57 protein-coding genes (2 of these 57 running past the window's edge) are annotated in these 56,846 nt (G+C 68.9%); 38 read left to right on the plus strand and 19 right to left on the minus strand.

Annotation, left to right across the window (positions count from 1 at the left end):
- The 5 genes from fmt to SBI80_RS15265 form a co-directional block, all read left to right on the plus strand.
- Window positions 1–646, plus strand: the 3' portion of a protein-coding gene (fmt, locus tag SBI80_RS15245; protein WP_318975614.1) for a methionyl-tRNA formyltransferase. Its footprint begins 281 nt before the window's first position; 646 of the gene's 927 nt are visible here — the last part of the coding sequence; its start codon lies off the left edge, out of view; it ends in the stop codon at window positions 644–646.
- A complete protein-coding gene (locus SBI80_RS15250; protein ID WP_318975615.1) occupies window positions 643–2,034 on the plus strand; it encodes an RsmB/NOP family class I SAM-dependent RNA methyltransferase in 1,392 nt (463 codons plus the stop codon). The genes fmt and SBI80_RS15250 overlap by 4 nt, the downstream gene beginning before the upstream one ends.
- Window positions 2,035–2,086: 52 nt before the next feature.
- On the plus strand, window positions 2,087–2,764 hold the full coding sequence (gene rpe / locus SBI80_RS15255) for a ribulose-phosphate 3-epimerase (RefSeq protein ID WP_318975616.1): 678 nt from the start codon (window positions 2,087–2,089) through the stop codon (window positions 2,762–2,764).
- 7 nt (window positions 2,765–2,771) lie between these two features.
- On the plus strand, window positions 2,772–3,773 hold the full coding sequence (gene ribD, locus SBI80_RS15260; protein ID WP_318975617.1) for a bifunctional diaminohydroxyphosphoribosylaminopyrimidine deaminase/5-amino-6-(5-phosphoribosylamino)uracil reductase RibD: 1,002 nt from the start codon (window positions 2,772–2,774) through the stop codon (window positions 3,771–3,773).
- Window positions 3,774–3,974: 201 nt separating this feature from the next.
- Window positions 3,975–4,130, plus strand: a complete 156-nt coding sequence (locus tag SBI80_RS15265) for a hypothetical protein (RefSeq protein WP_318975618.1) — start codon at window positions 3,975–3,977, stop codon at window positions 4,128–4,130.
- 4 nt (window positions 4,131–4,134) lie between these two features.
- On the opposite strand, the gene SBI80_RS15270 is transcribed toward SBI80_RS15265, so the two are convergent.
- Both SBI80_RS15270 and SBI80_RS15275 read right to left on the minus strand, forming a co-directional pair.
- A complete protein-coding gene (locus tag SBI80_RS15270) occupies window positions 4,135–5,691 on the minus strand; it encodes an MFS transporter (protein ID WP_318975619.1) in 1,557 nt (518 codons plus the stop codon).
- On the minus strand, window positions 5,691–6,386 hold the full coding sequence (locus SBI80_RS15275) for an LppX_LprAFG lipoprotein (protein ID WP_318975620.1): 696 nt from the start codon (window positions 6,384–6,386) through the stop codon (window positions 5,691–5,693). Before SBI80_RS15275 ends, SBI80_RS15270 begins: the two co-directional genes overlap by 1 nt.
- 86 nt (window positions 6,387–6,472) lie before the next feature.
- On the opposite strand from SBI80_RS15275, the gene SBI80_RS15280 reads away from it, so the two are divergent.
- The 4 genes from SBI80_RS15280 to SBI80_RS15295 all read left to right on the plus strand — a co-directional run bounded on the left by SBI80_RS15280 (window position 6,473) and on the right by SBI80_RS15295 (window position 9,805).
- On the plus strand, window positions 6,473–7,069 hold the full coding sequence (locus tag SBI80_RS15280; RefSeq protein ID WP_318975621.1) for a riboflavin synthase: 597 nt from the start codon (window positions 6,473–6,475) through the stop codon (window positions 7,067–7,069).
- Window positions 7,070–7,533: 464 nt separating this feature from the next.
- Window positions 7,534–8,832, plus strand: a complete 1,299-nt coding sequence (locus tag SBI80_RS15285) for a bifunctional 3,4-dihydroxy-2-butanone-4-phosphate synthase/GTP cyclohydrolase II (RefSeq protein WP_318975622.1) — start codon at window positions 7,534–7,536, stop codon at window positions 8,830–8,832.
- On the plus strand, window positions 8,829–9,311 hold the full coding sequence (gene ribH, locus SBI80_RS15290; protein WP_318975623.1) for a 6,7-dimethyl-8-ribityllumazine synthase: 483 nt from the start codon (window positions 8,829–8,831) through the stop codon (window positions 9,309–9,311). The genes SBI80_RS15285 and ribH overlap by 4 nt, the downstream gene beginning before the upstream one ends.
- Window positions 9,308–9,805, plus strand: a complete 498-nt coding sequence (locus tag SBI80_RS15295) for a PH domain-containing protein (RefSeq protein ID WP_318975624.1) — start codon at window positions 9,308–9,310, stop codon at window positions 9,803–9,805. Before ribH ends, SBI80_RS15295 begins: the two co-directional genes overlap by 4 nt.
- Here SBI80_RS15295 and SBI80_RS15300 read toward each other — a convergent pair.
- The gene (locus SBI80_RS15300) at window positions 9,780–10,250 is read right to left on the minus strand and encodes a GNAT family N-acetyltransferase (protein ID WP_318975625.1); all 471 of its coding nucleotides are present in this window, start codon (window positions 10,248–10,250) and stop codon (window positions 9,780–9,782) included. The two genes, SBI80_RS15295 and SBI80_RS15300, sit on opposite strands and share 26 nt — an antisense overlap.
- A gap of 47 nt (window positions 10,251–10,297) precedes the next feature.
- On the opposite strand from SBI80_RS15300, the gene SBI80_RS15305 reads away from it, so the two are divergent.
- From SBI80_RS15305 to secG, 12 genes are all read left to right on the plus strand, one after another.
- The gene (locus SBI80_RS15305) at window positions 10,298–11,044 is read left to right on the plus strand and encodes a hypothetical protein (protein ID WP_318975626.1); all 747 of its coding nucleotides are present in this window, start codon (window positions 10,298–10,300) and stop codon (window positions 11,042–11,044) included.
- A complete protein-coding gene (locus SBI80_RS15310) occupies window positions 11,041–12,375 on the plus strand; it encodes a MurL-like N-terminal domain-containing (protein ID WP_318975627.1) in 1,335 nt (444 codons plus the stop codon). Before SBI80_RS15305 ends, SBI80_RS15310 begins: the two co-directional genes overlap by 4 nt.
- Window positions 12,372–13,700, plus strand: coding sequence for a UDP-N-acetylmuramoyl-L-alanine--D-glutamate ligase (murD, locus tag SBI80_RS15315; RefSeq protein ID WP_318975628.1), 1,329 nt, complete (start codon window positions 12,372–12,374; stop codon window positions 13,698–13,700). The genes SBI80_RS15310 and murD overlap by 4 nt, the downstream gene beginning before the upstream one ends.
- A gap of 10 nt (window positions 13,701–13,710) precedes the next feature.
- A complete protein-coding gene (gene uvrC, locus SBI80_RS15320; protein WP_318975629.1) occupies window positions 13,711–15,756 on the plus strand; it encodes an excinuclease ABC subunit UvrC in 2,046 nt (681 codons plus the stop codon).
- Window positions 15,756–16,661, plus strand: a complete 906-nt coding sequence (gene rapZ, locus SBI80_RS15325; protein ID WP_318975776.1) for an RNase adapter RapZ — start codon at window positions 15,756–15,758, stop codon at window positions 16,659–16,661. Before uvrC ends, rapZ begins: the two co-directional genes overlap by 1 nt.
- Before the next feature lie 25 nt (window positions 16,662–16,686).
- Window positions 16,687–17,688 (plus strand): gluconeogenesis factor YvcK family protein, encoded by a 1,002-nt coding sequence (locus tag SBI80_RS15330; RefSeq protein WP_318975630.1) that lies wholly within the window; start codon window positions 16,687–16,689, stop codon window positions 17,686–17,688.
- A gap of 13 nt (window positions 17,689–17,701) precedes the next feature.
- Window positions 17,702–18,679, plus strand: coding sequence for a DNA-binding protein WhiA (gene whiA, locus SBI80_RS15335; protein WP_318975777.1), 978 nt, complete (start codon window positions 17,702–17,704; stop codon window positions 18,677–18,679).
- 99 nt (window positions 18,680–18,778) lie between these two features.
- Window positions 18,779–19,486, plus strand: coding sequence for an ABC transporter substrate-binding protein (locus tag SBI80_RS15340; protein WP_318975631.1), 708 nt, complete (start codon window positions 18,779–18,781; stop codon window positions 19,484–19,486).
- Window positions 19,487–19,587: 101 nt separating this feature from the next.
- Window positions 19,588–20,610, plus strand: a complete 1,023-nt coding sequence (gap, locus tag SBI80_RS15345; RefSeq protein WP_318975632.1) for a type I glyceraldehyde-3-phosphate dehydrogenase — start codon at window positions 19,588–19,590, stop codon at window positions 20,608–20,610.
- Between the two features lie 24 nt (window positions 20,611–20,634).
- The gene (locus SBI80_RS15350; RefSeq protein WP_318975778.1) at window positions 20,635–21,870 is read left to right on the plus strand and encodes a phosphoglycerate kinase; all 1,236 of its coding nucleotides are present in this window, start codon (window positions 20,635–20,637) and stop codon (window positions 21,868–21,870) included.
- A 34-nt stretch (window positions 21,871–21,904) separates the two neighbouring features.
- A complete protein-coding gene (gene tpiA, locus SBI80_RS15355) occupies window positions 21,905–22,690 on the plus strand; it encodes a triose-phosphate isomerase (protein WP_318975633.1) in 786 nt (261 codons plus the stop codon).
- Window positions 22,691–22,720: 30 nt separating this feature from the next.
- Entirely contained in the window at window positions 22,721–22,957 is a 237-nt protein-coding gene (secG, locus tag SBI80_RS15360) for a preprotein translocase subunit SecG (RefSeq protein ID WP_318975634.1), read from the plus strand.
- Here the strand turns inward: secG and SBI80_RS15365 are convergent.
- Window positions 22,941–24,212 (minus strand): ankyrin repeat domain-containing protein, encoded by a 1,272-nt coding sequence (locus SBI80_RS15365; protein ID WP_318975635.1) that lies wholly within the window; start codon window positions 24,210–24,212, stop codon window positions 22,941–22,943. The genes secG and SBI80_RS15365 overlap by 17 nt on opposite strands.
- Before the next feature lie 242 nt (window positions 24,213–24,454).
- Here SBI80_RS15365 and ppc point away from each other — a divergent pair, with 242 nt between their 5' ends.
- Window positions 24,455–27,265 (plus strand): phosphoenolpyruvate carboxylase, encoded by a 2,811-nt coding sequence (gene ppc, locus SBI80_RS15370; RefSeq protein ID WP_318975636.1) that lies wholly within the window; start codon window positions 24,455–24,457, stop codon window positions 27,263–27,265.
- Window positions 27,266–27,275: 10 nt separating this feature from the next.
- Here the strand turns inward: ppc and SBI80_RS15375 are convergent, their stop codons facing one another.
- From SBI80_RS15375 to tkt, 6 genes are read right to left on the minus strand one after another with little or no spacing between them, the layout of a single operon-like run.
- The gene (locus SBI80_RS15375) at window positions 27,276–27,653 is read right to left on the minus strand and encodes an ATPase (RefSeq protein ID WP_318975637.1); all 378 of its coding nucleotides are present in this window, start codon (window positions 27,651–27,653) and stop codon (window positions 27,276–27,278) included.
- A gap of 19 nt (window positions 27,654–27,672) precedes the next feature.
- A complete protein-coding gene (gene pgl, locus SBI80_RS15380) occupies window positions 27,673–28,413 on the minus strand; it encodes a 6-phosphogluconolactonase (RefSeq protein ID WP_318975638.1) in 741 nt (246 codons plus the stop codon).
- Complete coding sequence (gene opcA / locus SBI80_RS15385) at window positions 28,410–29,321, minus strand: glucose-6-phosphate dehydrogenase assembly protein OpcA (RefSeq protein ID WP_318975639.1); 912 nt, start codon at window positions 29,319–29,321, stop codon at window positions 28,410–28,412. The genes pgl and opcA overlap by 4 nt, the downstream gene beginning before the upstream one ends.
- Before the next feature lie 31 nt (window positions 29,322–29,352).
- Window positions 29,353–30,894 carry a glucose-6-phosphate dehydrogenase gene (gene zwf, locus SBI80_RS15390; protein WP_318975640.1) on the minus strand — a complete coding sequence of 514 codons (1,542 nt, stop codon included), beginning with the start codon at window positions 30,892–30,894 and terminating at the stop codon, window positions 29,353–29,355.
- Window positions 30,891–32,009 (minus strand): transaldolase, encoded by a 1,119-nt coding sequence (tal, locus tag SBI80_RS15395; RefSeq protein ID WP_318975641.1) that lies wholly within the window; start codon window positions 32,007–32,009, stop codon window positions 30,891–30,893. The genes zwf and tal overlap by 4 nt, the downstream gene beginning before the upstream one ends.
- A gap of 47 nt (window positions 32,010–32,056) precedes the next feature.
- Complete coding sequence (gene tkt, locus SBI80_RS15400) at window positions 32,057–34,150, minus strand: transketolase (RefSeq protein WP_318975642.1); 2,094 nt, start codon at window positions 34,148–34,150, stop codon at window positions 32,057–32,059.
- Window positions 34,151–34,345: 195 nt separating this feature from the next.
- On the opposite strand from tkt, the gene SBI80_RS15405 reads away from it, so the two are divergent.
- On the plus strand, window positions 34,346–35,278 hold the full coding sequence (locus SBI80_RS15405; RefSeq protein WP_318975643.1) for a heme o synthase: 933 nt from the start codon (window positions 34,346–34,348) through the stop codon (window positions 35,276–35,278).
- On the opposite strand, the gene arfB is transcribed toward SBI80_RS15405, so the two are convergent.
- A complete protein-coding gene (gene arfB / locus SBI80_RS15410; protein ID WP_318975644.1) occupies window positions 35,275–35,706 on the minus strand; it encodes an alternative ribosome rescue aminoacyl-tRNA hydrolase ArfB in 432 nt (143 codons plus the stop codon). The two genes, SBI80_RS15405 and arfB, sit on opposite strands and share 4 nt — an antisense overlap.
- Window positions 35,707–35,715: 9 nt before the next feature.
- Window positions 35,716–36,690: a quinone oxidoreductase family protein gene (locus SBI80_RS15415; RefSeq protein WP_318975645.1), complete on the minus strand. Its 975-nt coding sequence runs from the start codon at window positions 36,688–36,690 to the stop codon at window positions 35,716–35,718.
- Window positions 36,691–36,757: 67 nt separating this feature from the next.
- Here SBI80_RS15415 and SBI80_RS15420 point away from each other — a divergent pair, with 67 nt between their 5' ends.
- On the plus strand, window positions 36,758–37,711 hold the full coding sequence (locus SBI80_RS15420; protein ID WP_318975646.1) for an ATP-grasp domain-containing protein: 954 nt from the start codon (window positions 36,758–36,760) through the stop codon (window positions 37,709–37,711).
- On the opposite strand, the gene SBI80_RS15425 is transcribed toward SBI80_RS15420, so the two are convergent.
- The 4 genes from SBI80_RS15425 to mptB are packed head-to-tail and all read right to left on the minus strand — an operon-like array spanning window position 37,646 to window position 42,121.
- Window positions 37,646–38,617: a COX15/CtaA family protein gene (locus tag SBI80_RS15425; protein WP_318975647.1), complete on the minus strand. Its 972-nt coding sequence runs from the start codon at window positions 38,615–38,617 to the stop codon at window positions 37,646–37,648. The genes SBI80_RS15420 and SBI80_RS15425 overlap by 66 nt on opposite strands.
- Before the next feature lie 47 nt (window positions 38,618–38,664).
- Window positions 38,665–39,450 (minus strand): ABC transporter permease, encoded by a 786-nt coding sequence (locus SBI80_RS15430; protein WP_318975648.1) that lies wholly within the window; start codon window positions 39,448–39,450, stop codon window positions 38,665–38,667.
- Window positions 39,447–40,412 (minus strand): ABC transporter ATP-binding protein, encoded by a 966-nt coding sequence (locus SBI80_RS15435; RefSeq protein ID WP_318975649.1) that lies wholly within the window; start codon window positions 40,410–40,412, stop codon window positions 39,447–39,449. Before SBI80_RS15435 ends, SBI80_RS15430 begins: the two co-directional genes overlap by 4 nt.
- Window positions 40,409–42,121 (minus strand): polyprenol phosphomannose-dependent alpha 1,6 mannosyltransferase MptB, encoded by a 1,713-nt coding sequence (gene mptB, locus SBI80_RS15440; protein WP_318975650.1) that lies wholly within the window; start codon window positions 42,119–42,121, stop codon window positions 40,409–40,411. Before mptB ends, SBI80_RS15435 begins: the two co-directional genes overlap by 4 nt.
- Before the next feature lie 16 nt (window positions 42,122–42,137).
- Here mptB and SBI80_RS15445 point away from each other — a divergent pair, with 16 nt between their 5' ends.
- The 7 genes from SBI80_RS15445 to SBI80_RS15475 are packed head-to-tail and all read left to right on the plus strand — an operon-like array spanning window position 42,138 to window position 48,514.
- Window positions 42,138–42,953, plus strand: coding sequence for a helix-turn-helix transcriptional regulator (locus SBI80_RS15445; protein WP_318975651.1), 816 nt, complete (start codon window positions 42,138–42,140; stop codon window positions 42,951–42,953).
- Window positions 42,950–44,377 carry a Fe-S cluster assembly protein SufB gene (sufB, locus tag SBI80_RS15450; RefSeq protein WP_318975652.1) on the plus strand — a complete coding sequence of 476 codons (1,428 nt, stop codon included), beginning with the start codon at window positions 42,950–42,952 and terminating at the stop codon, window positions 44,375–44,377. The genes SBI80_RS15445 and sufB overlap by 4 nt, the downstream gene beginning before the upstream one ends.
- A gap of 28 nt (window positions 44,378–44,405) precedes the next feature.
- Complete coding sequence (gene sufD / locus SBI80_RS15455) at window positions 44,406–45,584, plus strand: Fe-S cluster assembly protein SufD (RefSeq protein ID WP_318975653.1); 1,179 nt, start codon at window positions 44,406–44,408, stop codon at window positions 45,582–45,584.
- A gap of 1 nt (window position 45,585) precedes the next feature.
- Window positions 45,586–46,362, plus strand: coding sequence for a Fe-S cluster assembly ATPase SufC (gene sufC / locus SBI80_RS15460; protein WP_318975654.1), 777 nt, complete (start codon window positions 45,586–45,588; stop codon window positions 46,360–46,362).
- A gap of 27 nt (window positions 46,363–46,389) precedes the next feature.
- Window positions 46,390–47,679 (plus strand): cysteine desulfurase, encoded by a 1,290-nt coding sequence (locus SBI80_RS15465; protein ID WP_318975655.1) that lies wholly within the window; start codon window positions 46,390–46,392, stop codon window positions 47,677–47,679.
- Window positions 47,680–47,684: 5 nt separating this feature from the next.
- On the plus strand, window positions 47,685–48,173 hold the full coding sequence (gene sufU, locus SBI80_RS15470) for a Fe-S cluster assembly sulfur transfer protein SufU (RefSeq protein WP_318975656.1): 489 nt from the start codon (window positions 47,685–47,687) through the stop codon (window positions 48,171–48,173).
- Window positions 48,170–48,514 (plus strand): metal-sulfur cluster assembly factor, encoded by a 345-nt coding sequence (locus SBI80_RS15475; RefSeq protein ID WP_318975657.1) that lies wholly within the window; start codon window positions 48,170–48,172, stop codon window positions 48,512–48,514. The genes sufU and SBI80_RS15475 overlap by 4 nt, the downstream gene beginning before the upstream one ends.
- Here SBI80_RS15475 and SBI80_RS15480 read toward each other — a convergent pair.
- Window positions 48,511–49,011, minus strand: a complete 501-nt coding sequence (locus tag SBI80_RS15480) for a DUF5666 domain-containing protein (RefSeq protein ID WP_318975658.1) — start codon at window positions 49,009–49,011, stop codon at window positions 48,511–48,513. The two genes, SBI80_RS15475 and SBI80_RS15480, sit on opposite strands and share 4 nt — an antisense overlap.
- On the opposite strand from SBI80_RS15480, the gene SBI80_RS15485 reads away from it, so the two are divergent.
- From SBI80_RS15485 to SBI80_RS15515, 7 genes are all read left to right on the plus strand, one after another.
- Window positions 49,001–49,225 (plus strand): hypothetical protein, encoded by a 225-nt coding sequence (locus SBI80_RS15485; protein WP_318975659.1) that lies wholly within the window; start codon window positions 49,001–49,003, stop codon window positions 49,223–49,225. The two genes, SBI80_RS15480 and SBI80_RS15485, sit on opposite strands and share 11 nt — an antisense overlap.
- A gap of 64 nt (window positions 49,226–49,289) precedes the next feature.
- Complete coding sequence (locus SBI80_RS15490; protein WP_318975660.1) at window positions 49,290–49,922, plus strand: hypothetical protein; 633 nt, start codon at window positions 49,290–49,292, stop codon at window positions 49,920–49,922.
- 61 nt (window positions 49,923–49,983) lie between these two features.
- Window positions 49,984–51,087 carry an NADH:flavin oxidoreductase gene (locus SBI80_RS15495; RefSeq protein ID WP_318975661.1) on the plus strand — a complete coding sequence of 368 codons (1,104 nt, stop codon included), beginning with the start codon at window positions 49,984–49,986 and terminating at the stop codon, window positions 51,085–51,087.
- Window positions 51,088–51,146: 59 nt separating this feature from the next.
- Window positions 51,147–51,512 (plus strand): thioredoxin, encoded by a 366-nt coding sequence (gene trxA, locus SBI80_RS15500; protein ID WP_318975662.1) that lies wholly within the window; start codon window positions 51,147–51,149, stop codon window positions 51,510–51,512.
- Window positions 51,513–51,529: 17 nt separating this feature from the next.
- Entirely contained in the window at window positions 51,530–52,399 is an 870-nt protein-coding gene (locus SBI80_RS15505; protein WP_318975663.1) for an enoyl-CoA hydratase, read from the plus strand.
- Between the two features lie 24 nt (window positions 52,400–52,423).
- Window positions 52,424–54,052 carry an ABC-F family ATP-binding cassette domain-containing protein gene (locus tag SBI80_RS15510; protein WP_318975664.1) on the plus strand — a complete coding sequence of 543 codons (1,629 nt, stop codon included), beginning with the start codon at window positions 52,424–52,426 and terminating at the stop codon, window positions 54,050–54,052.
- A gap of 73 nt (window positions 54,053–54,125) precedes the next feature.
- A complete protein-coding gene (locus SBI80_RS15515; RefSeq protein WP_318975665.1) occupies window positions 54,126–54,314 on the plus strand; it encodes a helix-turn-helix domain-containing protein in 189 nt (62 codons plus the stop codon).
- Between the two features lie 16 nt (window positions 54,315–54,330).
- Here the strand turns inward: SBI80_RS15515 and SBI80_RS15520 are convergent, their stop codons facing one another.
- The gene (locus SBI80_RS15520; protein WP_318975666.1) at window positions 54,331–54,894 is read right to left on the minus strand and encodes a TetR/AcrR family transcriptional regulator; all 564 of its coding nucleotides are present in this window, start codon (window positions 54,892–54,894) and stop codon (window positions 54,331–54,333) included.
- Between the two features lie 29 nt (window positions 54,895–54,923).
- Window positions 54,924–56,846, minus strand: the 3' portion of a protein-coding gene (acnA, locus tag SBI80_RS15525; protein ID WP_318975667.1) for an aconitate hydratase AcnA. It continues 879 nt past the right edge of the window; the window shows 1,923 of its 2,802 coding nt (coding positions 880–2,802); its start codon lies off the right edge, out of view — the gene reads right to left on this strand; the stop codon is at window positions 54,924–54,926.

The following is a 56,846-nucleotide window of genomic DNA, read 5'->3' on the forward strand; positions in this document are numbered from 1 at the left end:
CGGCCTGCTCGCGGTTCCGCCGCTGGGCTGGATCAACCTGCACTTCTCGCTGCTGCCGGCGTGGCGGGGTGCCGCGCCCGTCCAGGCCGCGATTGCCGCCGGAGACGAGGTGACCGGTGCGACGACGTTCCGCATCGAGCCGAGCCTGGACTCGGGACCCGTCTACGGCGTGGTCACCGAGACCATTCGTGCCACCGACACCGCTGGTGAACTGCTCGGGCGCCTGTCGATGTCCGGGGCCGTGTTGCTCGAACGGACCATGGACGGCATCGCCGACGGTTCGCTGACCGCGGTGCCGCAACCCGCCGACGGCGTCTCGGTGGCGCCCAAGATCACCGTCGACGAGGCGCGGGTGCGCTGGGACCTGCCAGCCCAGGTGGTCGACCGAAGGATCCGCGCGGTGACGCCGAACCCGGGGGCATGGACGATGATCGGAGACATGCGCATCAAGATTGGACCCGTCGCACTGACCGGGGGAGAGTCCTTGCCGCCCGGCTACATTCAGGTCGACCGGCAGGGCGTGCGGGTCGGCACCGCGACGCTGCCCGTGCTGCTCGGCGACATCCAGCCGCCCGGCAAGAAGGCCATGAAGGCCGCCGACTGGGCCAGGGGTGCCCGGCTGGACGAGAACGCGAGCGCGCAGTGACCCGGCCGCAAGGCAAGCGCAGGCCTCCGCGCAAACCCTTCGACCCCGCCCGCCAGGCGGCCTTCGACGTGCTGCGGGCGGTGTCCGAGCGTGACGCCTACGCCAACCTGGTGTTGCCCGCCCTGCTGCGGGAACGTCACATTGGCGGGCGAGACGCCGCGTTCGCCACCGAGCTGGCCTACGGGACCTGCCGCGCGCTCGGCCTGCTCGACGCCGTCATCGTCCACGCAGCCAACCGTCCGGTCGATCGCATCGACCCGGTGCTGCTGGACTTGCTGCGGCTTGGCTCCTACCAACTGCTGCGCACCCGCGTGGACGACCACGCCGCCGTCGACACCACCGTCGAGCAGGCAGCGATCGAATTCGACACGGCCCGTGCGGGATTCGTCAATGGCACACTGCGCACCATCGCGTCGCGCGACGAGCAGTCCTGGGTGGCCGAGCTCGCCCCGCCCGCCGGCACCGACCCCGTCGGGAACATCGCCTTCACCCACGCCCACCCGCGCTGGATCGCGCAGGCCTTCGCCGACGCCCTCGGCGCCGACGCCGCCGAGCTGGGCGCCCTGCTGGCCAGCGACGACGACCGCCCGCTGGTGCATCTGGCCGCCAGACCCGGGCTGCTGACCGCCGAGGCGCTGGCCGAGGCGACCGACGGCGAGGTCGGCCGGTACTCGCCGTACGCGGTCTACCTGGCCGGCGGGGACCCTGGCCAACTCGACGCGTTGCGCGACGGTGCGGCACAGGTGCAGGACGAGGGCAGTCAACTGGTGGCGAGGGCGCTCACCCTGGCCCCGCTGGATGGTGCCGACGGGCGCTGGCTGGATCTGTGTGCGGGCCCCGGCGGCAAGGCCTCGCTGCTGGCGGCCATCGCCGCCGAGTCGGGCGCGCACGTGACCGCAGTGGAGCCCACCCCGCACCGCGCGGAGCTCGTCGAGCAGGCGGTCCGCGGCCTCGACGTCGAGGTGCTGCGGGTCGACGGTCGCGAAACTGGGCTGCCCGCAGCGTCCTTCGACCGGGTGCTGGTCGACGCCCCGTGCACCGGGCTCGGGGCGCTACGGCGTCGGCCCGAGGCACGATGGCGCCGTCAACCCGGTGACGTCCCCGGCCTGGCCAAGCTGCAGAAGCAGCTGCTCGCCGCAGCCATCGCACTGACCCGCGACGGCGGGGTCGTGCTGTACGCCACGTGTTCGCCGCACCTGGCCGAGACCGTCGGCGTGGTCGCCGACGCGCTGCGCCGCCAACCGGTTCGAGCGATCGACACGCGGCCGCTGTTCGACGCTGGCCGGGAACCGATGACCGGGCTCGGCGCGGGACCCCACGTCCAGCTCTGGCCGCACCGGCACGGCACCGATGCGATGTTCGCCGCGGCCCTGCGCGTGCAGCGCTGAGCGTGCACCCCGGGTCGCTTCGCTCCTGCCCGCCGAACCTAAGCTGACCGCCATGGCAGAACCCTTGATCGCCCCGTCGATTCTGGCCGCGGACTTCGCCCGGCTGGCCGAGGAGGCCGCTGCGGTCTCCGGATCGGACTGGCTGCACGTCGACGTGATGGACAACCACTTCGTCCCAAATCTGACACTCGGTCTGCCCGTCGTCGAGAGCCTGCTCAAGGCCACCGACATCCCCATGGACTGCCACCTGATGATCGAGGACCCGGCGCGCTGGGCGCCACCCTACGCGGAGGCCGGCGCCTACAACGTCACCTTCCACGCCGAGGCCACCGACGATCCGGTGGCCGTGGCCCGCGACATTCGCGCCGCGGGTGCCAAGGCCGGTCTGAGCGTCAAGCCGGGTACCGCCATCGAGCCGTACCTGGAGATCCTGCCGAACTTCGACACCCTTCTGGTGATGTCGGTCGAACCAGGATTCGGCGGCCAGAAGTTCATGCCGGAGGTGCTGACCAAGGTCGCCGCCGTCCGCCGGCTGGTCGATGCGGGGGAGCTGACGATCGTGGTCGAGATCGACGGCGGCATCAACGCCGACACCATCGAGGCGGCCGCCGAAGCCGGCGTCGACTGCTTCGTGGCGGGCTCGGCGGTCTTCGGTGCCGAGGACCCGGGCCGCGCGGTGGAATCGCTGCGCCGGAAGGCCGCCACCGCCTCCAAGCACCTGGCGCTGTGACGCGGCGATGAACGTCGAGGACGCCATGCGGTCGGCCATCGCGCAGGCCGACGGCGTCAAGGGTTCCACCTACCCCAATCCACCGGTCGGAGCGGTCATCCTCGATCGCGACGGTGCCATCGCGGGCGTGGGTGCCACCCAGCCGCCCGGCGGTCCGCATGCCGAAGTCGTCGCACTGCGGCGGGCGGGGGAGCGCGCCGTGGGCGGCATCGCCGTCGTGACCCTGGAGCCCTGCAACCATCACGGCCGCACCCCGCCCTGCGTGGACGCCCTCATCGGAGCTGGGGTCGCGCGGGTGGCCTACGCGGTCGCCGACCCGAATCCATTGGCCGCAGGTGGGGCCAAGCGGTTGACCGAGGCGGGGCTATCGGTCGACGTCGGGGTGCTGGCCGACGAGGCCGCAGGGGGAGCGCTCCGGGAGTGGCTGCACCGCCAGCGCACCGGCCGTCCGCACGTGACGTGGAAGTTCGCCTCCAGCGTCGACGGCCGCAGTGCCGCCGCCGACGGCAGCAGTCAGTGGATCACCAGCGAGGCCGCCCGCGCCGACGTGCATCGCCTGCGGGCCGTCGCCGACGCGATCGTGGTGGGCACCGGCACCGTCTTCGACGACGACCCGACGCTCACCGCCCGCCTGCCCGACGGTTCGCTCGCCGAACGGCAGCCGCTGCGCGTCGTGGTCGGTGAACGCGAGATCTCGCCCGACGCCCGCGTGCTCAACGACGACTCCAGGACCATGGTGATTCGCACCCGCGATCCCCACGAGGTGATTAGGGCGCTGTCGGACCGGACCGACGTGCTGCTCGAGGGCGGCCCAACGCTCGCCGGGGCATTCGTTCGGGCCGGGGTGGTCGATCGGATCCTGGCCTACGTGGCGCCAACCTTGCTGGGCGGCCCGGTGATGGTGGTCGACGACGTCGGAGTGGGGAGCATCGTCGCCGCACCGCGTTGGCGTTTCGACGACGTGCGCCGGCTCGGGCCCGATCTGCGGCTGAGCCTGGTGCCGGGCTGACCGGACGGTGACGTGGAATTCCCTTGGCTGCCAATGTGACTGGCATCACCAAGGGAGTGCTCGAGTTCGGGCAGTCGTTACCGCTTCGAGACCTCAACCGCCCCGTGAGCCCCCTGGCGGGCGGTGCTCCCGCCGTAAAATCGACGGCAGGGCTCGAGTCACCCCGATCGGGCCCAATCCATCGAAGAAGGACGACGAGCAATGACTGCACTGCAGGACTGGCTCAGCTTCCGCCCCATCGATCAGAGCACCATCAAGGAACTGGTCTGCCGCCCGTTGCGCGCGGTCCTGAGCACGTCGGACGTCCAAGACGACGCCGAGCTCAAGCTGATCAGCCCGGGCGTCGAACGCTGCTGAGCCGTTAGCGCCGAGCCTCCGCGATCTCCGTGGCGGCGTCGGGCGCATCGGCGTGGTCGTGCTTGCCGGTGATCAGCAAACCGAGCACCGCACCCACCGCACACACCACCATCGTGATGAAGAAGATCTGGCCGTACTGCATCGTGTAGGCCGTCTTCACGTTGGCCGCGAGCTGGGCACCGATCTCCAACAGGTTGGTGCCCTTGGGCTTCGGCATCTCCGCGAGATATTGGTTGAACTTGTAGAGCCCCCATGCGCTGAGCGAGGCGAGCCCGATGAGCATGCCGATCATCCGGGCGACGACCACCGATGCGGATGCGATGCCGTGCTGCGATCCCGGCACGGCCCGCAGCGTCGCCGACGTCAGCGGTCCGATGACCAGGCCGAGACCCAGACCTGCCAGCACCAGGTCGGTGTTGAACGTGGGCAGGCTGATCACCCCGAGGTCGTGATGCGACGACAGCACCTCGGAGTTCCAGTGCGACACCAGCCAGTAGGCGAACGCCGCGATGGCCAGTCCGACGAACGCCATGATGCGATCGCCGATCTTGGTGGCCAGCCAACCGCCGAGGATCGCGCCGACGGGCAGCGCGCCGAGGAACCACACCAGCAGGAACGCGGTCTCGGTCTGTTCCTTGCCCAGCACGCCCTGCCCGAACAGTTCGACGTTGACCAGCGTCACCATCAGCGCGGCGCCCGTGCACAGCGAGGCGCCGAGCGCGGTCAGGAAGGGCAGGAACTTCACACCCGTCGGATCGATGAGCCGGGTGGTGGCGAACTTCTCCCAGACGAAGAACGCGATGCCAGCGACGAGCGCCGCCAGCAGTACCGGCACCCCCCAGTTCGGGAGCACCTGCTTGCCGTCCGGCGCCGGGTTGTACAGCCCGATCACCATCAGACCGAGCGCGGCGGCAAGCAACAGGCCGCCGACGACGTCGACCTTCTCCTTCGGCCCGTCCAGGTCCCGCGACGGCAGGCTGAAGTGGATCATCACCATGGCGATCAGCGTGAGCGGCACGTTGATCCAGAACACGTCGCGCCACGTGTTCAGGGCCGCCACCACACCGATGCCGTACAGCGGGCCGAGAACGCTGCCAAGCTCCTGCGCCGCGCCGATGCCGCCGAGCACGGATGCCCGGTTGCGGGCGGCCCAGAGGTCGGCGGCCAGGGCCAGGGTGACGGGCAGCAGCGCGCCGCTGGCCGCGCCCTGGATGGTGCGACCGACGACCATGGGGATCAGGTCCGTCGACATCGCGGTGACCACCGACCCCGCGGCGAACCCGGCGAGGCTGACCTGCAGCACCAGCTTGCGGCCGAACTTGTCCGACGCCCGGCCCAGCAGCGGCATGGCCGCGATGTATCCGAGCAGGTACCACGTGATGATCGGCGTCACGCGCTGAATCTGGTTCAGCGAGATCCCGATGTCTCGCATGATGTCGTTGATGATCGTGACGACGACATAGGTGTCCAGGGAGCCGAGGAGGACCGCCAACCCGCCGGCGGTGATCGCGATGCGCCGGTTGGCGGCCGACGGCGCGGCGGCCTCGTGAGCCCCCGACATCAGGCGGCGGGCTTGGTGACGGTGACTGTCTTGCCCCAGTCGCTCAGCGTCATCTGGACGCTGTTGCCCGGGCTGGGCTCCAGCTTGGCCTGCACCAAGTCGTGGTCGCCGTCCTCCTTGATCCACGCGGTCGAGGGCACCGCACCGGTGGCACCGAGATCGGCAAGGCCGTTGACGGCGTCGGCGTCGACGGTGCCGGTGATCTTCACGGTGTCCACGCCATTGATGGTCTCGCGGCCCTCGGCCTTGGGATTGGTGAACTTGGCCAGGATGTTGGCCAACCCGACGTCGGGGTTGAGGATCTTCGACACGTCGTAGATGTCGGCGGCGGGCCCGAAGTTGGTGAAGCTACCCGGCGTCAGCGCGCCGTAGAGGTTGCCGTCGGCGACCACGAAGTCGACGTCCTTGAACGTCTGGCCGAAGGCGATGATGCTGGCCTTGCCCTGTGCGGCGACCACGGGAACGTTGGTGAGGTCACCGGTGAGCGTCTCGATCGGCAGCTTGGCGATCTTGCCGGTCACGGCGAGCTCGAGGTGGACGCTCTTCTGCGCCCTGGTCGTCTGGTCGGAGTCCTTGAGGAGCGTGGCTGCATCCGGTAGCGGTGCGGCTGGCTTGTCGGAACCACCGCATCCCGCCACGAGCAGCAACGCTGCGAACAGGGACACGAGGACGGCAATGCGGGGGCGCGTCTGCATGTCTGCATCGTAGTGGGTAGGCGGGGGCGGTCCGCGTGCCCGGCGGGGGCGCGGGCGCGGCCACCGGGGGGATTAGCCTGGTCGCCATGTTCACCGGCATCGTCGAAGAGTTGGGGGAGGTCGTCGGCAAGGAAGACCTGGCCGACGCCGCCCGGTTCGTCATCCGCGGCCCGCTAGTCACAACCGACGCCGGTCATGGCGACTCGATCGCGGTCAACGGCGTGTGTCTGACCGTGGTCGACGTGTTGCCCGACGGTGCGTTCAGTGCCGACGTGATGGCCGAGACGCTCAACCGGTCCAGCCTGGCCGGCGTCGGCGTCGGCAGCCAGGTGAACCTCGAACGCGCGGCGGCGGTGAACGGCAGGCTCGGCGGACACATCGTGCAGGGCCACGTCGACGGGACCGGTCACGTCGTGGCCAGGACGCCGTCGGAGCACTGGGAGGTGGTGCGCATCGCGCTGCCCGAGTCGGTGTCGCGCTATGTCGTGGAGAAGGGATCGATCACCGTCGACGGCATCTCCCTGACGGTGTCGGGACTGGGCCCAGACTGGTTCGAGGTGTCGCTGATCCCGACGACACTGCAGCTGACGACGCTGGGCCGGGCCGCGGTCGGCACGCCGGTCAACCTCGAGGTAGACGTCATCGCCAAGTACGTCGAGCGGCTCTTGCTTCAGAAGCCTTGATTCACTTGGGATTTCGCCCACCCGAGATCAGTAGCGGTGGCCGCCCTGGTCGCCGGTGCCCGCAGACGGTGCGCTGCCGTTCGGCGCGGGGGCGTTGCTCGGTGCGGGAGGCGTATTGCACTGGCCATCGATGACGATCTGGCCTGGCTGGCACGCGGTGTTTCCCGGGTCGGCGGGTGCCGCGGGTGCGCAGAGCATCGAGATCGTGGCGAATGCGGCCGCAAGAAGTGAGGTGGATCTTGGCGTCGAATATCGCATCGCGCGCCTCCCCTTCAGTCGTGGGTGATGACAAGCTACGCCTCGATCCCGTCGTGCAACAGGGCCTCGATCACGAGCTCGTCGCCGTTCACACCCCCTGATGGGAGCGGGCAATAACCGCGCGGCCGGGTTGGTTCATACTGAAGGACGTTCAGAACGTTGCGCGCGTTGCACGATGGTCCCACGGGACGGCAAGGGTGGCAGGGATGACGAGGCTCGATTCCGTCGAACGGGCGATAGCCGACATCGCGGCGGGCAAGGCCGTCGTCGTCATCGACGACGAGGATCGCGAGAACGAGGGCGATCTGATCTTCGCCGCCGAGAAGGCCACTCCCGAGCTCGTCGCGTTCATGGTCCGCTACACCTCCGGTTACCTCTGCGTTCCGCTATCAGGTGACGTCTGTGATCGCCTCGGCCTGCTGCCGATGTACGCGGTCAACCAGGACAAGCACGGCACCGCATACACCGTGACCGTCGACGCCAAGAAGGGTGTCGGGACGGGTATCTCGGCCTCGGACCGCGCCACGACCATGCGGTTGCTCGCCGATCCGGCCGCGGTGGCCGAGGACTTCACCAGGCCTGGTCACGTCGTGCCGTTGCGCGCCAAGGACGGCGGGGTGCTGCGCAGGCCCGGCCACACCGAGGCCGCCGTGGATCTGGCGCGACTCGCCGGTCTGCAGCCCGCCGGGGCGATCTGCGAGATCGTCAGCCAGAAGGACGAGGGCGAGATGGCCCAGACCGACGAGCTGCGTGTCTTCGCCGACGATCACGACTTGGCGCTCATCTCGATCGCCGACCTGATCGAGTGGCGCCGCAAGCACGAGAAGCACATCGAGCGCATCGCCGAGGCGCGCATCCCCACCCGCCACGGTGAGTTCCGCGCCGTCGGCTACACCAGCATCTACGACGACGTCGAGCACGTCGCCCTGGTGCGCGGCGACATCTCCGAGGGTGACGGGCACGACGTGCTGGTGCGGGTGCACTCCGAGTGCCTGACCGGCGACGTCTTCGGGTCCCGGCGCTGCGATTGCGGCCCCCAGCTGGATGCGGCGATGGCGATGGTGGCTGCCGAGGGCCGCGGCGTGGTGCTCTACATGCGCGGGCACGAGGGCCGCGGCATCGGGCTGCTGCACAAGTTGCAGGCCTACCAACTGCAGGACGCCGGCGAGGACACCGTCGACGCCAACCTCAAGCTCGGCCTGCCCGCAGACTCCCGCGACTACGGCATCGGCGCCCAGATCCTGGTCGACCTGGGAGTCCGCTCGATGCGGCTGCTGACCAACAACCCGGCCAAGCGCGTCGGCCTCGACGGCTACGGGCTGCACATCATCGAGCGCGTGCCGCTGCCGGTGCGGGCCAACGCGGAGAACATTCGCTACCTCATGACCAAGCGTGACCGGATGGGTCACGACCTGACGGGGCTCGAGGACTACGACGAGACGGTCCTGGTGCTGGGCGACCGCCTTCCACCGACCGCGTCGGGCCCTGGCGGTGCCACGACATGAGCGGTGGCGCAGGCGTTCCCGACATGCCGGCGGTCGATGCCTCCGGCCTGAGGCTGGCGATCGTGGCCAGCACCTGGCACACCACGATCTGCGACGCCCTCCTCGACGGTGCCCGCCGGACCGCGGCCGAGTCGGGCATCTCCGATCCCGACGTGGTCCGCGTGCTCGGGGCCATCGAGATCCCGGTCGTCGCGCAGCAATTGGCGAAGACCCATGACGCGGTAGTGGCGCTCGGTGTCGTGATCCGCGGGCAGACACCGCATTTCGACTACGTCTGCGATGCCGTCACGCAGGGCTTGACGCGGGTGTCGCTGGACGAGGGGACGCCGGTGGCCAACGGCGTACTCACCACCAACGACGAGCAGCAGGCCCTCGACCGCGCCGGGTTGCCCGGGTCGTCGGAGGACAAGGGTGCGCAGGCCGCGGCTGCCGCCCTGTCGACCGCGCTGACCTTGCGTGACCTGCGCAAGAACTCGTGAGCGAGACTCCGGGGCCGGCGGCTGACGACGTCTCGGGTTACGACCTCGAGGTCAAGCCCCACCTGACGCCCTACTTCGCCTACGGCGCGGCTTTCCTGATCGCGGCCGCGCACGTCACCGTGGGCTTCCTGCTCAAGATCCGCTCGTCCGGGGTGATCTTCCAGACCTCCGATCAGGTGGCGATGGGGTTGCTCGGGGTGATCATCGGCGGCGTCGTGCTGCTGTTCGCCCGGCCGCGGTTGCGGGTCGGCCCCCAGGGTATGTTCGTGCGTAACCTGTTGAACTACCGGCTAATTCCGTGGTCGCAGGTGGTGGACGTGTCGTTCCCTCCCGGTGCGCGCTGGGCCCGCGTCGATCTGCCCGACGACGAATACCTGCCATTGATGGCGATTCAGTCGGTCGACAAGGAGCGCGCCGTCGACGCGATGGACGCCGTGCGGGCGCTGCTGGCGCGGTACCGGCCCGACGTCAACCGACCTTCAGCGACATCGTGATTTCGTCCCTCGGCGCGCCGGTGCTCACCTCGACGACGCCGAAACCCAGCTCCTCGTAGACACCCCGGGCGGTGGCGTTGGCGGCCTCGACCCGCAATGTGACCTCGCGGACCCGCTGACTGCGGGCCCAGTCGATGGCCGCGGTCACCAGCCGGTGCCCCAAACCCCGTCCGCGCACGTCCGGTTCGAGCCACAGCGAGTACAGATACACCGTCGTCACGCTTTGGCGCTGGGCACCGATCAGCCCGACGAGTCGATCGTCGATGCGCATCGCGAACTGGGCATGGGCCCGCAGCCGGCGCCGCCACTGTGACGCGCTGAACTCGATCTCCTGGCGGTACTGCTGGTCGGCGGTTCCGAGGGTGTCGAGCAACGCACGCAGACGCAGCGCGGCGAACACGCGCCAGTCCGATTCGGCGAGTCGGGTGACCGTTGGGGCACTCATGCGGCGTCGCATGGCTCCTTCGTGCAGTGCGGTAGAATTCGCTGACAGTGACCCATTTTCGCACGTCGGCAACAGCTCTGGAAACCGACGCTTCCCAACTCCGTGCGGCGCAGCTCGTCTCGCGGCCGGGTACCCTGCCGACCGTCACGATTCCGATGGCCGCCGGGCGTCTTCCCGACGTCGACGAGCTCTGGCGCCATCTCGCCGAACCCGCCGAATTCTTCGGTCTCGCGATGCCCCGACCCGCGGAGCTGGCTCGGGTGCTCTCGGGGGTGCGGCACCGGTCACCGGTCGCCACGACGGTGACGATCGTCGAGGACGACGGTGCGACGCGGTTCGCAGCGTCGGCCGTCACCGTGGCGCCATGGCAACCCGATGCGGTACGCCTTGCCGGCGACGCGGTGCCGCAGGCGCATCGCGCGGCGGACCCGTGGTGGCGCCGGATGGCGGCGCGCACCACCAGCAAGGGTGAACTGGATCAGCGGGCCCGCTGGCTGGCCGCCCATGGGTACGCCGACGCGGTGTCCGAGGGGCAGCCCGTGCTCGGTGCGCTGGTCTTCCAGACGACCCACGGCCTGCTTGCGGTGGAGAACCCGGAGCCGACCTCGGTCCTCGACCAGTTGATGCGGTCCGGTGCCATCACGGCGCTCGACTTCGCGCCGGCGTGCCCCGCCGTCTTCGAGCGGGTCTGGTGGGTCTCGCCGCACTACCAGACCCATCCGGTCGCCGAGCTCGACGGGACGCGGTGCCATGCGGACTCCGAGACGGTACCTTCCTTCGCGAGGTGGACATGAGCTCCTTCGACCCGGCGTCCTTCCAGGTGATGACGATCGACGGCTACGAAGTGGTCGACGCCACGTTCCTGGCTCATTACACGTTGCGCGGCAACGCGACGGAGGACGTCGCCTTCACCGAGGTCGTGGACTTCGGTGCCGCGCTGGGTGATCGCGTTCCCGACGAGCGCCTGCTGCGCCTGCTCGCGCTCACCTGTTCACCGAGCTACTACAAGGCCGCCGCGCCGCCCCGCATCGCGATCGCCTTTCCCACCCACGACTTCGAGCGCGAGTATCTGCGCGAGCTGATCGCGGGTGGCCTCGGTGAGTTCGCCTATCGCAACGCACTTCCCGACGCGCTCAACCCCGCGATCACCGGTCCTGACGACGGGGCCGCGGCGCCGACCGCAGACGGCTGGGACGCCGGCGCACAGCCGCTGGTGCCGGTCGGCGGCGGCAAGGACTCGGTGGTGAGCATCGAGGCGCTCAAACGCCAGGGTTTCCGTCCGACGTTGTTCAGCGTCAACGAGTTCGCTCCGATCGACCGGTGCATCGAGATCAGCGGGTTGGACAGCGTGCGGGTCCGGCGCCGCATCGATCGACGGCTCATCGAGGCCAACGCCAACGGTGCCCACAACGGCCACGTCCCCGTGACGGCGATCAACAGCGTGATCGGGCTCATCGTCGCCGACGCCAACGGTCTCGGTCCCGTCGTACTGTCCAACGAGCGGTCCTCCAACGTGGGCAACGTGACGTGGCAGGGGCGCGACGTCAATCACCAGTGGTCCAAGAGCATCTCGTACGAGACCCTGCTGCGCGACACCCTCACCGGTTACGGGTTGAACCCGGACCGCTACTTCTCCCTGCTGCGGCCGCTGTCCGAGTCGCAGATCGCCGACCGATTCCGCACCAGCCCGCAGTACTTCCGCGACTTCATCAGCTGCAACCGGCCGTTTGCGATCGACGAGGGCCGCCGGGGCGCGACGTGGTGCGGCCACTGCCCGAAGTGCCTCTTCGTGTACGGCCTGATGGCGCCGCGGCTGGGTCGAACCGAGGTCGAGGCGATCTTCGGTCACGACCTGTATGGGGACGTGAACAATCGGCCCGGCTTCGAGGACATCGTCGGCCTCGGGGTGCACAAGCCGTTCGAATGCGTCGGCGAATACTACGAAGCGGCCGAATCGTTGCTGTCGGTCCTCGACGACGACGAATGGGCCGGTGTCCCGCTGGTCGAGGAATTCCGCTCGCGCCGTGCCGAACTCGAGAAGGTCGCGACCGCGGAGGCGGTCGACGGTGGCACTGCGGTCGACTACGTTCCCGCCCGGTATGCGGCGGCACTGGCCGAGGCATGACGACGGCACCGCTGGACCTCGCGGGTCTGACCGTGGGCATCTGGGGCTTCGGGCGCGAAGGCGTCTCCGTGGCCAGGACTGCCGCCGCGGCCGGTGCGGTCCGCATCGAGGCCGTCGACGACGCCGGTCGGCGCCCCTTCGAGGAGCCCGACGGCATCGCCGGTCTCGAGGTGTTCCGCGGGCCCGAGCACCTCTCCCGGCTCAGCGCCTGCGACGTCGTCTTCGTCAGCCCGGGCGTGCCGTGGCGTCACCCGGTCTTCGCGGCACTGCGCGCGTCGGGAACCCGGATCTCCAGCGCCGCAGACTGGTTCATGTCGCGCCACGGTGCGGTGACCATCGGCGTCACCGGCACCAAGGGCAAGAGCACGACGGCCTCGTTCGTCGGCCATCTGCTGGGCCAACTCGGCATCGAGGCCATCGTGGCGGGCAACATCGGTACCCCGCTGTCGGATCTCGAACCCACCGGTGACGCCGTCGTCGTCGCCGAGCTGTCCAGTCAGCAGGCCGCGCTGCTGACCACCTCGCCGGCAGTGGCGGTCATCACGAACCTGTACGAGGACCACCTCGACTGGCACGGCGACAAGAAGGCCTACCACCTGGCCAAGGCCAACGTCTTCCGCAACGGATCGCGCGCCCTGGTGACCACCCCCGAGGTCGTCACGGTCCTCGACCGCCTCGGCATCACCCCGGTCGATCAGGACCTGGTCCTCGTCGACCCCGCGCGCGTGCACCGCACGCCGGGTCGGTTCGTGATGACCTACGAACACAACGTGATGAACGGTGCCATGGCCGCCGCGGCCGCCGCGACGATCCTCGGCAGGCCGGTGACGGACGCCGAGCTCGACGCGGCGGTGCGCAGTTACCAGGGCCTGCCGCACCGGCTGCAGACCGTGCGCACCACGGGGCGGGTCCGGTGGATCGACGACACCCTGGCCACGACCGGGGAGAGCGTCGCGGCGGCATTGCGCGCGATGGATCCCGACGAGCACGTCGCGCTGATCGTGGGCGGCATGGACCGTGCCTTGAACTACGACCAGCTCGATGCCTACCTGCGCAGCGGAGCCCGCAACGTGTCGCTGATCCAGGCCCCGACAAACGGCGCCCTCATCGGTACCGGCTTCGCGACGGAGCATCCGGCGCGCACGCACCTGGTGCACGGCCTGGAGGAGGCGGTGCGCACCGCCGCGGCTCTGCCCGACGTGGACGTCGTGCTGCTGTCGCCGGGTGCGGCCAGCTACGACCTCTTCACCAACTACGAGGCCAAGGCCTCGGCGTATTGCCGTTTCATCGACGACCTCGCCGGCGCCGTCCCCGCGCCCAACTAACCTGGACCCCGTGCCCGATCCAGCGACCTACCGGCCTGCGCCGGGCTCGATACCCGTCGAGCCCGGTGTCTACCGGTTTCGTGATCCGCACGGCCGGGTGATCTACGTCGGCAAGGCCAAGAGTCTGCGCAGCCGGTTGAACTCCTACTTCGCCGACCTGTCCGGGCTCGCGCCGCGGACCAGGCAGATGGTGATGACGGCCGGCAGCGTGGAGTGGACCGTCGTCGGCACCGAAGTCGAAGCGCTGCAGCTGGAATACAACTGGATCAAGGAATTCGATCCACGGTTCAACATCCGCTACCGCGACGACAAGTCCTATCCCGTGCTGGCGGTCACCCTGAACGAGGAGTACCCGCGGCTGTTCGTCTACCGCGGCCCCCGCCGCAAGGGCGTGCGGTACTTCGGGCCCTATTCGCACGCCTGGGCGATCCGCGAGACGCTCGACCTGCTGACCAGGGTCTTCCCGGCGCGTACCTGCTCCAACGGAGTGTTCAAGCGGCACAACCAGATTGGCCGACCCTGCCTGCTCGGCTACATCGACAAGTGCTCGGCGCCGTGCGTCGGACGGGTCAGCGCGGAGGAACACCGCCGGATCGTGCTCGACTTCTGCGACTTCCTGGCCGGCAAGACCGACCGCCTGGCCAGGGACATGGAGCAGCAGATGAACGCGGCCGCCGAGGAGCTCGACTTCGAGCGCGCCGCGCGGCTGCGCGACGACATCGGGGCGCTCAAGCGCGCGCTGGAGAAGCAGACCGTGGTGCTTGGCGACGGGACCGACGCCGACGTCGTCGCGTTCGCCGACGACGAGCTCGAAGCCGCGGTGCAGGTGTTCCACGTGCGCGGCGGTCGCGTGCGCGGTCAGCGGGGCTGGGTGGTCGAGAAGTCAGGCGAGTCAGGCAAGTCCGGTCAGGAGCACCTCGTCGAGCAGTTCCTCACGCAGTTCTACGGCGATCAGGCCGAGCTGGGCGGTTCGGCCGACGACGCCACCAATGCGGTGCCGCGTCAGGTGCTGGTACCGGTGTTGCCCGACAACGCCGGGGAGCTCGAGACGTGGCTGCGCGAGCTGCGGGGCTCCAAGGTGCAGATCCGGGTGCCGGTGCGCGGCGACAAGCGCGCGCTCGCCGAGACGGTGCACCGCAACGCGCAGGAGGCGCTGCAGCAGCACAAGCTCAAGCGCGCCGGCGACTTCAACGCCAGATCCGAAGCGCTGCAAAACATCCAGGAGTTCCTCGGCCTGGCCGACGCGCCGTTGCGCATCGAGTGCATCGACATCAGCCACGTGCAGGGCACCGACGTGGTCGCCTCGCTGGTGGTCTTCGAAGACGGGCTGCCGCGCAAGTCGGACTACCGGCACTACGCCATCCGGGAGGCGGCAGGGGACGGGCGATCCGATGACGTCGCCTCGATCGCGGAGGTCACCCGGCGCCGCTTCGCCAGACACGTGGCCGACGCGCAGGCGCCCGTGGTCGAGGACGGCAAGGCGAGACGGTTCGCCTATCCGCCCAACCTCTTCGTCGTCGACGGTGGCGCACCCCAGGTGAACGCCGCGGCCGCGGTCCTCGAGGAACTCGGCGTCACCGACGTGGCGGTCATCGGGTTGGCCAAGCGTCTCGAGGAGATCTGGGTGCCCAACCTGGACGGGATGTCGCCCGATCCGGTCATCATGCCGCGCAACAGCGACGGGCTGTACCTGTTGCAGCGGGTGCGCGACGAGGCGCACCGCTTCGCGATCAGCTACCACCGCAGCAAGCGATCCAAGCGAATGACCGCATCGGCACTAGACTCCGTCAAGGGATTGGGGGAGCACCGGCGCAAGGCCCTGGTGACGCACTTCGGCTCGGTGGCCCGGCTCAAGGACGCCAGCGTCGAGGAGATCATCGCCGTACCGGGAATCGGAGTGACCACTGCGAACGCCGTCCTGGAGGCACTTGGCGTGCCTACGATCAACGACGAAGCACCACCGACGACGGGCCAGGGGATGACACGGGTCACCAGCGAGCAACCGGCGGCGGATCGTGCGTGGACCAGTGAGCAGCCGGAGACCGAGCTCTCGTGATCGACGGCGCACACGGCGGCCGCGCCGAGGACGAGGCGACGGCGGGCATCGACGTCGTCCTGGTCACGGGTCTCTCCGGGGCCGGCCGGGGCACCGCTGCCAAGGTGCTGGAGGACCTCGGCTGGTACGTCGCGGACAACCTGCCCCCGGAGTTGATCGCCAGGATGGTGGAGCTGGGTCTGGCGGCGGGGTCGCGCATCACGCGGCTCGCCGTCGTGATGGACGTGCGCTCGCGCGGGTTCACCGGCGATTTGGAATGGGTGCGCAACGACTTGGCAACCCGCAACATCACCCCGCGCGTGCTGTTCCTCGAGGCCTCCGACGACATCCTGGTGCGCCGCTACGAGCAGAACCGTCGCAGCCATCCGCTGCAGGGCAATCAGACTCTGGCGGAGGGCATCTCCGCCGAGCGCACGTTGCTCGCGCCGATTCGCGCGGCAGCCGACCTGGTCATCGACACGTCATCGCTGCCGGTGCCCGCCCTGCGTGAGACCATCGAACGCGCCTTCGCCGCGGAGACCGTGGCCCACACCAACGTCACCGTCGAGTCCTTCGGATACAAGTACGGCCTTCCGATGGACGCGGACACGGTGATGGACGTCCGCTTCCTGCCAAACCCGCACTGGGTCGACGAGCTACGGCCGCACACGGGTCAGCATCCCGCGGTGCGGGATTACGTCCTCGGTCAACCGGGAGCGGCGGACTTCATCGACACCTACCATCGTCTGCTGGACGTCGTCATCGACGGATACCGCAGGGAGGGAAAGCGCTACATGACCGTTGCCATCGGCTGCACGGGTGGCAAACACCGCAGTGTCGCCATCGCCGAGGCCCTCGCGGGGCGCCTCGGTGGCGACGGCGAACTGACGGTGCGAGTGCTGCACCGGGACCTGGGTCGCGAATGAGCTTCCCCGCACGCGAGGAGGACGAATGAGCGCCCGCATCGTCGCGCTGGGCGGCGGCCACGGCCTGTACGCGACGCTGTCGGCGCTGCGGCGACTGACCCCGCACGTGACGGCGGTAGTCACCGTCGCCGACGACGGCGGCTCGTCGGGCCGGTTGCGCAGCGAACTCGACATCGTGCCGCCGGGTGATCTGCGAATGGCCTTGGCGGCCTTGGCTTCCGATACCCCGCACGGTCACCTGTGGGCCACCATCATGCAGCACCGCTTCGGCGGTAGCGGGGCGTTGGCCGGGCATCCGATCGGCAATTTGCTGCTGGCCGGACTGAATGAGGTGCTGGCCGATCCCGTGGCCGCACTCGATGAGCTCGGTCGCATCCTCGACCTCAAGGGCCGGGTGCTGCCGATGTGTCCGATCGCACTGCAGATCGAAGCGGACGTCGCCGGTCTGGAGGCAGATCCCCGGATGAGCCGGGTGATCCGCGGCCAGGTGGCGGTGGCCACCACCGTCGGCAAGGTGCGACGGGTCCGGTTGCTGCCGGGCAACCCGCCGGCCACCCGTCAGGCCATCGACGCGATCATGGCCGCCGACCTGGTGGTCCTTGGCCCCGGCTCGTGGTTCACCAGCGTCATTCCGCACGTGCTCGTGCCGCAGCTGGTGGCCGCGCTGCAGGCCACCGAGGCGCGCCGCGCACTGGTGCTGAACCTGGTGGCAGAGCCTGGTGAGACGGCGGGCTTCTCCGCCGAGCGCCACATTCACGTACTGGCACAGCATGCGCCAGGATTCACCGTGCACGACATCGTCGTCGACGCGGCACGCGTACCGGGCGAACGGGAACGGGATCAACTCAGGCGAACCGCGGCCAGCCTGGACGCTCAGGTCGAGTTCGCTGACGTGTCCCGACCTGGTACACCATTACATGACCCGGCGAGGTTGGCTGCGGCGCTGGACAGGGTGCGGCTGCGTGGCAGGGCACCCGTCGCCCCGACGGCTCCGACCCCCGCCGTGCGGTCTGCCGAGGAGAGGTGACGATTTCGTGGCGATGACAGCCGAGGTCAAGGACGAGCTCAGCCGACTCGTGATCAACTCGGTCAGCGCGCGGCGTGCGGAGGTTGCCTCCCTGCTGCGCTTTGCCGGTGGACTGCACATCGTGGGTGGCCGGGTGGTGGTGGAAGCCGAGGTGGACCTCGGGGTCATCGCGCGGCGCCTGCGCAAGGACATCCACGACCTATACGGCTACAACGCCGTGGTGCACGTGTTGACGGCAAGTGGCATCCGCAAGGGGACCCGCTACGTGGTGCGCGTCGCCCAGGACGGCGAGGCGCTGGCCCGCCAGACCGGGCTGCTCGACCTTCGCGGCAGGCCGGTTCGCGGGTTGCCTGCCCAGGTCGTCGGTGGCAGCGTCGGTGACGCCGAAGCCGCTTGGCGCGGTGCGTTCTTGGCGCACGGTTCACTGACCGAGCCCGGACGTTCGTCGTCGTTGGAGATCAGTTGCCCCGGCCCGGAGGCGGCGCTGGCCCTCGTCGGTGCGGCCCGCAGGCTCGGCGTCAGCGCCAAGGCCCGTGAGGTCCGCGGCAGCGATCGCGTCGTGGTGCGCGACGGTGAGGCCATCGGCGCCCTGCTCACCAGGATGGGAGCCCAGGACACCCGGCTCACCTGGGAGGAACGCCGGCTGCGCCGCGAGGTGCGCGCAACGGCGAACCGGTTGGCCAACTTCGACGATGCCAACCTCCGTCGGTCTGCGCGGGCGGCAGTGGCGGCCGCGGCACGCGTCGAGCGTGCGCTGAACATCCTCGGCGACTCCGTACCCGACCACCTCTCAGCGGCGGGCAGGCTGCGTGTGGAGCACCGGCAGGCCTCGTTGGAGGAACTGGGTCGGCTGGCCGATCCTCCGATGACGAAAGACGCGGTGGCGGGCCGTATTCGGCGCTTGCTGTCGATGGCGGACCGCAAGGCCAAGCAGGACGGCATCCCCGACACCGAGTCGGCGGTGACGCCCGACCTGCTCGACGACGCCTGATCGCCACGTCGCGATCCAATGCCGTTGTCCGGCAAGGTTGTTCACCGGTGCCGCCGAACACCGAGGCGGTGACGCGTCGATGGCACTACCGTGGCACCCATGAACCTGCTCAGGGTCGGGGCGGCGGTCCCGGACCCACCGTTCAACGGAATGACCGCTGACGGGGGACTCGACGTCGATCTGATGAACGCCATCGGTGGCGTCCTCGGCGTACGGGTCGAGATCGTCGCCTATTCGGGGGCGGACTTCGACGGCATCTTCGACGAACTGGCTGCGGGCAACTACGACTGCGTTGCCTCCGGCACCACCGTCACCCCCGAGCGGCGGCGGGTGGCCTCGTTCGCGCCGCCCTACCTGGTGTCGGGACAGTCCCTCGCGGTGAACACCGCCCGTCTTCCGGGGGTCCGGTCGATCGACGATCTCGCCGGGCTCACCATCGGCGTGCAGCGGGGGAACACCAGCCAGCCGATCGCCGAAGGCCTTGTCGCGCAAGGGAAGGCGAAGGCAGTCCGGCTCTATGACTACGGCGACGTCCGATCGGCGGTCTCGGATCTGACCAGCGGCGGTTGCGACGCCGTGATGAAGCTCGGGCCGGTACTCACCGAGCTGGTCCGGTCGGTTCCCGACGTCGAGGTGGTGCAGCGCGGGATCACCAGGGAGGAGATCGCCATCGCTGCCAACGACGATGGCACCCTGGCCCGAATCACCGCGGCGCAGGAGCAGCTCGACGCCGACGGCACCCTCCAGGAACTGCGGCGCAAATGGCTCGGCGCCCCGTACCGCGACCAGAGCCTGGCCGCCCTTTGACCATCCTTCACACCCGGAATGGCGCACCACTAGGCTGATCCCCGAGCAATGTGGCTGGACAGAACACCGGCACGTCTTCGACAGATCTAAGGAGTACGACAGTGACCGTTCGGGTAGGCGTCAACGGCTTCGGTCGAATCGGGCGCAACTTCTTCAGGGCCCTCGACGCGCAGAAGGCGCTGGGCAAGAACACCGACATCGAGATCATCGCGGTCAACGACCTGACCAGCAACGCGACTCTGGCGCATCTGCTGAAGTTCGACTCCATCCTGGGCCGGCTGCCGTACGACGTCAGCCTCGAGGGCGACGACACCATCGTCGTCGGCGACACCAAGATCAAGGCACTCGAAGTCAAGGCCGGGCCCGCCGAGCTGCCCTGGGGCGACCTCGGCGTGGACGTCGTCGTCGAGTCCACCGGCATCTTCACCAATGCCGCCAAGGCCAAGGGGCACCTGGACGCCGGCGCCAAGAAGGTCATCATCTCCGCGCCGGCCACCGACCCGGACATCACCATCGTGCTCGGCGTCAACGACGACAAGTACGACGGCAGCCAGAACATCATCTCCAACGCGTCGTGCACCACCAACTGCCTCGGCCCGCTGGCCAAGGTCCTCAACGACGAGTTCGGCATCGTCCGCGGCCTGATGACCACGGTGCACGCCTACACCCAGGACCAGAACCTTCAGGACGGCCCGCACAGCGACCTGCGTCGCGCCCGCGCCGCGGCCCTGAACATCGTGCCCACCTCGACCGGAGCCGCCAAGGCCATCGGCCTGGTGTTGCCCGAGCTGAAGGGCAAGCTCGACGGCTACGCGCTGCGGGTACCGATCCCCACGGGTTCCTGCACCGACCTGACTGCCGAGCTGGCCAAGCCGGGCACCGCCGAGGAGATCAACGCCGCGATGAAGGCGGCCGCCGACGGCCCGCTCAAGGGCATCCTCAAGTACTACGACGCGCCGATCGTCTCCAGCGACATCGTCACCGACCCGCACAGCTCGATCTTCGACTCCGGTCTGACCAAGGTGATCGACAACCAGGCCAAGGTCGTGTCGTGGTACGACAACGAGTGGGGCTACTCCAACCGCCTGGTGGATCTGGTCGCGCTCGTCGGCAAGTCGCTGTAGAGCGAAGCCGTGGCCGAGTCCTCCATCAAGCCGTCCTCCATCAAGTCGCTGTCGGATCTGCTCGCCGAGGGGGTCGAGGGCCGGGGCGTACTGGTGCGCTCCGACCTGAACGTCCCGCTCGACGACGAGGGCAACATCACCGACCCGGGCCGCATCCTGGCGTCCGTGCCGACGCTCAAGGCGCTGTCCGAGGCCGGCGCCAAGGTCGTCGTTGCGGCGCATCTTGGACGTCCGAAGGGCGGCCCGGAGCCCAAGTACTCGCTGGCTCCGGTCGCCGCGGCGCTAGGTGCCCAGCTGGGCAGGCACGTCCAGCTCGCCGGCGACGTCGTTGGCTCCGACGCGCTGGCCCGCGCCGAGGGACTGACCGACGGTGACGTGCTGATGCTGGAGAACATCCGCTTCGATCCGCGGGAGACCAGCAAGGACGATGCCGAGCGGCTCGCCCTTGCCAAGGAGCTCGTCGAGCTGGTGGGTGGTCCCGACGGTTCGGGCGGCGCGTTCGTCTCCGACGGCTTCGGCGTCGTGCACCGCAAGCAGGCCTCGGTCTACGACGTGGCCACCCTGCTGCCGCACTACGCGGGCACGCTCGTCGCCACCGAGGTCAAGGTGCTCCAGCAGCTGACGACGTCGACTGAGCGGCCCTATGCGGTGGTGCTCGGCGGCTCGAAGGTCTCCGACAAGCTGGCCGTCATCGAGAACCTCGCGACGAAGGCCGACAGCATCGTCATCGGTGGTGGCATGTGCTTCACCTTCCTTGCCGCCCAGGGCGTCCCGGTCGGCACGTCGCTGCTGCAGCCGGAGATGATCGACACCTGCAAGAAGCTGCTCGAGGACTACGGCGACGTCATCCATCTGCCGGTCGACATCGTCGTCGCGGAGAAGTTCGCCGCGGACTCGCCGGCCGAGACGGTGCCCGCGGGCAAGATCCCCGAGGACCAGATGGGCCTGGACATCGGGCCGGAGTCGGTGAAGCGATTCACCGCGCTGCTGTCCAACGCCAAGACGGTGTTCTGGAACGGACCGATGGGCGTCTTCGAGTTCCCGGCGTTCGCGGCGGGCACCAAGGGCGTCGCCGAGGCGGTCATCGCCGCGACGGCCAAGGGCGCGTTCAGCGTGGTGGGCGGGGGTGACTCCGCCGCGGCGGTGCGCCAGCTCGGGCTGCCCGAGGACGGCTTCTCGCACATCTCCACCGGGGGCGGTGCGTCGCTGGAGTACCTCGAGGGCAAGACGCTGCCCGGCATCGACATTCTCAATTCCTGAGCAACCCGCAGTTCTCTGACCCGAGGAGACCCCTGTGCCCCGCAAGCCGCTGATCGCCGGCAACTGGAAGATGAACCTCAACCACTTCGAGGCCATCGCCCTGGTGCAGAAGATCGCGTTCTCGTTGCCGGAGAAGTACTTCGACAAGGTCGACGTGACGGTCATCCCGCCGTTCACCGACCTGCGCAGCGTGCAGACGCTGGTCGACGGCGACAAACTGCGACTCACCTACGGGGCGCAGGACCTGTCCAAGCACGACTCCGGGGCCTACACCGGGGAGATCAGCGGGGCGTTCCTGGCCAAGCTCGGCTGCACGTTCGCCGTCGTCGGGCACTCCGAACGGCGGACCTATCACGCCGAGGACGACGCGCTGGTCGCCGCCAAGGCCGCCGCCGCGCTCCGGCACGGCCTGACCCCGATCATCTGCATCGGCGAGGGCCTCGAGGTCCGCGAGGCCGGGGAGCACGTCGCCTACAACGTCAACCAGTTGAGGGGATCGCTGGCGGGGTTGTCGGCCGAGCAGATCGCGGCGAGCGTCATCGCCTACGAACCCGTGTGGGCGATCGGTACCGGCCGCGTGGCCAGCGCGGCCGACGCGCAGGAGGTGTGTGCCGCGATTCGCACCGAGCTCGGCGAGCTGGCGACGCCGGCGATCGCCGACACGGTGCGCGTGCTCTACGGCGGCTCGGTCAACGCCAAGAACGTCGGCGAGATCGTCGGCCAGTCCGACGTCGACGGCGCCCTGGTCGGCGGTGCCTCGCTGGACGGCGAACAGTTCGCGATCCTGTCCGCGATCGCCGCGGGTGGACCGATTCCCTGATCGGCTGGGCCGACCGGTATCCTGGCGCACATGATTCTCGCTCTGCAGATCACCCTCGTCGTCACCAGCGTCCTGGTGATCCTGTTGGTGCTCCTGCATCGGGCCAAGGGTGGCGGTCTGTCGACGCTGTTCGGCGGCGGCGTGCAGTCCAGCCTGTCGGGATCGACGGTCGTGGAGAAGAACCTCGACCGGTTGACCTACTTCATCACCGGCATCTGGCTCGTCTCGATCATCGCCGTCGCGCTGCGCATCAAGTACGGCGCCTAGCTCGCAGCAGGGCGGCGGCCGCCTCGGCGCGACCGTACTCCGCCCACTCCAGCGGGGTCATGCCGTGCTCGGCGTCCACCGCGTCGGCGTCCGCACCACAGTCCAGCAGGGTCTCGACCATCTCGACGTCTCCGCACCAGGCTGCCTGGTGCAGCACGGTGTGTCCGTCGACGAGCGCGTCCAGATCACCACCCGCGGCCGCCAGCTCGCGCACCGCCTCGGGCGTACCCGCCGCCGCGATCGCCGGCTCGGGCGTCCGTGGGCGCCAGGGTGACGGCGCATCGGGCGTCGTGCCGTCGGTGAACCCGTGCGCGGCGAGCAACTCGAGGCGGTCGTGCAGGCCCCGGTCTCGCGCCCAGTCCACCTGACGCCGGACCATCTCCGCCGGCCCCTCCAGCGCCTCGCCGAGGCGTCGATGCCATGGCCCACCCGCACCGTGACCGAGGCCGTGCGCCAACAGGATTCGCAGATGTCGATCGTCCCTGCCGAACATCCGGTTGTAGAGCGTCTGCGCGTCGTTCGGATCGGCGCCGGCAGCCAGCAGGATCTCCGCGAGCTCCGCGCCCGCTGGGTGTCGGGGTTGCCGCCCCGGTCCCGCCTCGCCTTCCCCGAAGCACAGCGTCAGCACCGTGAACGGCGTTGGCAGTCCCTGCCACAGGTAACCCGCGTTGGGGTCGGCGCCGGCAGCGAGCAGGATGCGGGCCGTGGCCAGCGGATCGCGCTGCGGCACGCGCGCTGCGGCGAGGTGGAACAGCGCCGTCCACCCGAAGGGACCGCCCTCGCTGCGGGCGTCGTCGGGCCCCGCGGCGAGATGAGCCCGTACGGCTGCCGGATCAGCAACGGCCGCAGCGGCATACAGGCTGCGCCCGGGTAGGTCGGGGTGGGTGTGCAGGACGTCCATCGCGGCTGCCCACCTGGCCGGATCGTCGTCCTGGGAGTAGGTCAGGCAAGCCAGTGACAGGAAGCGCGACAGCGGGTCGTCACCGGGTGCGGTCGTGGGGTCGCGCCGCAGCGCCTCGGCGGTGCGCAGGTAGGCCTGCAGCCGCGGCCAGCTGCTGAAGCCGACCGAGCGTGCCACGACGTGCTGGGCGGCCGTCAGGACGAACGCAGCCGGGTCGGCGGGCGGCCCGCCGGGGTGGTGCCGGGACACCGTCGCGAGCGCATCGGGATCGCGGTCGCGCACGGCGCGCTGCAAGGCGCGGGCGTCGCGGCGGAACCGTTCCAGCGACGGATTGTTGGGCAGGGTCGGGGCCATGACGGCCTCCTTTCGACGCACCCGAGGTCCGCTGCGTCGGGCCGAAAGGAGACGGGCCGGATCACGTCGTCTGCCAGGGAGGCTGTGCCTCTTTCCGCGGACCGGTGGCGTCCTGCACGCCGCCGCCCAGGTTACCGGATGAGCCGTCCGGCGGGGACCGGCCGGCGCTGGTGGCGCCGACGACGCACGCCATCCCGTGGGCTCGTTCTGCGCCCCGTTCGCGGTACGTCGATACTGGGGGCATGGCCGACGCTCCCGACACCGTCCTCGCACCCATCGGCTCGGTGCGCCGAACCCAGGTGGGCCGCGAGGCCACCGAACCGATGCGGGAGGACATCCGCCTGCTTGGCGCGATCCTCGGCGACACGGTGCGTGAGCAGAACGGCGACGAGGTCTTCGATCTCGTCGAGCGCGCTCGGGTGGGGTCCTTCCGGGTGCGGCGCTCGGAGATCGACCGCGCCGAGCTCGCCGAGTTGTTCGACGGGATAGACGTCCGCAAGGCGATCCCGGTCATCCGGGCCTTCACCCACTTCGCCCTGCTGGCCAACGTCGCCGAGGACATCCACCGCGAGCGGCGGCGCGCAATCCACGTCGCGGCCGGCGAACCGCCGCAGCGCAGCAGCCTGGCCGCCACCTACCTCAAACTCGAGTCCGCCGACCTGGACTCCGACACCGTCGCCGACGCGCTCACCGGTGCGCTGGTGTCACCGGTGATCACCGCACACCCCACCGAGACCCGGCGCAGGACGGTGTTCGACACTCAGCACCGCATCACCCAGCTGATGCGGCTGCGCATGCGCGGGCATGCCCACACCGACGACGGCCGCAGCATCGAGCTCGAGCTGCGTCGTCACATCCTGAAGCTGTGGCAGACCGCGCTGATTCGGTTGTCGCGGTTGAAGATCCAGGATGAGATCCAAACCGGTCTGCGGTACTACCCGGCGGCCTTCTTCGAGGTCATCCCACAGGTCAACGCCGAGGTGCGCACCGCGCTGCGGGCCCGCTGGCCCGAGGCCCACGTCCTGGAGCAGCCCATCTTGCGGCCCGGTTCCTGGATCGGCGGCGACCGCGATGGCAACCCGAACGTCACCGCCGAGGTCGTCCGGCTGGCCACCGGCAGTGCCGCCTACACCGCGTTCGAGCACTACTTCCGCGAGCTCGCCGCGCTGGAGGACGAGCTGTCGATGTCGGTGCGCCTGGTCCGAATCAGCGACGACCTCGGTGCGCTGGCCGACACGTCCGACGAAACCACGGCACCGGCCGACGAGCCGTACCGCCGCGCGCTGCGTGCGATCCATGGTCGCTTGACTGCGACCGCCGCCGAGATCCTGGACCGTCAGCCAGAGCATCTGCTGGATCTCGGGTCGGCGCGGTATGAGACGCCCGCCGAGTTCCTGGCCGACCTCGACGTCATCGACGCGTCTCTGCGCGCCAACGGCAGCGCGGTGCTCGCCGACGACCGGCTGGGCCGACTCCGGGAAGCCGTGCACGTGTTCGGTTTTCACCTGTCGGGGCTGGATCTGCGGCAGAACTCCGAGGTGCACGAAGAGGTCATGGCCGAGTTGTTGGCCTGGGCCGGTGTGCATCCCGACTACCGCTCGCTGCCCGAGCCGGACCGCGTCGAGATCCTGGTGGCGGAGCTGGCCACCCGCCGGCCCCTGGTGAGCCCGGGTGCCGAGCTGTCCGAGTTGGCCCGCAAGGAACTGGACATCACCGCGGCGGCCGCCCGCGCGGTCCGGGTGTTCGGTCCGGAGGCGGTGCCGAACTACATCATCTCGATGTGCCAGTCGGTCTCGGACATGCTCGAAGCAGCCGTATTCCTCAAGGAGGCGGGTCTGCTGGACGCGTCGGGGGAGAAGCCGTACAGCCCGGTCGGCGTCGTCCCGCTGTTCGAGACGATCGACGACCTGCAGCGTGGATCGTCGATCATGGAAGCGGTACTGGACATCCCGCTGTACCGCGCCATGGTTCACGCCCGCGGCGAGCATCAGGAGGTGATGCTCGGCTACTCAGATTCGAACAAGGACGGTGGCTACCTGGCCGCCAATTGGGCGCTGTACCGCGCCGAGCTCGACCTGGTCGAGTCGGCCCGCAAGACCGGCATCCGGTTGCGGCTGTTCCACGGCCGCGGTGGCACCGTCGGCCGCGGCGGTGGTCCCAGTTACGACGCCATCCTCGCCCAACCGCCCGGTGCGGTGAAGGGGTCGCTACGGATCACCGAGCAGGGTGAGGTGATTGCCGCCAAGTACGCCGAACCGACGATCGCGCACCGCAACCTGGAGACCCTGCTCGCCGCCACGCTGGAGTCGACGCTGCTCGACGTCGAGGGTCTCGGCGACGCCGCCGGACCGGCCTACGAGGTGCTCGACGACCTGGCCGCCCGCGCGCAGCGCGCCTACTCCGAATTGGTGCACGAGACACCGGGATTCGTCGAGTACTTCAAGGCGTCCACCCCGGTCAGCGAGATCGGCGCACTCAACATCGGCAGCCGGCCCGCCTCGCGCAAGCCCACCACGGCGATCTCCGATCTGCGCGCCATCCCATGGGTGTTGTCCTGGAGCCAGTCTCGGGTGATGCTGCCCGGTTGGTACGGCACGGGCAGCGCGTTCGAGCAATGGGTCGCCGCTGGCCCGGAATCGGAGGAGGCCAGACTCGCAGTCCTGCAGGACCTCTACGAGAAGTGGCCGTTCTTCCGCTCGGTGCTGTCCAACATGGCCCAGGTGCTCGCCAAGGCCGACATGGGACTGGCGGCCCGCTACTCCGAGCTCGTCGAGGACGAGGCGCTGCGGCACCGGGTGTTCGACCAAATCGTCGCCGAGCACGATCGGACCATCAAGATGCTGCGGCTCATCACCGGCAACGACGACCTGCTGGCCGACAACCCGGCGCTCGCCCGCTCGGTGTTCAATCGGTTCCCGTATCTGGAACCGCTGAACCATCTGCAGGTCGAACTGCTGCGGCGGTACCGCTCCGGCGACGAGGACGAACTGGTTCAGCGGGGGATCCTGCTCACGATGAGCGGGCTGGCCACCGCGTTGCGCAACAGCGGCTGACCCCGGTTCGTCAGAGGCCGGTGGTCTTGCGCACCGCGCCGATCGCGCCACGCACCACGTTCTCGGTGGCCGACCATGGCGCCATCACCGATTCGCCGAGCCCGACGATGCGCTCCACGCGGTCGACGATGGCCTCGAGCCGTTCGACGACGCCGATCAACCGTGGCGCCAGCTCGTCGATGCGGGTGATGGTCTGGTTGAACCGGTCCAGGGTGGCGTCCAGCCCGGTGGTGGACCTGTCGAGGTCGGCCAGCGTCTCTCCGAGCTCGGTGAGCAGCGTGTCGACCTGTTCCACCGTGACGTCGGCGTTCAACGCAGCCTGGGTCAGCGTCTTGATGCGCTGCCGACCCGTCGTCGCGCGACCGCGACCGACGCCCTTGTCTGCCATGGCAACAGTATGCGGGTTGCTACAGCGCGGACGCGGCAGCTTCGTCGAGGAGCCACACGGTCGCCTCGATCCCGATGGCGCCCGCTGCAGGCACGTCGTCGGCGCTGGCACCCCCGATCGCCGCGGCGACCGCCTCGGCCTTCTCCGCCCCAGAGACCACCAGCCAAACCTCGCGTGATCGGGTGACCGCAGGCAACGTCAGCGTGATGCGCTGCGGCGGCGGCTTGGGGGAGTCGGTGACCCCGACGACCATTCGCTCGGTCTCCCGAGTGGCCGCGGTGTGCGGGAAGAGCGAGTTGACGTGCCCTTCACCGCCCATGCCGAGCAGGTGGACGTCGAACGCCGGAGTGGGCGCTCCGCCGACGGCGTTGGCGGCCAGCACCTGCTCGTAGGCCAAGGCGGCGGCGTCGATGTCGTCACCGAACTCGCCGTCGCTGGCGGGCATGGCGTGCACGTTGGCCGCCGGCACGTCGACGTGGTCGAGCAGCGCCTCGCGCGCCTGCTTGTCGTTGCGGTCGTCGTCGTCGGCCGGTACGTACCGGTCGTCACCCCAGAAGAGGTGCACCTTCGACCAGTCGATCGCCGCGCCGTGCTCGCCGAGGTGCTCGAGCAGCTTCACGCCCGTGCCGCCACCGGTCAGCACGACGAAGGCGGCGTCGCGCGCGTCGATGGCCGCCGTGATGGCCCCAACCAGTCGCTGACCGGCCGCGGCCACCAGCGCGTCGGTATCGGCGTACCTCTCGATCACCTTGTCGCTCACAGGTATTCGACCCTTCCAATGCCTTCTAGGGCTGCCAGGTAGATCTCGTCGGCGTCGAGCCTGCGCAGGTCCTCGGCCAGGCACTCGCGCGTCTCGCGGCGCGCCAGCGGAAGCTTGGCGTCGGGCTTGCCGGTGCGCGTCAGGCTCGCGGTGATGCCGTCCTGCGGCCGGCTGAGCGTGATGGTCTCGCTGGGGCGGACCAGTTCGACCTTCAGCTCGCCGACGGCCCGCTGAACCGGACCGTCGATGCGGCTGGCCAGCCATCCGGCGAGGATGTCCAGTGCCGGCTCCTCCTTGCGACCGGACACCAACGCCGACGTGATCGGTTCGTGCGGGCCCTGATCCAGCGCCGAGGTCAGCATCGCCCGCCAGTAGGTGATCCGGCTCCACGCCAGGTCGGTGTCACCCGCGGTGTAACCCTCCAGCCGGCTCTTGATGCACGCCAGCGGGTCGGTGCCGTAGGTCGCATCGGTGATGCGACGAATGGCCAACTGGCCCAACGGGTCCTGCGCCGGTACCCGCGGTGCGAGATCCGGCCACCAGGCCACCACCGGGGTATCGGGCAACAGGAACGGCGTCACCACGCTGCTGGCGTGATCGGCCAGCGGGCCGGCGAGCTTGAGCACGACCACTTCGCCGGCACCCGCATCGTGCCCGACCCGGATCTGGGCGTCGAGCTTGGCGTCGGCGGCATCGCGGTCGACGGGCAGCACGACGATCACCCGGCAGGGGTGCTCACGGCTGGCGGCATTCGCCGCCTCGATCGACTCCTCGAGGACGGTCTCGCTGTCGGGCGCGATGACGAGGGTGAGCACCCTGGCCATGGTGAACGCGCCGCCCTCCTCGCGCAGACCGTCGAGCTTCTTGTTGACCGCGTTGGTGGTCGTGTTCTCCAAGTCGACGATCACTGGTCGGCCCTCCGGTTCCTCGCGCGGGTGCTCATGGCCGCCGCCATTCCCGGCCGGTGCGCTGCAGCATCTCGAAGGCCGAATCTGGCCCCCACCCGCCCGCTTCGTAGGGATCGGGCTTGCCGTGGGAGGCCCAGTACTCCAGCGCGGGATCCAGGATCTTCCAGGACAATTCGACCTCCTGGTTCACCGGGAACAGCGAGGGCTCACCGAGCAGGACGTCGAGGATCAGCCGCTCGTAGGCCTCGGGGGAGTCCTCGGCGAACGCCGATCCGTAGGAGAAGTCCATGTTGACGTCGCGGACCTCCATCGCGTGGCCCGGCACCTTGGAGCCGAATCGCAGCGTGATGCCCTCGTCGGGCTGCACCCGTATCACCAGGGCGTTCTTGCCCAGCTCGTCGGTCATCGTCGCGTCGAACGGCAGGTGCGGGGCCCGCTTGAAGACCAGGGCGATCTCGGTGACCCTGCGGCCCAAGCGCTTTCCGGTGCGCAGATAGAACGGCACGCCCGCCCAGCGCCGGGTGTCCACCTCCAGGGTGATCGCGGCGAAGGTCTCGGTGGTGGAGGTCTTGGAGAAGCCCTCCTCCTCGAGCAGGCCCACCACCTTCTCGCCGCCCTGCCACCCCGCGGTGTACTGGCCGCGAGAGGTGTTCTCGTCCAAGGGCTCGGCCAGCTGAGTGGCCGAGAGCACCTTGATCTTCTCGGACTGCAGCTCGGCGGGGCTGAAGCTGACGGGCTCCTCCATCGCGGTCAGGGCCAGCAGCTGCATCAGGTGGTTCTGGATGACGTCGCGCGCGGCTCCGACACCGTCGTAATAGCCGCCGCGCCCACCCAGCCCGATGTCCTCGGCCATGGTGATCTGCACGTGGTCGACGTAATGCGCGTTCCAGATCGGGTCGAACAGCTGGTTGGCGAAGCGCAGCGCCAGGATGTTCTGCACCGTCTCCTTGCCCAGGTAGTGGTCGATGCGGAACACCGACGACTCCGGGAAGACGCTGTTGACCACCTGGTTGAGGGACTTCGCACTGTCGAGGTCGTGACCGAACGGCTTCTCGATCACCACCCGGCTCCAGCGGTCCCCGTCGGGCCTGGCCAGCCCCGACTTGGACAGCTGCTCGCACACCGTGGGAAACGCCTTGGGCGGAATCGACAGGTAGAAGGCGTGATTGCCGCCCGTCCCGCGTTCGGCATCGAGCTTGGCCAGGGTGTCCGACAACCGGACGAAGGCGTCATCGTCGTCGAAGGTGCCCTGCACGAAGCGGATGCCCTCGTTGAGCCGGTCCCAGACCTCCTGGCGGAACGGCGTCCTGGCGTGCGCCTGAACGGCCTTCAGCACGATGTCGCCGAAGTCCTCGTCCTGCCAATCCCGGCGGGCGAACCCGATGAGCGAGAACGTCGGCGGCAGCAACCCGCGGTTGGCGAGGTCGTAGATCGCGGGCATCAGCTTCTTGGTGGCCAGGTCACCGGTCACGCCGAAGATGATGACCGCGCACGGCCCCGCGATGCGGGGCAGGCGCTTGTCGAGCTTGTCCCGCAACGGGTTCTGCCAGTCTGCGGCAGGCGCACTGCTCATCGCGAAGCAGCGTCCAACTGACCCTGGGTGGCCTCGAGCAATTCCGCCCACGACTTCTCGAACTTGTCGACGCCCTCGTTCTCGAGCACCAGGAACACGTCGGTCAGATCGATGCCGATCGCGGCGAGCCGGTCGAAGACCATCTGTGCGGCACCGGCGGTGCCGCTGATCGTGTCCCCGGTGACGACACCATGGTCGGCGACGGCCTCCAGCGTCTTCTCCGGCATCGTGTTCACCGTGTTCTTGGCGACCAGCTCGGTGACGTAGAGGGTGTCGGAGTAGTCCGGGTTCTTCACGCCGGTCGATGCCCACAGCGGACGCTGCGCGTGCGCCCCGTCGGCGAACAGGGCGGCGTAGCGCTCGCCACCGACGAACACCTGCTGGTAGGCGGCGTACGCCAGGCGGGCATTGGCGACGCCGGCTTGACCGCGCAACTCCAGCGCCTCCTCGGTGCCGATGTCCTCGAGTCGCTTGTCGATCTCGGTGTCGACGCGAGAGACGAAGAACGAGGCCACGGAGTGGATCTTCGACAGATCGTGGCCGGCCTCCTTGGCCTTCTCCAGACCGGCGAGGTAGGCGTCCATCACCTCGCGGTGCCGTTCGACGGAGAAGATCAGCGTCACGTTGACCGAGATGCCCTCGGCGATCACGGCCGTGATGGCAGGCAGGCCCGCCTGGGTGGCCGGGATCTTGATCAGCACGTTGGGCCGGTCGACGATCTTCCACAGCTCGATCGCCTGCAGGATCGTCTTGTCGGTGTCGTGGGCCAGCCGCGGGTCGACCTCGATGGACACCCGGCCGTCGGCCCCGCCGGAGGCCTCGTACACCTTGGCCAGCACGTCGCAGGCGTTGCGCACGTCGTCGGTGGTCACCGTGCGGATCGTGGCGTCGACGTCGGCGCCGCGTGCGGCCAGCTCCTTGACCTGCTCGTCGTAGGCGTTGCCCTTGGACAGGGCGGCCTGGAAGATCGACGGGTTGGTGGTGACGCCGACGACGCTGCGGGTGTCGATGAGGTTCTGCAGGTTGCCGGTCTGCAGCCGCTCACGGGACAGGTCGTCGAGCCATACGGATACGCCCTCGGCGCTCAGCGCCGCGAGATTCGGGTTCTGAGTCATGACTGCTCCTAGTTGATCTGGTTGATCGAGACGTGCGCCGCACTACGTCAGTTGTCGAGCGAGCGCTCCGCGGCGGCTGCCACGGCCTCCGGGGTGAAACCGAACTCGCGGAACAGCGTCTTGTCGTCCGCAGATTCGCCGTAGTGCTCGATGGACACGATCTCGCCGGTGTCTCCGACGAGCTTGTGCCAGCTCTGCGCGACGGCCGCCTCGACCGCGACGCGGGCCGACACCTCCGGGGGAAGCACGCTGTCGCGGTACTCCTTCGGCTGCGATTCGAACCACTCCACACACGGCATCGAGACGACGTAGGCGTTGATGTCCTTCTCCGCCAACAACTTCTTCGCCTCCACGGCCAGCTGGAGTTCGGAGCCCGTGCCAATGATGATCACGTCGGCGTCGTCGGCGGGGTTGCCCCCACCAAGCACGTAGCCACCCTTGGCGACACCGTCGAAACTGGTGCCCTCCAGTACGGGGATGCCCTGCCGGGTCAGGATGAAACCGACGGGGCCGCTGCCGTTGCCGCGCGCGACGATGCTGCGCCAGGCGTAGGCGGTCTCGTTCGGGTCGCCGGGCCGCACCACCGAAAGGTTCGGGATCGCGCGCAGGGCGGCCAGGTGCTCGATCGGCTGATGGGTCGGGCCGTCCTCGCCGAGGCCGATCGAGTCGTGCGTCCAGATGTAGATGGTGTCGATGTCCATCAGCGACGCCAACCGCACCGCGGGCCGCATGTAGTCGGAGAACTGCAGGAACGTGCCGCCGAAGGCGCGGGTCGGGCCGTGCAGCACGATGCCGGACAGGATCGAACCCATCGCGTGCTCGCGGATGCCGAAGTGCAGCACGCGGCCGTACCAGTCGGCCGTGAAGTCCTCGGTCGAAATGGACGGTGGGCCAAAGGACTTCACGCCCTTGATCGTGGTGTTGTTGCTGCCCGCGAGGTCGGCCGAGCCGCCCCACAGCTCGGGCAGCTTCGGTGCCACGTCGTTGAGCACCTGGCCGAACGCGGCGCGGGTGGCCAGCGGCTTGGAGCCGGGCTCCCAGTACGTCACGTCGGCGTCCCAGCCCTCGGGCAGCTTCTGCGCCAGCAGGCGGTCCAGCAGCTTCTTGCGCTCGGGCTCGCGCTCGGCCCAGGCGTCGAATTCCGGCTGCCACTTCTCGTGGGCCTCGCGACCGCGGTCGACCAGCTTGCGGGTGTGCTCGATGACCTCGGGGCGCACCTCGAACGTCTTCTCGGGGTCGAAGCCAAGGATCTTCTTGGTGGCGGCCACCTCGTCGTCGCCGAGCGCCGAACCGTGCACGCCGCCGGTGTTCATCTTCGTCGGTGCCGGATAGCCGATGATCGTCCGCACGGAGATGAACGACGGCTTGTCCGTGACGGCCTTGGCGGCCTGGATGGCCTCCTCGATGCCGGTGACGTTCTCGCCGCCCTCGACCTCCTGCACGTGCCAGCCATAGGCCCGGTAACGGGCCGGAACGTCCTCGGACAGCGCGATGTTGGTGTCGTGCTCGATCGAGATCTGGTTGTGGTCGTAGAAGACGATCAGGTTGCCGAGCTGCTGGGTGCCGGCGAGCGAGCTGGCCTCGCTGGTCACGCCCTCCTCGATGTCACCGTCGGAGGCGATGACGTAGATGAAGTGGTCGAAGGGACTGGTGCCCGGTGCGGCGTCCGGGTCGAAGAGGCCACGCTCGTAGCGCGACGCCATCGCCATGCCGACCGCCGAGGCGAGGCCCTGGCCCAGCGGGCCGGTGGTGATCTCGACGCCCTTGGTGTGGCGGAACTCGGGGTGACCGGGCGTCTTGGATTTGTAGGTGCGCAGCGACTCGATGTCCTCGAGCTCCAGGCCGAAGCCACCGAGGTACAGCTGGATGTACAGCGTCAGGCTGCTGTGGCCGCAGGACAGCACGAAGCGGTCACGCCCCAGCCAGTGCACGTCGCTGGGGTCGTGGCGCATCTGGCGCTGGAACAGCGTGTAGGCCAGGGGGGCCAGGCTCATCGCGGTGCCCGGATGGCCGTTGCCGACCTTCTGCACGGCGTCCGCGGCCAGCACCCGCACGGTGTCGACGGCGACGCTGTCGACGTCGGCCCAGTCTTCGGGGTGGTGGGGGCGGGTGAGTTCGGAAATCTCTTCAACGGTGGTCACGCACGAGCTCCTCGGGTCGGCAAGCCGGTCACCAATACCCTAGTGCGGACCGCTCCATCACCGCAGGCCGCGTCGTTCAAGTTGGTCCTGCGTTCACGTCCGGCGACCCTGCGTTGGGGGACGCACGGATCCACGGTCTACCATCCTCTGTAGTAGAAGCCGCGTGCTGCCGCGAATTACGAGGAGATCAACTGCGTGAGCATTCGCGAGCGCCGTAGTTCGAGCAAGGCGCCGGGACGTGTCCGTGTGACACTGCTGGCCTATTTGGCTCTGACCAAGCCACGCGTGATCGAACTCCTTCTCGTCACCACGATCCCCGCGATGCTGCTGGCCCACCGAGGCACGGTCGACCCGCTCCTGATCGTCAACACCCTCTTCGGCGGCATGCTGGCCGCGGCCGGTGCCAACACGCTGAACTGCGTTGCCGATGCCGACATCGACAAGGTGATGAAGCGGACCGCCCGTCGGCCGCTGGCAAGGGCCACGGTGCCCACCCGGCATGCGCTGGTGTTCGGGCTGGTGCTGACCGTCGGGTCGTTCGCCTGGCTGTGGTGGACCACGAACCTGCTCTCGGGTGTGCTGGCCGTGGCCACGATCGCCTTCTACGTCTTCGTCTACACGCTGCTGCTCAAGCGCCGCACGTCGCAGAACGTGGTGTGGGGCGGTGCGGCGGGCTGCATGCCCGTGATGATCGGCTGGTCGGCGGTCACGGGCACGATCTCCTGGCCCGCGCTGGTGATGTTCTCGATCATCTTCTTCTGGACGCCGCCGCACACCTGGGCCTTGGCGATGCGCTACAAGGAGGACTACGAGGCCGCCGGTGTCCCGATGCTGCCCGTGGTGGCCACCGAGCGGCAGGTCACCAAGCAGATCCTGATCTACACCTGGCTGACCGTGCTGACGACGCTGGCGCTGGCGCTGGCGACGGGCTGGCTCTACGCCGCGGTGGCACTGCTGGCGGGCGCCTGGTTCCTGACCATGGCCCACCAGCTCTACTCCGGGGTCAAGCGCGGCGAGCCGGTGAAGCCGCTGCGGCTGTTCCTGCAGTCCAACAACTATCTGGCGGTGGTGTTCTGCGCGCTGGCCGTCGACTCGGCGCTCGCGCTGCCAACCGTGTTCGGTCGTTAGTCACCGTCCCACCCGGCTGCTCGGCCCCGCTTGGTCTGACCCCGCCGCTTCTTCTCCGCGATGCGCCGCTCCTTGGCGCCCCGGGACGGCTTGGTCGGCCTGCGGGCCGGCGGCGGGGCCGCCGCGGCGGCGCGCAGCAGCTCGGCCATCCGGTCGCGGGCAGCCGCCCGATTCCGTAGCTGGGCGCGGCGTTCGCTGGCCGTGACGGTGAGCACGCCGTCGGTCAAGCGGTTGCGTAGCCGGCCGAGCATCCGTTGGCGCAACCCCTCGGGCACCGAGCCGGCGCGGGCCACGTCGAAGGACAGCGCGACCCGGCTGTCGGTGGTGTTGACGCCCTGCCCGCCGGGGCCCGAGGAGCGGGAGAAGCGCTCCGTCAGATCGGATCCCGATATGACGAATTCCGGCGTCACCACCAGGTCCTCGGCCATCGACGGGGACTAGGGGACCAGCACGACCGAGCCGACGGTCTTGCGGCCCTGCAGGTCGGTGTGCGCGCGGGCGGCGTCGGAAAGGGCGTAGCGCTCACTGACGGTGACCGAGATCGTGTCCGTGGCGATCGCGTCGAGCAGTTCGCCGGCCCGCCAGGAGAACTCGTCGGGAGTCCGGGTGTAGTGCGCGAGCGTGGGCCTGGTCAGGAACAGCGAACCCGCGCTGTTGAGCCGCTGCGGATCGAACGGCGGCACCGGGCCGCTCGAGGCGCCGAACAGGGCGAGCGTGCCGCGGATGGCCAGGCTGGCGAGGCTGGCCTCGAATGTCGACTTGCCAACGCCGTCGTACACCGCGGCCACCCCGCGGCCACCCGTGAGCTCGCGGATCTTGGCGCCGAACTCGGCCGGGTCGTCCGGGTAGTCGAGCACCTCGACCGCGCCCGCCTGGCGTGAGAGCTCCGCCTTGGCGGTGGTGGAGACCGTGGTGATGACCTTGACCGCCAGGCTGGTCGCCCACTGGGTGAGGATCAGCCCGACGCCGCCCGCGCCGGCGTGGACGAGCACCGTGTCACCCTGCTGAGCCGGGTACGTCGACTTCAGCAGGTAATGCGCCGTCATGCCCTTGAGCAGCGCCGATGCGGCGACGTCGGCCGGTACCGCGTCGGGGACGTAGGCCACGAAGTCGGCCGGCGCGACGCAGTATTCGGCGTAGGCCCCGTCGCCCTGGGCGGTGACCACCCGGTCGCCGACGTTGAGCGCGGCGACGTCGTCACCGACGGCGGCGACTGTCCCGCACACCTCGGTGCCGACGACGAACGGCAGGTCTCGCGGATACAGACCCGAGCGGAAGTACGTGTCGATGAAGTTGACGCCGATCGCGTCGGCCTTGATGAGTACCTGGCCGGGACCCGGCGTGGGCTCGGGCCTCTCGACGTAGGTCAGGACGTCCGGACCTCCGGTTTCGGTCACCTCGATCGCATGCATGCCTTCAGCATTCCACTTCACGGGTGAGGCCATCGGAACCGACCGGCGGGCCGCCTAGGATTTCCCCGTGAAACTCGCCCGGCCCGACATCCGCCATCCCCGCATCGTCCTGGCGGGCTGTCGAGCGCTGGTGGAGGGGGACGGCGACGACGCCGGGTTGGTGCCCGCGCTGCGGGCCAGGGGGCTGCACGCCCACTGGCTGGCGTGGGACGACCCGGCGGCCCTGGACGCCGATCTGGTCATCCTGCGGGCGACCTGGGACTACACCGAGCGCCTCGACGAGTTCCTCGCCTGGACCCACCGCGTCCGCAACCTGGTCAATGCGCCCGCGGTGGTGGCGTGGAACACCGACAAGCGATACCTGGCCGATCTGGCCGCCGCCGGGGTGCCGACCGTGCCGAGCACGTTCTACGCTCCCGGGCAGGAGGTGACCATCCCGCCGGGCGAGCTGGTGGTCAAACCTGCGATCGGCGCGGGGTCGGTGGGTGCGCAGCGGTTCACCGACGCCGCCCTGGCGCATGATCACGCCCTCGCGCTGCACGCGGCCGGCCATACCGCGCTGGTGCAGCCCTACGATCCGCGGATAGCGCAGGGCGAGACCGCGCTGGTGTTCCTCGGGGGCCGGCAGTCCCACGCCTTCACCAAGGGACCGCTGCTGCCGGCGCCGGGGGAGCGCCTCGTGCTCGATGAGTCCGGTACCTATGCCGAGGAGACGCTGCAGCCCGCCGATCCCGACTTCGAACTGTGGGACGTCGGCTACGCCGCGCTGCGGGCGGCGGCGCAGACCCTGGGGATGCACACCGATGAGCTCCTGTACGCGAGGGTGGACGTCATCGGCGGCACCGACGACCCGCGTCTGCTCGAACTGGAGCTCGTCGAACCGTCCTTGGGCTGGCGGCAGCTCGACGAGGACACCAGGAGCCTGCGACAGCGTGACTTCGCCATCGGCGTGGAGTCAGCCCTGCAGCGGTTGGGGCTGGGCCCCCTCGGGGATCGACCTCTGCCGCATCGACGCCCATAGTGCAGACGTCGCCGCCGTGCAGATGGCGGCCCCTGCGACGTGCACGGCGACCAACGCCGCTGGCACGCCGGTGAAGAACTGCACCGTCCCGACCACGCCCTGCAGCGCCACCAGCACGAGCAGGACGACCACGCGCATCGTGACCGGCCGCGGTGCCCGGACCGCCAGCAGGGCGAAGGCCAGGCCGATCAGCAGCGACACGTACGCCGTCACGAGCGCCGAGTGCCGATAGACGAGCGTGACGATGTCCAGTCCCAGCCTCGGCACGGGTGACTCGACGCTCTTGTCGCCGGCGTGCGGGCCCGCGCCGGTGACCATCGTGCCGGTGACCAGCACCACCGACAGCGCAGCCGCGCTGAGGACGGTCAACTGGCGCAGCGGCCCGGGCACCAGGAGTTCGGGAACGCCGTCGTCCGGCTCACCGATCTTGACGAACAGCTGGACCGCGAGCCACACCATCAGCATGGACACCAGCAGGTGGATCGCCACGGACCACCACAGCAGGCCGGTCAGCACCGTGATGCCGCCAAGCACGGCCTGAAGCACCGTCGACGCCGGCATCAGCCAGGCGTACACCAGCACCTCCCTGCGCCGTCGCGCGCGAAGCACGGCAAGGACGGCCAGGGCAGCGGTGATGACGACGAGGAACGTGATCATTCGATTGCCGAACTCGACGGCCTGGTGAATGATCGGCACCTCCGCCACGGGGACGGGCACGAAGCTGCCGGGGAAGCATTGCGGCCAGGTCGGGCAGCCGAGTCCGGACGCGGTCACCCGCACGATCGCGCCGGTGACGGCGATGCCGCCCTGGGTGAGGACGACCGCTGCGGCGATGATCCGCTGCGTGCGCAGGCTCGGCAGCGGCAATGGGTCGACCACCCGCATCAGGGAGCGTCCGACGGCCATCGCCCGATCGTAGATCAGGAGTAACTACGTCTTGTAGTAGGGGCCGGTCAGGTGAAGCGGAACCACCGCAACGCGCACCCGGCCGCGACGGCGCCCCACGCGGCCAGCACCGCGATGCCGAACCAGTCGACGGACGTCGCCATGGCCTGGGTGAGGGCCTCCGTCATCGCTCCGGACGGGGTGAGCCTGGCGACGAACCGCACGGTGTGCGAGACCATGCCGCCGGCGACGTCCCCCTCGACGGTGAGCGCGCCGAGCCCGGCGAAGACGAACCACAGCAGGTTGGCCACCGCCAGGACGATCTCGGCACGCAGCGTGCCGCCAAGCAACAGACCCAGCGCGGTGAAGCCCGCCGTGCCGAGGGCGATGATGACCGCGCCGAGCGCGAGTGCGGCGATGGCGGGACGCCACCCGAGGGCGACGCCGATCGCGCCCAACAGGATCGACTGCAGGAACACCACGGTGACGACGGCCAGCGCCTTGCCCGCGATGATGCCCCACACCGGTAGCGCGGTCGCCCCGAGCCGCTTGAGTGCGCCGTAGCGCCGGTCGAACGCCACCGCGATGGCTTGGCCGGTGAACGCCGTCGAGATGACCGCGAGCGCCATGATCGGCGGCACGAACGTCGCCGCCCGGTTGGGCCCGAACGCGCCCAGCGGCATCAGGGTCAGGCCGACGAGCAAGGTGATCGGGATGAACATCGTCAGGAGCAGCTGCTCACCGTTGCGCAGCAGCAGCTTGAGCTCCAGGCGGAACTGCGCGGCGAGCATGCTGGGCACGGTCGCGGGGCGCGGGTCGGGGGCGAAGGTGCCCGGAGCGAAGCGGTTCGTCACGAGCGGAGCTCCCTGCCGGTGATGTCGAGGAAGACGTCCTCGAGGCTGCGTTGCTCGACGCGCATGTCGGTGGCGAGCACGTCCAACCGTGCACACCAGGCGGTCACGGTGGCCAGCACCTGCGGGTCGATGCGGCCTTCGACGAGGTATTCGCCCGGCGCGACCTCGCTGGCCTGGTAGGTCTCCGGCAGCGCCGAGATCAGCAGCGCGAGGTCGAGTTTCGGCGGGGCGGAGAAGCGCAGCTGATTCTCCGCGCCGCGCCCCATGAGCTCGGCCGGAGTGCCCTTGGCGACCGCGACGCCGTGGTCGATGATCACCAGGCGATCGGCGAGTTGCTCGGCCTCGGTGAGCTGGTGCGTCGTCAGGACCACGGTCACGCCGTCGCGGCGCAGGCCGTCGATCAGGTCCCACACCACGATCCGCGCGTGCGCGTCCATGCCCGCGGTCGGCTCGTCGAGGAACACCAGTTCCGGCCTGCCGACGACCGCGCAGGCCAGGGCGAGGCGCTGCTGCTGGCCGCCCGAGAGCCGGCGGTAGGTGGTCTTGGCCGCATCGGTGAGGCCGAGCGTCGACAGCAGCCACTTGGGGTCCAGTGGGTTGGCCGAGTACGCGGCGACCAGGTCGAGCATCTCGCCGGCCCGCGCTGCGGGGTAGCCACCGCCGCCTTGCAGCATCACGCCGATGCGTTCACGCAGCCGGGCGTTGTCCGCGACGGGATCGAGGCCGAGGATCTCGACGGTGCCCGCGTCGGGCTTGAGGAAGCCCTCGCACATCTCGACGGTGGTGGTCTTGCCGGCTCCGTTGGGGCCGAGTAGGGCCAGCACCTCGGCGCGGTGCACCTCGAGGTCGAGTCCGTCGACGGCCGTCGTCGACCCGTAGCGCTTGCTGACCCCGCGCAGCCGCACGGGCACCTCCGACGAGCGCTCGCGGGAGGAGTCAGTTGTGGTGGAACCGGAGGTCACGGTGTCTCAGCGTAGGCGTCAGACCTGGAGACCGGTGGTGCCGGTGGGGTGGATGGCGCCCGCTCGGGACCCTCCGCTTCGGGCAGGGGTCGCCACGGCAGCCGGCGGTAGGTGATCGCGACGAGGACGAGCACGATGAGCGTGCTGGCGATCGTCGCGTCCAGGATCTGGAACAGCGCGAACCGGTCACCGTTCGCCGTCGGCCCGAAGATGCCCACGATCAGCGTCATCGCGATCGTCGTGCCGCGGAACCCGGGCCTGGTCGCCCACGTGGCCAGCGGGATGATCGCCCACAGCAGGTACCACGGCTGCACGACCGGAAACAGCAGCACGGTGGCACCCAGGGCCACGCCGAGACCGCCGACGGGGTGCAGTCGGCCGCGCAACACGGCGAGCAGCAGGTAGGAGACCAGTACCGCGATGATGAACACACCGATCGCGCGGGTGAGTCCGAGCACCGCCGTCGTGTGATCGCCGAGGCCGAGCAGGTTGCCCACCTGACCGGTGCCAAGCGCGATGAGGGTGGGCGGCGACATCCAGGACCGGACGACGTTCGCAGTGCCGAGGGTGAACAGCCAGCCGAAGCCGAGCCCGCTGGCCCAGCCGATCAGCACGGTGACCACGCCGGCGATGGCGGTGATCAGGCCGCCGGCCTGCACGAAGGCGCGAAACGTACCGCCCCACTTGCACGCCAGCGCCATCGCCACGAACCCGATGGCCAGCAGGGACGGCAGCTTGACCTGGGAGGACAGCGTGATCAGCACGGTACCGGCGAGCAGCATGGCCAGCGGCATCCAGCGCGCCCACTCGTCGTGGCCGCGCGGCCAGTGCAACGGCCGCGGCAGCAGGGGGCCCGCCGGATGGTCGTCACGGGTGCGGCTTACGGCGCGCAGCGCGAACTCGGTGCCGGTCAACATGAGCCCGAGCATCAGGGCCTCGTTGTGGATGCCCGCCACCAGGTGCATGAACAGCAGCGGGTTGCACGGACCCAACCACAGCGCGCTGACCTCGGCGACACCGCAGCGGCGGGCCAGCCGCGGGGTGGCCCACACGATCAGGCCGACGCCGAACAACACGACGAGCCGGTGGAACAGGACGGCGGCGACGATGTCGTCGCCGGTGAGTTCGGAGATGCCGCGGCCGATCCACAAGAACAGCGGGCCGTAGGGGGCGGGGGTCTCGCGCCACAGGCTGGGCACCGACAGCGTGAAGACGTGGTCGAGGCCGAGACCGGGCGCGGGCCCGACGCGGTACGGGTCCAGACCGAGCCGGGCGATCTGGCTCTGCGCCAGGTAGGAGTAGACGTCCTTGCTGTACATGGGCGGCGCGACGAGCAGTGGGATCGCCCACAGCACCAGGGTGCGGTCCAGCTGGCTGCGCGACATGCGGCGGCTGCCGATGGCGAAGCGCCCGAGCATCAGCCACGCGAGCGCCATCATCACCGCACCGGTGGTCGTCATGGTCAGCGACACGGTCTGGATGCGCGACGGCAGGTTGAGCAGCCGCACGCCGAAGGTCGGATCCTGCACGACGGGCCTGGCCCCGGCTCCGAGGGCGCCGATCGCCATCAGCACCGTGCCGGTGGCGCCGAAGACCCGGGTGCGACGCAGCAGCGCCACCTCGGAGGCGATCAGTGGCGAGCCAACCGTGGTCTCGTCGGCATGCCACCGCGCGACGGCAGTGCTCAGCGAAGGTCGGCGGGCGGCCATTCCAGCAGCGTAGTGAGTGGGCCTGCTGAGGGTTACCTTGCTAGACCCGTTTCCCGAATTCCGTCACAATGGTGTTGTGAAAATCCCGGTGGACTCCACGAGTACCGGCGGCGTGCCCGCCGGCGCTGCGTCGAGTTCCGAGGGACACACCCGGCGCGCGATCGTCCAGCTCCTACTAGAGGGTCCCACCACCGCAGGTGAGATCGGCGATCGCCTCGGCATCTCCGCGGCCGGCGTGCGCCGTCACCTCGACGCCCTCATCGACGCCGGCGACGCCGAGGCGAAGACCGCGGCGACCTGGCAGCACAACGGGCGAGGACGCCCGGCGAAGCGCTACCGGCTCACCGCCGCGGGGCGCGCCAAGCTCGACCACGCCTACGACGACCTGGCCGTGGCCGCCATGCGCCAGCTGCGCGAGGTCGGCGGCGACGACGCCATCCGCACCTTCGCCCGCCGGCGCATCGACACCATCCTGGCCGGCGTCGAGAACGGCTCCGACGTCGCGGCGTCGGCCGACCGGGTGGCCTCCGCGCTCACCGACGCCGGGTACGCCACCACGACCACTCGGGTGACCGGCCCGATCGACGGCGTCCAGATCTGCCAGCATCACTGTCCGGTGTCGCACGTTGCCGAGGAGTTCCCGGAGCTGTGCGAGGCCGAGCAGGAAGCCTTCGCCGAGATCCTGGGTACTCACGTGCAGAGGCTGGCGACCATAGTCAACGGCGACTTCGCGTGCACCACGCACGTACCGCTCTTCCCCGAGCCCGCTCGGCGCACGGCCCGCGCCGAATCCCACCGAACAGCCAACGAGAACCAAGGAGCGTCGACATGACGACCACACCGGAAGCTCTGACCCAAGAGGAAACCATTGCCTCGCTGGGCAATTACGGCTATGGCTGGGCGGACTCCGACGTCGCGGGCGCCAGCGCGCAGCGCGGACTGTCCGAGGCCGTCGTGCGCGACATCTCGGCGAAGAAGAGCGAGCCCGAATGGATGCTCGAGATGCGCCTGAAGGCGTTGCGCACCTTCGACAAGAAGCCGATGCCGAACTGGGGCTCCGACCTCGAGGGCATCTACTTCGACAACATCAAGTACTTCGTTCGCTCCAGCGAGAAGCAGGCCGCCACCTGGGATGACCTGCCCGCCGACATCAAGAACACCTACGACCGGCTCGGCATCCCCGAGGCCGAGAAGCAGCGGCTGGTCTCCGGTGTCGCGGCGCAGTACGAGTCCGAGGTCGTCTACCACTCGATCCGTGAGGACCTCGAGGCCCTCGGCGTCATCTTCCTCGACACCGACACGGCGCTCAAGGAGCATCCCGAGCTGTTCCGGGAGTACTTCGGCACCGTGATCCCGGCCGGGGACAACAAGTTCTCCGCGCTCAACACCGCGGTGTGGTCGGGCGGCTCGTTCATCTACGTGCCGAAGGGCGTGCACGTCGACATCCCGCTGCAGGCCTACTTCCGGATCAACACCGAGAACATGGGCCAGTTCGAGCGGACGCTGATCATCGTCGACGAGGACGCCTACGTGCACTACGTCGAAGGCTGCACCGCGCCGATCTACAAGAGCGACTCGCTGCACTCGGCCGTCGTCGAGATCATCGTCAAGCCCGGTGGCCGGTGCCGCTACACGACCATTCAGAACTGGTCGAACAACGTCTACAACCTGGTCACCAAGCGCGCTCGCGCGGAGGCCGGCGCCACCATGGAGTGGGTCGACGGCAACATCGGCTCCAAGGTCACCATGAAGTATCCGGCGGTCTGGATGACCGGTGAGCACGCCAAGGGCGAGGTGCTCTCGGTGGCGTTCGCCGGCGAGGGCCAGCACCAGGACACCGGCGCCAAGATGCTGCACCTGGCGCCCAACACCTCGAGCAACATCGTCTCCAAGTCGGTCGCCCGCGGCGGCGGTCGAGCGTCCTACCGCGGCCTGGTTCAGGTCAACAAGGGCGCCCACGGGTCCAAGTCCAGCGTGAAGTGCGATGCGCTGCTGGTGGATTCGATCAGCCGCAGCGACACCTACCCCTACGTCGACATCCGTGAGGACGACGTGACGATGGGGCACGAGGCCACGGTCTCCAAGGTCAGCGCCGATCAGCTCTTCTACCTGATGAGCCGCGGCATGACCGAGGACGAGGCCATGGCCATGGTGGTGCGCGGCTTCGTCGAGCCGATCGCCAAGGAGCTGCCGATGGAGTACGCGCTCGAGCTCAACCGGCTGATCGAGCTGCAAATGGAAGGCGCCGTCGGATGAGGACGAGCGAGACGACGGGGAAGATGGCATGACCCAGAACCTGACGAAGGCCGTCGAGGGCATCATCACCAACAAGGGCGAGCAGTTCTCGTCCTTCGACGTCGATGCCTTCGAGGTGCCCGGTGGCCGCGACGAACTGTGGCGGTTCACTCCGCTCAAGCGCCTACGCGGGTTGCACGCCGGCTCGGCCCCCGCGACGGGCTCGGCGCTCATCGAGGTCACCGAACGTCCCGGTGTGACGGTCGAGACCGTCCGCCGCGGTGACGAACGCCTCGGCAAGGGCGGGGTACCCGCCGATCGCGTTGCCGCCCAGGCGTATTCGTCGTTCAACCAGGCAACGGTCGTCACCGTGGCGCGCGACACCGAGGTCGCCGAGCCCATCGAGATCACGATCGACGGGCCAGGTGCCGGTGCTACCGCCTACGGCCACCTGCAGATCCGGGTGGAAGAGCTCTCCAAGGCCACCGTCGTGGTCGACCTGCGTGGTAGCGGAACCTACGCCGACAACGTCGAGTTCATCGTCGGCGACGCGGCGACTCTCGGCGTGATCTGGATCGCCGACTGGGCCGACGACATGGTTCACGTCAGCGCGCACCACGCGCGCCTTGGCAAGGATTCGACGCTCTCGCACGTCGCGGTCACCCTCGGTGGCGACGTGGTGCGTACCTCGGCGACGGTGCGGTTCGCCGGTCCGGGTGGCGACGCCCAGTTGTTCGGCACCTACTTCGCCGATGACGGCCAGCACTTCGAGTCGCGTCTTCTGGTCGATCACGCGCAGCCCAACTGCAAGTCCGACGTGCTGTACAAGGGTGCGCTGCAAGGTGATCCGGATTCCGCCAAGCCCGATGCGCACACCGTGTGGATCGGCGACGTGCTGATCCGGGCCGCGGCGACCGGGACCGACACCTACGAGGCGAACCGCAACCTGGTGCTCACCGACGGCGCGCGAGCCGACTCGGTCCCCAACCTGGAGATCGAGACCGGTGAGATCGTCGGCGCCGGGCACGCCAGTGCCACGGGACGTTTCGACGACGAGCAACTGTTCTACCTACGGGCGCGGGGCATCCCCGAGGCCCAAGCCCGCCGCCTGGTGGTGCGCGGCTTCTTCGGCGAGATCATCGCCAAGATCGCCGTCCCAACGGTGCGCGAGCGCCTCACCGAAGCCATTGAACGAGAACTAGCGATCACCGAATCGAAAGACAGCTGACATGACCACGCTTGAAGTCAAGGACCTGCACGTCACGGTCGCCAACCCCGACGGTGGCCCGGACGCACCCGCCATCGAGATCCTCAAGGGCGTGAACCTGACGGTGAACTCGGGGGAGACCCACGCCGTGATGGGCCCCAACGGATCCGGCAAGTCGACGCTGTCCTACGCGATCGCCGGGCACCCCAAGTACACCGTCACCTCGGGTTCGATCACGCTCGACGGCCAAGACGTGCTGGCGATGAGCGTCGACGAGCGCGCCCGCGCCGGACTGTTCCTGGCGATGCAGTACCCCATCGAGGTGCCTGGCGTGTCGATGTCGAACTTCTTGCGCACGGCCGCGACCGCGGTCCGCGGCGAGGCGCCCAAGCTGCGGCACTGGGTCAAGGAGGTCAAGGGCGCGATGGGCGATCTCGACATCGACCCCGCCTTCAGCGAGCGCAGCGTCAACGAGGGATTCTCCGGCGGCGAGAAGAAGCGCCACGAGATCCTGCAGCTCGGTCTGCTCAAGCCCAAGATCGCAATCCTCGACGAGACCGACTCCGGGCTGGACGTGGACGCGCTGCGCGTGGTCAGCGAGGGGGTGAACCGCTACAAGGAAGCCGAGAACGGCGGCATCCTGCTGATCACCCACTACACCCGCATCCTGCGCTACATCAAGCCGCAGTTCGTGCACGTGTTCTTCGGTGGTCGCATCATCCAGTCGGGCGGCCCCGAGCTCGCCGACGAGCTGGAGGAGAACGGCTACGAGCGCTTCACCCAGGCGGTCGAGGCCTGACATGCTGCGGACGCGAGGAGCACTCCGGTGACCGCGGCGTCCAAGACGCTGGATTCGGTTGCGATCCGGGCCGACTTCCCGATCCTGGGCCGGCGCATGCGTGGCGGAAATCAGTTGGCGTACCTGGATTCCGGCGCCACCTCCCAGAAGCCGCTGCAGGTGCTCGACGCGGAGCGGGCGTTTCTGACCACGTCCAACGGCGCGGTGCACCGCGGGGCGCACCAGCTGATGGAGGAGTCGACCGACGCCTACGAGGACGGCCGGGCCAGCGTCGCGGCCTTCGTCGGTGCCGATGCCGACGAGCTGGTCTTCACCAAGAACGCCACCGAGTCGATCAACCTGGTGTCCTACGTCCTTGGCGACGACCGGTTCACCCGGGCGGTCGGGCCTGGTGACGTCATCGTCACCACCGAGTTGGAACACCACGCCAACCTCATCCCGTGGCAGGAGCTGGCCCGTCGCACCGGGGCGACGCTGCGCTGGTACGGGGTCACCGATGACGGTCGCATCGACCTCGACTCGCTGAAACTCGACGAACGTGTGAAGGTGGTCGCCTTCAGCCACCACTCGAACGTGACGGGCGCGATCGCCCCGGTCACCGAACTGGTGGCACGCGCGAAGGCGGTGGGCGCGCTGACGGTCCTCGACGCGTGCCAGTCCGTGCCGCATCAGCCCGTCGACTTCCACGCACTCGACGTCGACTATGCGGCGTTCTCGGGCCACAAGATGCTGGGCCCCACCGGAATCGGCGTGCTCTACGGCCGCCGGGAGCTGCTCGAGGCCATGCCGCCGTTCCTCACCGGTGGGTCGATGATCGAGACGGTGACGATGGAGGCGACGACGTACGCGCCCGCACCGCAGCGGTTCGAAGCAGGCACGCCGATGACGTCGCAGGTCGTCGGGCTGGGTGCTGCCTCGCGGTACTTGACCGACATCGGGATGGCCGCGGTGCAGTCGCACGAAGGTCAACTCGTGGCGGCCGCGCTGTCGGGTCTCTCGGGCATCGAAGGGGTGCGCATCATCGGCCCCAGCTCCACCGAACTGCGGGGCTCACCAGTCAGCTTCGTGGTCGACGGCGTGCATGCACACGACGTCGGGCAGGTGCTCGACGACGAGGGCGTCGCGGTCCGCGTCGGCCACCACTGCGCGTGGCCGCTGCACCGGCGGTTCGGCATCGCCGCCACCGCACGGGCGTCGTTCGCCGTCTACAACACCCTCGACGAGGTGGACCGGCTGGTGGCGGGCGTGCAACGGGCCATCGAGTTCTTCGGTTCGGCGGGCAGGAGCGCAGCGACTGGGGAATTAGGGCGGGAGTGACATCCGTGCGAATGGAACAGATGTACCAGGAAGTGATCCTCGATCACTACAAGCACCCGCACCACCGCGGACTTCGCGAGCCCTTCGATGCGCAGGTGCACCACGTCAACCCCACGTGCGGTGACGAGGTGACGCTGCGCGTGTCGTTGGCGCCCGACGGCGAGACGGTCGCCGACGTGTCCTACGACGGGCAGGGCTGTTCGATCAGCCAGGCCGCGACCTCGGTGCTGACCGATCAGGTGATCGGGCAGAGTGTCGGCGCGGCGCTCAAGACCGTCGCGGCGTTCAGCGAGATGATCTCCTCCCGCGGGAACGTCGAGGGCGACGAGGACGTGATCGGCGACGGCGTCGCCTTCGCGGGTGTGGCGAGGTACCCGGCGCGGGTGAAGTGCGCGCTGCTGGGAAGGATGGCCTTCAAGGCCGCGTTGGCGGAGGCCAGGCCGATGGACCAAGAGCTGGCCGAGGCCGGCGACGATGTGGAGGAGCGACGATGAGCGACACCGTGAGTGACGAAGTGCTAGCCGACCTCGAGGAGGCGATGCGCGACGTGGTCGACCCGGAGTTGGGCATCAACGTCGTCGACCTCGGCCTGGTGTACGGGTTGAACGTCGAGGAGGGTGACGCCGGGGCGAAGGTTGCGCTGATCGACATGACCCTGACCTCGGCCGCGTGTCCGCTGACCGACGTCATCGAGGATCAGTCCCGTACCGCCCTGGTGGGCGCCGGTCTGGTCAACGACATCAAGATCAACTGGGTGTGGAACCCGCCCTGGGGACCGGACAAGATCACCGAGGACGGCCGCGAACAGCTCAGGGCGCTGGGCTTCACCGTCTAGTTGCCCTGCCGCTTCGGGCCGCATGGTCCGCTGGCGGCGGGCCGGACGTTGATCGAGGTCGCCTGGATGCTGCTCCCGTCGGGGGACTTGCTGCCCTGCGCCAAGAGGCACTGACCGGCGGCGATCACGGATGAGTCGGCGGTGCTGCGCTCGGCGTAGCGGGTGGCGGGGGTGACCGTCACCGTGCTCTGCGTGCCGTCCCCTGTGGTGACGGTGATCGAGTTCGAGTTCACCGACGCGACCGTTCCGATCACCCCGTGGCCCTGCTGTTTGCCCGGTGCGGCGCACTGCCCGTTCTCCGCGGAGCCGAACAGCACCGCCGCGGCGGTGACCGTGGGTGAGCCTGCGGTGTCCTTGGTGGGACGGACCACCAGGCACTGCCCGGCTGCCACGTTGCTCAGGGTGGCGGCGGTGAGCTGCCTGACCTTGGTCGACGGCGAGACGTCGACGGTGGCAGGCCCGTTGGCGCCGGTCAGCGTGATGGTCGTGCCGGTCACCGATCCGACGATTCCGGAGGTGCGCTCCCGGCCGTCCGCGGCCGGCGCTGCCGCCGAGGGGGTCGTGGTCTTCGACGACGTGCTCGAGGCCGTCGACGACGTCCCCGACGAGCCGCAGGCCGCCAGCGAGAAGGCGGCCAGGCCGGCGAAGATGGCTGTGCCACAACGGGACACCGCGTCTGATGAGATCATGGGCCCACCGTCCCTGCGCTGACTGGCGATGCGCTTCGGTGGCGTTGTGAGGTCCCTAGCAACGAACGTGTCCTAGGCTGGGTTCAATGGACAGCGAGGCCACTGAGGTATACGTCAGGACGCGTCGCCAGCTCCGCGGTGTCGCGGAGAGTTTCATCGCGGGCCCGCAATACCGCTCGGCCGGAACGATTCGCCTCGCGGTGCGGCCGGACGGCTTCACCGGCGTTTCGATCCCCGTGGCGGTGCACGGTACGGAGCTGGTGTGGGGAGGCGACGGCGCACCCCTGAGCGGTCCCGTCGACGCGCTGGCGGCGGCGAGCGGTTTGGACGTGGGACCACCTGACGGGGTGTACGAGATCGTCGATCCCCTGACGTCCGACACCGTGCTAGACCTCGATCCCCGCGCCGCCGAACTCGTCCACCGCTGCCTCTACGCCGGGGGCTTCGCGTGCAAGAGCGCGTTGCCCGAGCAGCATCCGGTGCTGTGGCCGGAGCACTTCGACGTCGGCGCCACCGAGGACGAGGTCAACTACGGCGTCTCGCCGGGTGATGGCTTCCATCCGCTGCCGTATGCGTACGTGGGGCCGTGGGCTTCGCGCATCGGTGCGTTCTGGAATGCGCCGTTCGGCGCCTTCCTGGCGCTGGACACCGGCCAGGATCTGGATCAGCTGGCCGCCGAGGTCACCGAATTCTTCGAGCGCGGGCGGGCCGAACTGTGATCCTCGCGCGTGACCGCGGCGTCGCGGAATCGCTGCAGCCCCGAGCGTGTTGAACGCGACCATGACCCATGAAGGCGTGACGCCGCTCTTCGCACCGTTGACCGTACGTTCGATGACGATTCCCAACCGGTTCGCCATGGCGCCCATGACGCGGCAGGCGTCACCGGGCGGCGTGCCAGGGCCCGACGTGGCCGAGTACTACGGCAGGCGCGCGGCGGGCGGCGTGGGCCTCATCATTACCGAGGGCGTCCGGCTCGGAGATCCGGCCGCGGGATTTCCCGAGGCGATACCGACATTGGTCGGCGCCGATGCGTTGGCGGGTTGGCGCCTGGTCACCGAGAAGGTGCACGCCGGCGGCGCCGTGATCGCCGCTCAGCTGTGGCACCAGGGTGCCGAGCGCAGTGCCGAGGACGGCGTGGCGCCGGTGAGCCCGTCCGGTGTCGACGGGCGGGGCCGCGCCAAGGGGCGCGCGCTGGAAGCCGACGAACTCGCCGACGTGGCCGAGCTGTTCGCGGTCGCCGCTCGCAATGCGCGCGACGCGGGTTTCGACGCCGTCGAGGTGCACGGCGCCCACGGGTATCTTCTCGACGAATTCTTCTGGGAGAAGACCAATTCGAGGACTGATGTCCATGGCGGCTCGCTGGCGAACCGCACCCGGTTCCCCGCCGAGGTGGTGACCGCCATCAGAGCCGCCGTCGGCGGGGACTTCCCGATCATCTTCCGGTTCTCGCAGTGGAAGGGCAGCGACTACGACGCGACGATCGCGGCCGACCCCAACGAACTGCAGGAGTTGCTGGCACCGCTGGTGGATGCCGGCGTCGACGTGTTCCACCCCTCCACGCGACGGCACTACGCCGCGGCGTTCCCCGACGTGGATCCGGTCCTCAGTCTGGCGGGCTGGACCAAGAAGGTCACCGGCACGCCCGTCATCGCCGTCGGTTCGGTGGGGTTGGACACCGCCTTCCGTGACGAGGGACCGCGGACCTCGATCGCCCCGGCCGATGCCGACCGGGTCGTCGCTCAGTTCGAGGCGGGGGAGTTCGACGTCGTCGCCATCGGGCGCGCCCTGCTGGCAGACCCCGCGTGGGTGAACCGATTGCGCGACGATGCTCTGGACGGGTTCACCGGATACGAACCCGCGGTCGCGCTCGCCACGCTGCACTGACCCTTTTGAGCCGACCACATAGTGGGAACAAGCAGCTAGATCCCGACGTTAGGAGAGACGTGAGCACGCAGGACATCACCACTGAACAATTCAACGACACGATCACCGACAACGAGATCGTGCTGGTCGACTTCTGGGCGGAGTGGTGCGGACCCTGTCGTGCGTTCGCGCCGACGTACGCCGCGTCCTCGGACAAGCATCCCGACGTCGTGCACGCCAAGGTCGACACCGAGGCCGAGCAGGGCCTCGCGGCTGCCGCCGAGATCCAGGCAATTCCGACCCTGATGGCGTTCAAGAAGGGCCACATGGTCTTTCGGCACTCCGGCATGCTGCCCGCCAAGGACCTCGAGGACGTCATCGGGCAGATCAAGGAGCTCGACATCGACGCCGCGATTGCCGCGCAGGCCAAGACCGAAGAGGCCTAGCGACTGCACGCGATAGCGTGCAGTCCGTGAGCGACCAATCACCGCAGACCCTGGTGCTCGTCGACCGTCCGCGGCCGCACGTGGCGCTGGTGACCCTGAACCGGCCCGAGCGGATGAACTCGATGGCCTTCGACGTCATGGTGCCGCTGAAGGCCGCTCTCGAGGAGCTGACTCACGACAATGACATCCGTGTCGTGGTGCTGACCGGTGCCGGCCGGGGTTTCTCCTCGGGCGCCGATCACAAGTCGGCCGGCTCGGTGCCGCACGTCGCAGGCTTGACGCGGCCGACGTATGCGCTGCGGTCGATGGAGCTGCTCGACGACGTGATTCTCGCCATACGCAAGCTGCATCAGCCGGTGATCGCGGCGGTCAACGGGGCCGCGATCGGCGGTGGGTTGTGCCTGGCGCTGGCGTGTGACGTCAGGGTCGCGGCCACCGGTGCCTACTTCAGGGCCGCCGGCATCAACAACGGCCTCACGGCCAGTGAGCTCGGCCTTTCCTACCTGCTGCCCAAGGCAATTGGCACCTCCCGCGCCTTCGAGATCATGCTCACCGGGCGCGACGTCGACGCAGTCGAGGCCGAGCGCATCGGCTTGGTGTCGCGGACAGTGCCCGACGACGGGCTGCTGAACGCGTGCTACGAGATGGCGGAACGGATGGCGTCGTTCTCGCGGCCGGGTATCGAGTTGACCAAGCGCACGCTCTGGAGTGGACTGGAAGCCGGTAGCCTGGAGGGTCACATGCAGGCTGAAGGTCTGGGCCAACTGTACGTGCGCCTGCTCACCGCCAACTTCGAGGAAGCGGTCGCTGCGCGCGCAGGTAAACGGTCCCCGGTCTTCACCGACGAGCGCTTGCGCGCGGAGTCGACTGCGGGTGAAGACGAGTAATCGACGAGAAGGTGGGAGTGCCGCGTGATCACCGCAACGGACCTGGAGGTCCGCGCTGGCGCGCGCACGCTGCTGGCCATCGAAGGCGCTGCCCTGCGCATCCAGCCCGGCGACCGCATCGGCCTGGTCGGCCGCAACGGGGCCGGCAAGACCACCACCATGCGCATCCTCGCCGGTGAGGGTGAACCGTACGCAGGCAAGGTCGAGCGCACCGGCGAGATCGGTTATCTGCCACAGGATCCCAGGGAGGGAGACCTGGACATGCTGGCCCGCGACCGGGTGCTCTCGGCACGTGGTCTGGACACCCTGCTCTCGGATCTGGAGAAGCAGCAGACCATCATGGCCGAGGTCGCCGACGACGCCGCGCGCGACAGGGCGGTCAAGCGCTACGGCCAGCTCGAGGAGCGCTTCGCCGCGCTGGGCGGTTACGCCGCCGAGAGCGAGGCGGGCCGCATCTGCGCCAGCCTCGGCCTGCCCGACCGCATCCTGACCCAGGCGCTGCGCACGCTCTCCGGTGGTCAGCGCCGCCGCGTCGAGCTGGCCCGCATCCTGTTCGCTGCCTCGGATACCGGATCGGGCTCGGACACGACGCTGCTACTCGACGAGCCCACCAACCACCTCGACGCCGATTCCATCGGATGGCTGCGCACGTTCCTGCAGGGCCACACCGGTGGCCTGGTGGTCATCAGCCACGACGTCGAGCTGCTCGCCGACGTGGTCAATCGGGTTTGGTTCCTCGACGCAGTGCGCGGTGAGGCCGACGTCTACAACATGGGATGGCAGAAGTACCTCGACGCCCGCGCCACCGACGAACAGCGCCGGCGCCGGGAACGTGCCAATGCCGAGAAGAAGGCCTCCGCGCTGCGTACCCAGGCCGCCAAGATGGGCGCCAAGGCCACCAAAGCCGTTGCTGCGCAGAACATGCTGCGTCGTGCCGAGCGCATGATCGCCGAGCTCGACGAGGAACGCGTAGCCGACAAGGTCGCCAAGATCCGCTTCCCGACGCCCGCCGTGTGCGGACGCACGCCCCTGGTGGGCAAGGGCCTCACCAAGACCTACGGCTCGCTGGAGATCTTCACCGGGGTGGACCTGGCCATCGACAAGGGTTCCCGCGTGGTGATCCTCGGACTGAACGGCGCGGGTAAGACCACGCTGCTGCGAATCCTGGCCGGTGTGGAGAAGGCCGATGCCGGGGCCATCGAGCCGGGCCATGGTCTCAAGCTCGGGTACTTCGCGCAGGAGCACGACACCATCGACGGCTTGACCTCGGTATGGGAGAACATCCGCCACGCCGCGCCGGACACCGGCGACCAGGAGCTGCGGAGCCTGTTGGGTGCCTTCATGTTCACCGGACCCCAACTCGACCAGCCTGCGGGCACCCTGTCCGGTGGCGAGAAGACCCGGCTGGCGCTGGCGGGTCTGGTGGCCTCGACCGCAAACGTGCTGTTGCTCGACGAGCCGACCAACAACCTCGACCCTGCCTCCCGCGAGCAGGTGCTCGACGCGCTGCGCAGCTACCAGGGCGCCGTCGTCCTGGTCACCCACGATCCGGGCGCCGCCGAGGCGCTCGATCCGCAGCGGGTGGTACTGCTGCCCGATGGCACCGAGGACTACTGGTCCGACGAGTACCGGGAGCTCATCGAACTGGCCTGACAGTGAACCCCCGGGATTGAAGCAATGTGTTGCCGGGTAACCCGATCTGCATCCAGGAAATGGGGAGACGCAGATGAAGGAACTGGACAAGTCCAGGGACGAGTTGCTCGAAGAGCTTCGCAGCGCCTACGAGAAAGGCGCGAGCATAAGGTCTCTAGTCGCCACGACCGGTAAGTCCTACGGCTCGGTGCACAGCATGCTGCGCGAATCGGGTACCACGATGCGCAGCCGCGGCGGGCCCAATCATCGCCGCAAGCATTAGCCGCAGTCGCACGGCGCTACTGCTGGCGAACCGAATCCTCGACCAGGTCGAGGACGGCACTCAACCTCACAGGGTCGTCGCCGGACGCGAGTCTGGCGACGAGCCCGTCGAGGACCAGATCCAGATAGGTCTGCAGGACGTCGCTGGGCACGTCCTCGCGCAGTCGCCCGGCCTTCTTCTGCTTGCGTAGCCGCTCGGTGGTTGCCTCGGACAACTCCGCCGACCGCTCCGCCCATCCCCGGTGGAACGCCGGGTCGTTGCGCAGCTTTCTGGCGATCTCCAGACGCGTGGCGAGCCAGTCGAACTGCTCCGGTGCGGCGAGCAGGTCGCGCATCACCTGAATCAAGCCCTCGCGCGACGCGACTTCCGCCATGCGCTCGGCATCCTCGCGTGCCAGCTCGAAGAACAACGTGTCCTTGTCGCGGAAGTGGTGGAAGATGGCGCCGCGCGACAGCCCGATGGTCTGTTCGAGCCGCCGCACGGTCGCACTCTCGTATCCGTACTGCGCAAAGCACCGGCGGGCGCCGTCGAGGATCTGACGACGGCGCGCCGCCAGATGATCGTCGGTCACCCGTGGCAACGAAGGCCCCTAACTCATTGGGCGCTGGGCTAGGCCCTGAGCATGTTTCGCAGCACGTACTGCAGGATGCCGCCGTTGCGGTAGTAGTCGGCCTCGCCGGGGGTGTCGATGCGGACCACTGCGTCGAACTCCACCTTGCTGCCGTCCTCCTTGGTGGCCGTGACGTGCATCGTCTTCGGGGTCGAGCCGCCGTTCAGCGCCTCGATGCCCTCGATGTCGAACGTCTCGGTGCCGTCGAGCTTCAACGACGCCGCGGACTCACCGGCGGGGAACTGCAGCGGTACCACGCCCATGCCGATCAGGTTGGAGCGGTGGATGCGCTCGAAGGACTCGGTGATCACGGCGCGCACTCCGAGCAGGCTGGTGCCCTTGGCGGCCCAGTCCCGCGAGGAACCGGAGCCGTACTCCTTGCCGCCCAGCACGACCAGCGGAATGCCCTGGGCCGCATAGTTTCGTGCGGCGTCGTAGATGAAGGACTGTGGCCCGCCATCCTGGGTGAAGTCGCGGGTGTAGCCGCCGGACACGTCGTCGAGCAGCTGGTTGCGCAGCCGGATGTTGGCAAACGTGCCGCGAATCATGACCTCGTGGTTGCCGCGGCGAGAGCCGTAGGAGTTGTAGTCCTTGCGCTCGACGCCGTTCTCCTCGAGGTACTGCGCGGCCGGCGTGCCCGGCTTGATGTTGCCGGCCGGCGAGATGTGGTCGGTGGTCACCGAGTCACCAAGCAGCGCAAGCACTCTGGCGCCCTTGATGTCCTCGACCGGCGCCGGATCGGCGGGCATGCCGTCGAAGTACGGAGGCTTGCGTACGTAGGTCGACTTCGGATCCCAGTCGAAGGTCTTGCCCTCCGGCGTCGGCAGGTTCTGCCAGCGCTCGTCGCCCTTGAACACGTCGGCATAGCTGTCGGTGAACATCTTCTGGTTGATCGAGGAGGCGATGACGTCCGAGATCTCCTTGGACGACGGCCAGATGTCCTTGAGGAACACGTCGTTGCCGTCACCGTCCTGGCCGAGCGGGTCGGTCTCGAAGTCGAAGTCCATGGTCCCGGCGAGCGCGTAGGCGATGACCAGCGGCGGCGAGGCCAGGTAGTTCATCTTGACGTCGGGGGAGATGCGGCCCTCGAAGTTGCGGTTGCCGGACAGCACCGCGGTGACCGAGAGATCGTTGTCGTTGATGGCCTTGGAGATGGCCTCGGGCAGCGGGCCGGTGTTGCCGATGCAGGTGGTGCAGCCGTAGCCGACCAGGAAGAAGCCCAGCTTCTCCAGGTAGGGCCAGACGCCCGCCTTGTCGTAGTAGTCGCTGACGACCTGCGAACCCGGCGCCATCGAGGTCTTGACCCACGGCTTGGTCGACAGGCCCTTCTCGACGGCGTTGCGGGCCAACAGCGCGGCGCCCAGCATGACCGACGGGTTGGAGGTGTTGGTGCAGGAAGTGATCGCGGCGACCACCACTGCGCCGTGGTCGAGCACGAATTCACCCTGTTCGGGGGTGGTGACCTTGATGGGCTTGGACGGCCTGCCCTCGGCGCCGTTGGCCGCCGATTGCACGTCGATCGCACCGTCGTCGGCGAACGACAGCGAGACCGGGTCGCTGGCGGGGAAGGATTCCTCCACCGCCTCGTCGAGCTTGGTCTCGGGCGCCGGGTGGTTCTCCTCGACGTAGTTGTGGATGTCCTTGCGGAAGGCGTTCTTGGCGTCCGTCAGCTCGATGCGATCCTGCGGACGCTTCGGGCCGGAGATCGACGGCACCACGGTGGACAGGTCCAGCTCGAGGTACTCGGAGAACACCGGCTCCTCGTCGGCGTCGTGCCACATGCCCTGGGCCTTGGCGTACGCCTCGACCAGCGCCAGTTGCTGCTCGGTGCGCCCGGTCAGGCGCAGGTAGTCGATGGTGACCGAGTCGATGGGGAAGATCGCGGCGGTGGAACCGAATTCGGGGCTCATGTTGCCGAGGGT

Source organism: Mycolicibacterium sichuanense (assembly GCF_033741125.1).
Classification (GTDB): Bacteria; Actinomycetota; Actinomycetes; order Mycobacteriales; family Mycobacteriaceae; genus Mycobacterium.

Excerpts from the sequence above, each read along its gene's own strand:
- SBI80_RS15475 (WP_318975657.1), top strand. The coding sequence starts at position 48,170 with ATGAGCGACACCGTGAGTGACGAAGTGCTAGCCGACCTCGAGGAGGCG.
- zwf (WP_318975640.1), bottom strand. The coding sequence starts at position 30,894 with ATGAGCAGTGCGCCTGCCGCAGACTGGCAGAACCCGTTGCGGGACAAG.
- SBI80_RS15285 (WP_318975622.1), top strand. The coding sequence starts at position 7,534 with ATGACGAGGCTCGATTCCGTCGAACGGGCGATAGCCGACATCGCGGCG.
- SBI80_RS15310 (WP_318975627.1), top strand. The coding sequence starts at position 11,041 with ATGAGCTCCTTCGACCCGGCGTCCTTCCAGGTGATGACGATCGACGGC.
- SBI80_RS15490 (WP_318975660.1), top strand. The coding sequence starts at position 49,290 with ATGGACAGCGAGGCCACTGAGGTATACGTCAGGACGCGTCGCCAGCTC.
- rpe (WP_318975616.1), top strand. The coding sequence starts at position 2,087 with ATGGCAGAACCCTTGATCGCCCCGTCGATTCTGGCCGCGGACTTCGCC.
- sufD (WP_318975653.1), top strand. The coding sequence starts at position 44,406 with ATGACCCAGAACCTGACGAAGGCCGTCGAGGGCATCATCACCAACAAG.
- SBI80_RS15300 (WP_318975625.1), bottom strand. The coding sequence starts at position 10,250 with ATGAGTGCCCCAACGGTCACCCGACTCGCCGAATCGGACTGGCGCGTG.
- SBI80_RS15425 (WP_318975647.1), bottom strand. The coding sequence starts at position 38,617 with ATGGCCGTCGGACGCTCCCTGATGCGGGTGGTCGACCCATTGCCGCTG.
- SBI80_RS15375 (WP_318975637.1), bottom strand. The coding sequence starts at position 27,653 with ATGGCAGACAAGGGCGTCGGTCGCGGTCGCGCGACGACGGGTCGGCAG.
- mptB (WP_318975650.1), bottom strand. The coding sequence starts at position 42,121 with ATGGCCGCCCGCCGACCTTCGCTGAGCACTGCCGTCGCGCGGTGGCAT.
- SBI80_RS15495 (WP_318975661.1), top strand. The coding sequence starts at position 49,984 with ATGACCCATGAAGGCGTGACGCCGCTCTTCGCACCGTTGACCGTACGT.
- whiA (WP_318975777.1), top strand. The coding sequence starts at position 17,702 with ATGACAGCCGAGGTCAAGGACGAGCTCAGCCGACTCGTGATCAACTCG.
- arfB (WP_318975644.1), bottom strand. The coding sequence starts at position 35,706 with ATGGCCGAGGACCTGGTGGTGACGCCGGAATTCGTCATATCGGGATCC.
- ppc (WP_318975636.1), top strand. The coding sequence starts at position 24,455 with ATGGCCGACGCTCCCGACACCGTCCTCGCACCCATCGGCTCGGTGCGC.
- murD (WP_318975628.1), top strand. The coding sequence starts at position 12,372 with ATGACGACGGCACCGCTGGACCTCGCGGGTCTGACCGTGGGCATCTGG.
- ribH (WP_318975623.1), top strand. The coding sequence starts at position 8,829 with ATGAGCGGTGGCGCAGGCGTTCCCGACATGCCGGCGGTCGATGCCTCC.
- SBI80_RS15340 (WP_318975631.1), top strand. The coding sequence starts at position 18,779 with ATGAACCTGCTCAGGGTCGGGGCGGCGGTCCCGGACCCACCGTTCAAC.
- tal (WP_318975641.1), bottom strand. The coding sequence starts at position 32,009 with ATGACTCAGAACCCGAATCTCGCGGCGCTGAGCGCCGAGGGCGTATCC.
- secG (WP_318975634.1), top strand. The coding sequence starts at position 22,721 with ATGATTCTCGCTCTGCAGATCACCCTCGTCGTCACCAGCGTCCTGGTG.
- SBI80_RS15275 (WP_318975620.1), bottom strand. The coding sequence starts at position 6,386 with ATGCAGACGCGCCCCCGCATTGCCGTCCTCGTGTCCCTGTTCGCAGCG.
- SBI80_RS15415 (WP_318975645.1), bottom strand. The coding sequence starts at position 36,690 with ATGCATGCGATCGAGGTGACCGAAACCGGAGGTCCGGACGTCCTGACC.
- SBI80_RS15280 (WP_318975621.1), top strand. The coding sequence starts at position 6,473 with ATGTTCACCGGCATCGTCGAAGAGTTGGGGGAGGTCGTCGGCAAGGAA.
- SBI80_RS15265 (WP_318975618.1), top strand. The coding sequence starts at position 3,975 with ATGACTGCACTGCAGGACTGGCTCAGCTTCCGCCCCATCGATCAGAGC.
- sufC (WP_318975654.1), top strand. The coding sequence starts at position 45,586 with ATGACCACGCTTGAAGTCAAGGACCTGCACGTCACGGTCGCCAACCCC.
- SBI80_RS15365 (WP_318975635.1), bottom strand. The coding sequence starts at position 24,212 with ATGGCCCCGACCCTGCCCAACAATCCGTCGCTGGAACGGTTCCGCCGC.
- ribD (WP_318975617.1), top strand. The coding sequence starts at position 2,772 with ATGAACGTCGAGGACGCCATGCGGTCGGCCATCGCGCAGGCCGACGGC.
- SBI80_RS15330 (WP_318975630.1), top strand. The coding sequence starts at position 16,687 with ATGAGCGCCCGCATCGTCGCGCTGGGCGGCGGCCACGGCCTGTACGCG.
- SBI80_RS15270 (WP_318975619.1), bottom strand. The coding sequence starts at position 5,691 with ATGTCGGGGGCTCACGAGGCCGCCGCGCCGTCGGCCGCCAACCGGCGC.
- sufB (WP_318975652.1), top strand. The coding sequence starts at position 42,950 with ATGACGACCACACCGGAAGCTCTGACCCAAGAGGAAACCATTGCCTCG.
- SBI80_RS15515 (WP_318975665.1), top strand. The coding sequence starts at position 54,126 with ATGAAGGAACTGGACAAGTCCAGGGACGAGTTGCTCGAAGAGCTTCGC.